This is a genomic window from Roseivirga sp., from assembly GCF_965216855.1.
In the GTDB taxonomy this organism is placed as follows: Bacteria; Bacteroidota; Bacteroidia; order Cytophagales; family Cyclobacteriaceae; genus Roseivirga.
The window spans coordinates 1,095,760-1,153,430 of the sequence record NZ_OZ244204.1 but is presented as its reverse complement, the minus strand read 5'-3'; the positions used below and the strand labels follow the sequence as shown (position 1 = coordinate 1,153,430).

Annotated in this window: 43 protein-coding genes (2 of these 43 only partly in view); 23 read left to right on the top strand and 20 right to left on the bottom strand. The window is 43.0% G+C overall.

Annotated features, from left to right (window positions below; genetic code table 11):
• From ACOOEY_RS05025 to purL, 3 genes are all read right to left on the bottom strand, one after another.
• Positions 1–542: the 5' portion of an RluA family pseudouridine synthase gene (locus tag ACOOEY_RS05025; RefSeq protein WP_420387580.1), read on the bottom strand. The gene continues 346 nt to the left of window position 1, outside the view; 542 of the gene's 888 nt are visible here — the first part of the coding sequence; its start codon is at positions 540–542; the stop codon falls past the left edge of the window.
• Positions 543–684: 142 nt separating this feature from the next.
• Positions 685–1,965, bottom strand: coding sequence for a M1 family aminopeptidase (locus ACOOEY_RS05020; RefSeq protein WP_420387579.1), 1,281 nt, complete (start codon positions 1,963–1,965; stop codon positions 685–687).
• 251 nt (positions 1,966–2,216) lie between these two features.
• Positions 2,217–5,912 carry a phosphoribosylformylglycinamidine synthase gene (gene purL / locus ACOOEY_RS05015; RefSeq protein WP_420387578.1) on the bottom strand — a complete coding sequence of 1,232 codons (3,696 nt, stop codon included), beginning with the start codon at positions 5,910–5,912 and terminating at the stop codon, positions 2,217–2,219.
• A 477-nt stretch (positions 5,913–6,389) separates the two neighbouring features.
• Here purL and ACOOEY_RS05010 point away from each other — a divergent pair, with 477 nt between their 5' ends.
• Genes ACOOEY_RS05010 through ACOOEY_RS04995 form a run of 4 tightly spaced genes read left to right on the top strand, consistent with a single transcriptional unit; the run spans position 6,390 to position 9,262 of the window.
• Positions 6,390–7,151, top strand: a complete 762-nt coding sequence (locus ACOOEY_RS05010) for a hypothetical protein (RefSeq protein WP_420387577.1) — start codon at positions 6,390–6,392, stop codon at positions 7,149–7,151.
• Positions 7,152–7,191: 40 nt separating this feature from the next.
• On the top strand, positions 7,192–7,842 hold the full coding sequence (locus tag ACOOEY_RS05005) for a hypothetical protein (protein WP_420387576.1): 651 nt from the start codon (positions 7,192–7,194) through the stop codon (positions 7,840–7,842).
• Entirely contained in the window at positions 7,821–8,609 is a 789-nt protein-coding gene (locus tag ACOOEY_RS05000) for a sensor histidine kinase (protein WP_420387575.1), read from the top strand. The genes ACOOEY_RS05005 and ACOOEY_RS05000 overlap by 22 nt, the downstream gene beginning before the upstream one ends.
• Positions 8,610–8,614: 5 nt before the next feature.
• Positions 8,615–9,262: a response regulator gene (locus ACOOEY_RS04995; RefSeq protein ID WP_420387574.1), complete on the top strand. Its 648-nt coding sequence runs from the start codon at positions 8,615–8,617 to the stop codon at positions 9,260–9,262.
• Here the strand turns inward: ACOOEY_RS04995 and ACOOEY_RS04990 are convergent.
• Entirely contained in the window at positions 9,259–9,651 is a 393-nt protein-coding gene (locus ACOOEY_RS04990) for a nuclear transport factor 2 family protein (protein WP_420387573.1), read from the bottom strand. The two genes, ACOOEY_RS04995 and ACOOEY_RS04990, sit on opposite strands and share 4 nt — an antisense overlap.
• Positions 9,652–9,792: 141 nt before the next feature.
• The gene (locus ACOOEY_RS04985) at positions 9,793–11,382 is read right to left on the bottom strand and encodes an amidohydrolase (protein WP_420387572.1); all 1,590 of its coding nucleotides are present in this window, start codon (positions 11,380–11,382) and stop codon (positions 9,793–9,795) included.
• A 204-nt stretch (positions 11,383–11,586) separates the two neighbouring features.
• Between ACOOEY_RS04985 and ACOOEY_RS04980 the strand changes: the two genes are divergently transcribed.
• Positions 11,587–12,741: an MFS transporter gene (locus ACOOEY_RS04980; protein WP_420387571.1), complete on the top strand. Its 1,155-nt coding sequence runs from the start codon at positions 11,587–11,589 to the stop codon at positions 12,739–12,741.
• Between the two features lie 104 nt (positions 12,742–12,845).
• The gene (locus ACOOEY_RS04975) at positions 12,846–13,157 is read left to right on the top strand and encodes a hypothetical protein (RefSeq protein WP_420387570.1); all 312 of its coding nucleotides are present in this window, start codon (positions 12,846–12,848) and stop codon (positions 13,155–13,157) included.
• 14 nt (positions 13,158–13,171) lie between these two features.
• On the opposite strand, the gene ACOOEY_RS04970 is transcribed toward ACOOEY_RS04975, so the two are convergent.
• The 3 genes from ACOOEY_RS04970 to ACOOEY_RS04960 all read right to left on the bottom strand — a co-directional run bounded on the left by ACOOEY_RS04970 (position 13,172) and on the right by ACOOEY_RS04960 (position 18,566).
• Positions 13,172–14,617 (bottom strand): aminotransferase class V-fold PLP-dependent enzyme, encoded by a 1,446-nt coding sequence (locus ACOOEY_RS04970; protein WP_420387569.1) that lies wholly within the window; start codon positions 14,615–14,617, stop codon positions 13,172–13,174.
• A gap of 3 nt (positions 14,618–14,620) precedes the next feature.
• Complete coding sequence (locus ACOOEY_RS04965; RefSeq protein WP_420387568.1) at positions 14,621–15,208, bottom strand: rhodanese-like domain-containing protein; 588 nt, start codon at positions 15,206–15,208, stop codon at positions 14,621–14,623.
• Positions 15,209–15,329: 121 nt separating this feature from the next.
• A complete protein-coding gene (locus tag ACOOEY_RS04960; protein ID WP_420387567.1) occupies positions 15,330–18,566 on the bottom strand; it encodes a gliding motility-associated C-terminal domain-containing protein in 3,237 nt (1,078 codons plus the stop codon).
• A gap of 156 nt (positions 18,567–18,722) precedes the next feature.
• On the opposite strand from ACOOEY_RS04960, the gene ACOOEY_RS04955 reads away from it, so the two are divergent.
• From ACOOEY_RS04955 to ACOOEY_RS04945, 3 genes are all read left to right on the top strand, one after another.
• Entirely contained in the window at positions 18,723–19,943 is a 1,221-nt protein-coding gene (locus ACOOEY_RS04955) for a sensor histidine kinase (RefSeq protein ID WP_420387566.1), read from the top strand.
• 91 nt (positions 19,944–20,034) lie between these two features.
• Entirely contained in the window at positions 20,035–20,727 is a 693-nt protein-coding gene (locus ACOOEY_RS04950) for a response regulator transcription factor (protein WP_420387565.1), read from the top strand.
• Between the two features lie 119 nt (positions 20,728–20,846).
• Complete coding sequence (locus ACOOEY_RS04945; RefSeq protein WP_420387564.1) at positions 20,847–21,491, top strand: hypothetical protein; 645 nt, start codon at positions 20,847–20,849, stop codon at positions 21,489–21,491.
• On the opposite strand, the gene ACOOEY_RS04940 is transcribed toward ACOOEY_RS04945, so the two are convergent.
• From ACOOEY_RS04940 to hutH, 5 genes are all read right to left on the bottom strand, one after another.
• Positions 21,488–22,612 carry an Sb-PDE family phosphodiesterase gene (locus ACOOEY_RS04940; RefSeq protein WP_420387563.1) on the bottom strand — a complete coding sequence of 375 codons (1,125 nt, stop codon included), beginning with the start codon at positions 22,610–22,612 and terminating at the stop codon, positions 21,488–21,490. The genes ACOOEY_RS04945 and ACOOEY_RS04940 overlap by 4 nt on opposite strands.
• Positions 22,613–22,681: 69 nt before the next feature.
• Positions 22,682–23,911, bottom strand: coding sequence for an imidazolonepropionase (gene hutI, locus ACOOEY_RS04935; RefSeq protein ID WP_420387562.1), 1,230 nt, complete (start codon positions 23,909–23,911; stop codon positions 22,682–22,684).
• A gap of 9 nt (positions 23,912–23,920) precedes the next feature.
• Positions 23,921–24,403 (bottom strand): Bro-N domain-containing protein, encoded by a 483-nt coding sequence (locus ACOOEY_RS04930; protein ID WP_420387561.1) that lies wholly within the window; start codon positions 24,401–24,403, stop codon positions 23,921–23,923.
• An 80-nt stretch (positions 24,404–24,483) separates the two neighbouring features.
• On the bottom strand, positions 24,484–26,475 hold the full coding sequence (locus ACOOEY_RS04925; protein ID WP_420387560.1) for a urocanate hydratase: 1,992 nt from the start codon (positions 26,473–26,475) through the stop codon (positions 24,484–24,486).
• 11 nt (positions 26,476–26,486) lie between these two features.
• The gene (gene hutH, locus ACOOEY_RS04920) at positions 26,487–28,043 is read right to left on the bottom strand and encodes a histidine ammonia-lyase (protein ID WP_420387559.1); all 1,557 of its coding nucleotides are present in this window, start codon (positions 28,041–28,043) and stop codon (positions 26,487–26,489) included.
• A 112-nt stretch (positions 28,044–28,155) separates the two neighbouring features.
• On the opposite strand from hutH, the gene ACOOEY_RS04915 reads away from it, so the two are divergent.
• Positions 28,156–29,025, top strand: a complete 870-nt coding sequence (locus ACOOEY_RS04915; protein ID WP_420387558.1) for a LysR substrate-binding domain-containing protein — start codon at positions 28,156–28,158, stop codon at positions 29,023–29,025.
• A 93-nt stretch (positions 29,026–29,118) separates the two neighbouring features.
• Here the strand turns inward: ACOOEY_RS04915 and ACOOEY_RS04910 are convergent, their stop codons facing one another.
• Together ACOOEY_RS04910 and ACOOEY_RS04905 are read right to left on the bottom strand one after the other, a co-directional pair.
• Positions 29,119–30,711 carry an ATP-dependent DNA ligase gene (locus ACOOEY_RS04910; RefSeq protein ID WP_420387557.1) on the bottom strand — a complete coding sequence of 531 codons (1,593 nt, stop codon included), beginning with the start codon at positions 30,709–30,711 and terminating at the stop codon, positions 29,119–29,121.
• The gene (locus ACOOEY_RS04905) at positions 30,708–31,736 is read right to left on the bottom strand and encodes a ligase-associated DNA damage response exonuclease (protein ID WP_420387556.1); all 1,029 of its coding nucleotides are present in this window, start codon (positions 31,734–31,736) and stop codon (positions 30,708–30,710) included. Before ACOOEY_RS04905 ends, ACOOEY_RS04910 begins: the two co-directional genes overlap by 4 nt.
• 162 nt (positions 31,737–31,898) lie before the next feature.
• Here ACOOEY_RS04905 and ACOOEY_RS04900 point away from each other — a divergent pair, with 162 nt between their 5' ends.
• The gene (locus ACOOEY_RS04900) at positions 31,899–32,948 is read left to right on the top strand and encodes a fatty acid desaturase (RefSeq protein WP_420387555.1); all 1,050 of its coding nucleotides are present in this window, start codon (positions 31,899–31,901) and stop codon (positions 32,946–32,948) included.
• Between the two features lie 261 nt (positions 32,949–33,209).
• On the top strand, positions 33,210–34,346 hold the full coding sequence (locus ACOOEY_RS04895; protein ID WP_420387554.1) for an MFS transporter: 1,137 nt from the start codon (positions 33,210–33,212) through the stop codon (positions 34,344–34,346).
• Here the strand turns inward: ACOOEY_RS04895 and ACOOEY_RS04890 are convergent.
• Entirely contained in the window at positions 34,343–35,335 is a 993-nt protein-coding gene (locus ACOOEY_RS04890; RefSeq protein WP_420387553.1) for a hypothetical protein, read from the bottom strand. The genes ACOOEY_RS04895 and ACOOEY_RS04890 overlap by 4 nt on opposite strands.
• A gap of 63 nt (positions 35,336–35,398) precedes the next feature.
• A complete protein-coding gene (locus ACOOEY_RS04885) occupies positions 35,399–35,854 on the bottom strand; it encodes a RidA family protein (protein ID WP_420387552.1) in 456 nt (151 codons plus the stop codon).
• Positions 35,855–35,911: 57 nt separating this feature from the next.
• Here ACOOEY_RS04885 and glpK point away from each other — a divergent pair, with 57 nt between their 5' ends.
• Complete coding sequence (gene glpK / locus ACOOEY_RS04880) at positions 35,912–37,399, top strand: glycerol kinase GlpK (protein ID WP_420387551.1); 1,488 nt, start codon at positions 35,912–35,914, stop codon at positions 37,397–37,399.
• 2 nt (positions 37,400–37,401) lie between these two features.
• Positions 37,402–38,967, top strand: coding sequence for an FAD-dependent oxidoreductase (locus tag ACOOEY_RS04875; RefSeq protein WP_420387550.1), 1,566 nt, complete (start codon positions 37,402–37,404; stop codon positions 38,965–38,967).
• 62 nt (positions 38,968–39,029) lie between these two features.
• On the opposite strand, the gene ACOOEY_RS04870 is transcribed toward ACOOEY_RS04875, so the two are convergent.
• Positions 39,030–39,446, bottom strand: coding sequence for a hypothetical protein (locus ACOOEY_RS04870; RefSeq protein ID WP_420387549.1), 417 nt, complete (start codon positions 39,444–39,446; stop codon positions 39,030–39,032).
• 403 nt (positions 39,447–39,849) lie between these two features.
• Between ACOOEY_RS04870 and ACOOEY_RS04865 the strand changes: the two genes are divergently transcribed.
• From ACOOEY_RS04865 to ACOOEY_RS04835, 7 genes are all read left to right on the top strand, one after another.
• Positions 39,850–40,482 carry a TetR/AcrR family transcriptional regulator gene (locus ACOOEY_RS04865; protein ID WP_420387548.1) on the top strand — a complete coding sequence of 211 codons (633 nt, stop codon included), beginning with the start codon at positions 39,850–39,852 and terminating at the stop codon, positions 40,480–40,482.
• Positions 40,466–41,812 carry a TolC family protein gene (locus tag ACOOEY_RS04860; protein ID WP_420387547.1) on the top strand — a complete coding sequence of 449 codons (1,347 nt, stop codon included), beginning with the start codon at positions 40,466–40,468 and terminating at the stop codon, positions 41,810–41,812. Before ACOOEY_RS04865 ends, ACOOEY_RS04860 begins: the two co-directional genes overlap by 17 nt.
• A gap of 24 nt (positions 41,813–41,836) precedes the next feature.
• Positions 41,837–42,976, top strand: a complete 1,140-nt coding sequence (locus tag ACOOEY_RS04855; protein WP_420387546.1) for an efflux RND transporter periplasmic adaptor subunit — start codon at positions 41,837–41,839, stop codon at positions 42,974–42,976.
• Between the two features lie 25 nt (positions 42,977–43,001).
• Complete coding sequence (locus tag ACOOEY_RS04850) at positions 43,002–46,478, top strand: efflux RND transporter permease subunit (RefSeq protein ID WP_420387545.1); 3,477 nt, start codon at positions 43,002–43,004, stop codon at positions 46,476–46,478.
• Between the two features lie 166 nt (positions 46,479–46,644).
• A complete protein-coding gene (locus tag ACOOEY_RS04845) occupies positions 46,645–47,481 on the top strand; it encodes a maleylpyruvate isomerase N-terminal domain-containing protein (protein ID WP_420387544.1) in 837 nt (278 codons plus the stop codon).
• A 50-nt stretch (positions 47,482–47,531) separates the two neighbouring features.
• On the top strand, positions 47,532–48,779 hold the full coding sequence (locus ACOOEY_RS04840) for a metallophosphoesterase (RefSeq protein WP_420387543.1): 1,248 nt from the start codon (positions 47,532–47,534) through the stop codon (positions 48,777–48,779).
• 167 nt (positions 48,780–48,946) lie between these two features.
• A complete protein-coding gene (locus ACOOEY_RS04835; RefSeq protein WP_420387542.1) occupies positions 48,947–49,555 on the top strand; it encodes an MCP four helix bundle domain-containing protein in 609 nt (202 codons plus the stop codon).
• Here ACOOEY_RS04835 and ACOOEY_RS04830 read toward each other — a convergent pair.
• Positions 49,552–49,989 carry a DUF1801 domain-containing protein gene (locus tag ACOOEY_RS04830; RefSeq protein WP_420387541.1) on the bottom strand — a complete coding sequence of 146 codons (438 nt, stop codon included), beginning with the start codon at positions 49,987–49,989 and terminating at the stop codon, positions 49,552–49,554. The genes ACOOEY_RS04835 and ACOOEY_RS04830 overlap by 4 nt on opposite strands.
• 20 nt (positions 49,990–50,009) lie before the next feature.
• Positions 50,010–50,144, bottom strand: a complete 135-nt coding sequence (locus tag ACOOEY_RS04825; RefSeq protein WP_420387540.1) for a hypothetical protein — start codon at positions 50,142–50,144, stop codon at positions 50,010–50,012.
• A 26-nt stretch (positions 50,145–50,170) separates the two neighbouring features.
• Here ACOOEY_RS04825 and ACOOEY_RS04820 point away from each other — a divergent pair, with 26 nt between their 5' ends.
• Positions 50,171–53,407 carry a S41 family peptidase gene (locus ACOOEY_RS04820; RefSeq protein WP_420387539.1) on the top strand — a complete coding sequence of 1,079 codons (3,237 nt, stop codon included), beginning with the start codon at positions 50,171–50,173 and terminating at the stop codon, positions 53,405–53,407.
• Positions 53,408–53,676: 269 nt separating this feature from the next.
• Positions 53,677–57,671, top strand: the beginning of a protein-coding gene (locus ACOOEY_RS04815) for a Calx-beta domain-containing protein (RefSeq protein ID WP_420387538.1). It continues 4,411 nt past the right edge of the window; the window shows 3,995 of its 8,406 coding nt (coding positions 1–3,995); the start codon lies at positions 53,677–53,679; the stop codon falls past the right edge of the window.

The window sequence follows — 57,671 nt, the reverse complement described above, 5'->3', positions numbered from 1 at the left end:
CCAGTACAGATGGCGTAATAGGTCTTTTTAACCTGCTTGTTTTGAAACTGCTCACTCAGATGCCTAAGGCTCTCAGCTGTTTTGGCTACCACCAGTACTCCGGTCGTTCCATAGTCTAACCGATGAACGGGCCAGGGGATACAGGTATCATTTTGCTGACTTGGCTTTAGGTTTTGTGGTAAGGCATTGGCGATGGTGACAAAGCGATTACCACTCACTAATACCCCGGCAGGTTTGTTGATGATGGCCAGGAAATCATCTTCATAAATAATAGAAAGGTTGAGTTTAAGACCGGAACTATCTGTTCTTGATTCCGGAAGCTTAATTCTAATGGTTTCCCCTCCTTTAATCCAGGTGGCTGTAGTAGCGACTTCGTTATTGACCCAAATAAGCTTCTGTTTTAAGGCTTTTTTAATAGATGTTTTGGTTGGGTATTGCAAGAAAATGCCTTTGGCGTAGTCTGCTATTCTCTGAGCTTTCTCCTGATGAGGGACTTTATGGATAATGGTATTTTCAGTATTGGTGTGACTTATTTTGCTCATCAGGTACAAAACTAAGTATTTAGCCTATACTGAAAGTGCCTGACCGTCTAATGGTGACGCCAATTGTCTTCTCTTTGAAAATCTGTTCTTGAGAAAATGAACCAGGGTTTGCCTTGATTTAAAGTGCCTTCAACCAATAGAATTAAAAAATCCACTCATTAAAGAACTCATTCAGCTTCTTGCCTGAAGCCTCTTCCATGGCCAGTTTAAAATCCTGAGTGCTTACCGATGAATCAAAATGTTTCTGGCTATAGAGCTTAATGCCTTTCCAGAAGGCTTCATTACCCAGTTCTTCTCTTAAGAGATGAAGTACATAAGCTCCTTTGAAATAGACCAGATTACGGTCGTCTGCCGTAGGGTTTAACCAGTTTTCGAAGACCAATGGTTTGTCCTTATTTCTTTTTTTGATGTCTTGATAGACCCTCATATAAGAGTTGATGTCAGACTTATATTTTGCTCTGCCAAATCGCTCCAGATTATAGGCTGCAGATAGGTAAGTAGCCATGCCCTCGTTGAGCCAAATATCGCCCCAGGTTTCACAGCTGATCCGGTTACCCCACCATTGATGAGCCAGCTCATGGGAGATCAGGTTGGTTTCGGTACTGTCTTTCAGAATCATTCTGCCATAGGATTCTCTTAGCACTGAAAATCCAGACATTTCCTGAAAATGGTTGCCAATCAGAACCTGACTGTAGCTCGGGTAATCGAACCTGATACCTGATTTATCTTCCATAAAGGAGAGGATGCTAGCGGTTTCTCTGAATATTACTTTGAGCTCATCTGCCGTATAACCTTTGGCATAATTGATTACTTGGGTTTCACCAACTGACAGTTCTAATTTATCGAAAGAGCCAATCGTGAAACCATAGGTATAAGCAGGTGAGTCAAAATCTTGCTGCCAGTGATAGATGTTTTTGCCTTCTTTCTCTTCTATATCAAGGAGCTTTCCATTGGCTATGCAATCCAGGTCTTTATCAACCACAATGTTCAGGTTGATTCGGGCTTTGTCATTTACCGGGAAGTGGTTGACCATCCAGGAAGAGGTGAAATAGACTGTATAAGCCTGATTCTTTTCCTGATTGAACAGTAGACCTCTGTCTGGTCTTCCCCTGTATTCAATCCTAATCTCACCAGTGGTTGCCTGCCTTTGCTGTAACTGGATTTGCAGTTTGCCTCTGGTGTTTTCGAATGCCTTGACATGCGCTCCTTCTACTTTGATTACTTCAAGATTCCCTGATTCCAGTTCGAAGGAATTCTCACTGAGAGGTAGGCTGTATTTGATGAGAACCGAGCCTTTGATAGATTTTGCGCTGATGTCGGGTTCAATGGTGGCTTCATAGCTTAGCACATCTAGCTGTTGTGATAATAATTCACCAGACAAGAATAGTAGCATTAGGGTGGTAAGAAGTCTGATTTTGGGCATGTTCATCATCGTTTGAGTTGTGCTCCGACTTTTGAATATATTATTTATCATCCACTAAATGCCCTGATTGCTCTGAAAGAGTTGGGTATTTCAGTTATTGGTGAGGATAACAGAAACGAGTGTTTGAAGTATCATATTATGGGTTGATACCGTAAAGACAAATCAATGCCTTGTGCAATTCTGTATAAGCACAAAAAAGGGAAATCCATTGTTGAACTTCCCTTTTAATATCTATACCTGACGGCTAAGAACTACACTCTCTCTGCCACCCAGTTTTTAGCATTAATAAAGGCCTGAATCCATGGGCTCAATACATCTGCCTTTTGTTCTGCCGGATAGTTAGCCCAGTTCCATGGGAAGATAGAACGCTCAAAGTGAGGCATAATGGCCAGGTGTCGGCCATCTTTGCTGGCCAGTCCTGCCACATGATAGTCTGAACCATTCGGAGAGGCTGGGTAGGCTTCGTAGCTATATTTGGCAATAACATGGTACTCGTTTTCTGCTTCAGGCAGTCTGAATCTACCTTCACCATGTGCAACCCAGATACCCAGTCGCGTGCCGGCCAATGAACCTAACATTACGGAGTTGTTTTCCGGAACCGTCACATTCACAAAACCTGACTCAAACTTATGCGCCATGTTATGATCCAGTTTAGGGTGAACTTGATGCTCAGGATAAAGGAGTCCTAGTTCTCCCATTAGCTGACATCCGTTACAGATACCCAGGGAGATGGTGTCTTCACGGGCATAGAAGTTATCAAGAGCGGCTTTCGCTTTTTCATTGTAAAGGAAGGCACCAGCCCAGCCTTTAGCTGAACCCAATACATCCGAATTGGAGAAACCACCAACGAAAGCGATGAAGTTAACATCACTCAGGTCTTCACGGCCTGCAATCAGGTCCGTCATGTGTACATCTTTTACATCGAATCCGGCCAGGTGCATAGCATAGGCCATTTCTCTGTCACCATTAACTCCTTTTTCACGGATAATGGCTGCTTTTATACCGCTAGGTTGCTTTCTGTCTGGATCAAGATCCAAGTCAGCATATTGACCACTGAATCCTTCAGGAAAGCTAAATTGTAGAGGCTGCTTCTTGTAGTTCTCAAATCTTGCCTGAGCTAATTCTTTACCCGACTGTTTTTGATCCAGCAGGTATGAAGTTTTATACCAGGTATCTCTTAGAGACTCAATATCCAGTAAATAGCTCTGTGTATTGGTCTGAATGGAGAGAATTGGTTCACCGATTGGTGTTCCAAGCTCATAGTTAGCAGTTCCAAGTGCGGATAGGTTACCGACTATTTCTGCCAAATGCTCATTGGCGACTTGCAGTACCAATGCTGGTTTTTCAGAGAAGAATACTGAGATATCATCAGCTCCCTGAATGCCTTTCAGGTTAGCAGAGATACCCAGGTCTACCTGAGCAAAAGTCATTTCCAGCAATGCAGTAATTAAACCTCCGGCAGAAACATCGTGCCCGGCTATTACTTTGCCCTCATTGATGAGTTGCTGTACATAATCGAATGTTGAGGCAAATGTAGCAGCACTCTTAATAGTCGGTGCGCTGGTTCCAATTTTACCGATGACCTGAGCGAATGAAGAACCTCCCAGTTTGAATTCATCACCCGACATATCTACATAAATCAGGGTAGAGTCGAAGTCAGGCTGCAATACCGGTTCTACTACTTTTTTCAGGTCATTGACTTCACCCACTGCCGATACGATCACCGTGCCCGGAGCATAGACTACATCGTCTTTGTATTTCTGGGTCATAGACATGGAGTCTTTACCCGTTGGTACATTGATACCCAGGTCACAAACAAAGTCTGACAGGCCTTTTACTCCTTCATAGAGTCTGGCATTTTCGCCTTCGTTCTTCGCAGGCCACATCCAGTTAGCCGAAAGCGAAATACCTTTAATGCCATCAGTCAGTGGAGCAAAAACTATGTTGGTTAATGATTCGGCTACCGATAGTTGCGACCCTGCCATAGGATCAATTAAAGCTGAAACAGGAGCATGACCTATGGAAGTAGCAATTCCTTTTTCACCACGGTAATCGAGTGCCATTACGCCCATGTTATTCAATGGCAGTTGTATTGGGCCGGCACATTGCTGTTTGGCTACTCGCCCTGTAACACAACGGTCGACCTTGTTCGTTAACCAGTCCTTACAGGCTACCGCTTCCAGTTGAAGAACTGCATTCAGGTATTCCTGAAGTTTTTTGATATCGTAGGTGATTTCGGCAAAGCCAGAGGTTGACTTTTTATCTTCAAGGATGGTCTTCGGTGAAGAGCCAAACATATGGGCCAAATCCCAGTCAATTGGGTTTTCACCACTTTCCTTATTCTCGAACTTGAATTTGTGATCTCCTGTAATATCTCCGACTACATAAATAGGAGCGCGTTCTCTCTCGGCTACCTTCCTGATGTAGTCAATATCTTTCTGTTTCATCACAAGGCCCATTCGCTCTTGTGACTCATTCCCTATAATTTCTTTGTCAGAAAGGGTAGGATCGCCTACCGGTAATTTCCTGACATCTATTACACCACCAGTTTCTTCAACTAATTCTGACAGACAGTTGAGGTGTCCTCCGGCTCCATGATCGTGAATAGAAACAATAGGGTTCTGATCCATTTCGGCCATAGCACGAACTGCGTTGTAAACCCTCTTCTGCATTTCAGGATTTGATCGCTGAATAGCGTTGAGCTCAATGCCTGATGAAAACTCACCGGTATCGACTGATGACACGGCACCACCACCCATTCCAATGCGGTAGTTGTCACCACCCATCACCACTACTTTATCACCGGTTTCAGGAGTGTCTTTTAAGGCATCTGCCTTTTTACCATAACCGATACCACCGGCCAGCATGATGACTTTATCAAAGCCGTGTTTCTTACCAGCTTCTTCATGCTCAAAAGTGAGCACCGAGCCGGCAATAAGCGGTTGGCCAAATTTATTACCGAAGTCAGACGCTCCATTAGAGGCTTTAATCAGTATGTCCATTGGTGTTTGATACAACCATTTACGCTCGGGCATATTAGCCTCCCAGCTTCTACCTTCTTCCAGTCGGGAATAGGAGGTCATATAAACTGCTGTTCCTGCCAATGGCATAGAACCTTTACCACCAGCCATTCTATCGCGAATTTCTCCACCTGAACCTGTGGCAGCACCATTGAATGGTTCTACAGTAGTCGGGAAGTTGTGGGTTTCAGCTTTGAGAGAGATAACCGATTCAAAGTCTTTGGTTTCGAACCAATCAGCTTTATCCTGACTTTTCTGAGCAAACTGTTCTACTATCGGGCCTTCGATAAAGGCCACATTGTCTTTATAGGCAGAAACCAGTTTGTTAGGGTTTTGCTCTGAAGTCTTTTTGATGAGCTTAAACAATGAGGAAGGCATTTCCTGACCATCGATAATAAAGACTCCATTAAATATTTTGTGTCGACAGTGTTCCGAGTTAACCTGAGAGAACCCAAATACCTCACCATCGGTGAGAGAGCGATCGAGCTGTTTACTTACATCATCCAGATAGTCAATCTCTTCCTGGCTAAGGGCCAGTCCTTCCTGCTGGTTATAACTGGCAATGTCATCTATATACTGAACCGGTTCAGGTTTGATGTCTATAGTAAAGAGGTCCTGATCCAGTGATTTATAGAGCACTTGCAGCATAGGATCATAGGCTGTATTCTCACTTTCTACCTGCTCAAATTCTTCTATTCTCTGGATACCGGAAATTCCCATATTTTGGGTGATTTCTACAGCATTGGTGCTCCAGGGAGTGATCATTTCCTTTCTCGGGCCAATAAAATAGCCTTTGAGTTCTGATTGCTCAATGCTTTGAGCATTACCAAAGAGCCAAAGAAGTTTAGGGATGTCTTGTTGAGGAAGTTCCTGAGAGAGTCCTACAGCGTAGATTTTGCCGTGACCGGCATCAAAAAACTGAATCATTAGAACGAATGCGTTTGGGTACGAATTACCTGCGCAAAATTAGAAAAAGATTTGAGTTTAAGCCTAGTGGCTTCCAGCTGATTTAGCTTCTTTTTAGACAGGGTTTGTATACAATGTCTTCTATACGTAAAAATACGTGTTTCATAAGAACGGGTATTTGAACTCTATGGTAAGAAAGCAGGATGTGCCACCTTTGAATCAACAGTCTAACAGTTCTGGTCAAGGTGACTAGGAGTTTCTCTCGATGATAAACACACGCTAATAAACACATACTCAGTTGGTGACTTGTTATTGTCATTAATATTATCGGGAGAAACAAAAGCCCTGTCCAATTAGGACAGGGCTTTACTTTAGAAGTGGGTTGAGAACTGAAGGTCGATTAATCATGACAGAAACAAATTTTAGAATATCTTAGAGGCTAATCATTCAGCGTGGAGTGATTGCTATAACCAGAACACAAAACCAAACGACTCAATTATGAAAATCATTTCTGAAAAAGAAGCCAGGCTCATTCAGTCTAACTGGCAGAAACTAAGACAAGAACATATTATTTCGGCCTTTGAGGTTTTTGATGAATCTCAGGGAGAATACAACAGAATTACAGCCAGAGACTTTGGAGGTATATCTGAGGAATTTATGGGGGCTTTAGAAGCTCTGGGAAAAACGCCTTCAGATAGCTTATCACTTTGTTTAGGTATCGATACTGAAACCGAAAAAGCAGAAGTTTTCTGGGAGTTCTATATTGATGGTGCTAAAACTTATATAGGAGGGGATGGAGATCGGTTCATTACTTTTATTTCTCCTAACTATAACCCAACACAGCCTCGAATGGGGGAGTCTGTGAATTACAAGAATGAAGTTTGCGCCAACTGGGCTAATATTTCCTATTTCGAAATGAATGCCATCTTTTTTGTAATGCTACAGAATCCTGATGAGAAGATTCATGGCGCAGAGGTATTTCTTAAGCGTCCCAGAAGAGTCTTGAAGTTTATGATTCCACAAGCGGATATTGATGTTATGAAAGAGACTTGTAATACAGACAAGAGTCTCCTGGTTCATTATGGAGTCAACTATGGAGATGCTGCCAGACAAATGATTCCATTTGTTCCATTAATTCAGATTTATACTCCTGTTGTTCAGGGTGTGGGCGGAATGGCAGATGAGGACGATCCAAATTCAACTTATCTTGATTTTGTGGGTACTTGCCCTCCAATTTGTCCCGATGGCGGCCCTAACTAATTAGACTCTGATAATCTTTTAGCACTTTTTCTATACCTGAATGTCTGATGGATTTTTCTACTTTATAAGGTTATCTCAGGGATTGGTTTTACTGCCTTTCCTGATAGGTCTGCTAAGACTTAAACAACACAGCGAGATACAAAGAATCTTATGGTATTTGGTGGGGGCTTCGGTCCTTACTGAAGCCATAGGATTATATATTGCTGAATATGTTGTTCCTCCAAATAACCTGGCGGTTTACAATGTATATGCTGTCATTCAATTCATATTTGTTACCAGAATTTACTATAAAGCGCTGCAAGGGGATGTCATTAGAAAGGGGCTTGACCTGATAACTATTCTGTTTACTTTATTTGCCGTCATTAACCTGATATGGATTCAATCCATCAATAGCTTCAACACAAATATCATTGTGTCCTCGTTCTTTTTTTATGTTGCACTGGCTATAGTGTTTTTCTACCAGAAGCTTAGTACGGCCAAGGATGTTGCATTGGAAAGGAACCCAATGTTCTGGTTGAATTCTGGAATGTTGATTTATAATTCGGGAGCTTTTCTCTTATTTGTCTTTGTAAACCATGTTATTACTGCTTCGGATGATGTTGTCATGGCTTCCTGGCGGTTGAATGCTGTTTTGAGTATAATCCAGATTTGTTTTTATAGTGTTGCTCTATGGATCAGGCCGAAGGAATAAACGGTATTGACCTTATGCTTTCGGGCATGTTGGGCATGTTTATTCTCTCTTTAGGAGTGATATTCTTCTTTATGGCCTACCAAAGAAAAATACTAAAGCAACAAAAGGAACATCAGGAGAAAGAAGCAGAATACCAGCAAGAACTACTTCGTGCCAACTTTCAAAGTCAGGAAAGGGAGAGGAACAGAATAGGCAAGGATCTGCACGATGAAGTAGGCGCTCTATTGACTACTACCAAGCTTTATTTCCAGCATCTCGATCCAAAGACGGCTCCCGAGAGGTTTACCGAAGTAAAAGCCAAAGCTTTTAGTTTGCTGGAAGAAAGTATGAGTACTGTGCGTAGAGTCTCTCATGATCTTCGCCCGGTGGTATTGGAGCGATTAGGGCTGGTTGAGGCTATCTTGAATGTGGTGGATAAGATCAACAGTAGCGATCAGGTAGAGGTTATCTTTGAGCATGCTTTGAGCACTGAACCGACAGGAGAAGATGCTTTGAACTGGTACCGAATTATTCAGGAGTTATTTAATAATACCCTCAAACATGCGGGTGCAACCATTATTACTCTGAATCTTAAGAATCAACAAGACGAACTGATTCTGGTTTATAAAGACAATGGTAAGGGCTTCAGTGAAGACTCTGATATCAAACATGGACTTGGCTTACAGAACATCAGAAGTAGAGTAAGTTTAATGGGAGGTTCAGTAGAATTTAAGGAAGAAGTGCAGCATGGATTTGAGGCGATTTTAAAAGCGAAAATTAAAAAGTAAACACAATGGTAAAAGTGGCGATTGCAGATGATCATAAGCTATTCCGTGAGGGGATGCGATTTCTGATTGATCAGATGGATAACCTGGAGGTTGTTTTTGAAGCTTCTAACGGCAAAGAACTGCTAGATGAAATTGACCGCAATGATGCAGATATCTTGTTGCTGGATTTGGATATGCCTGAAATGGATGGGCTTGAAGTACTGAAAGAGTTGAGACCGCAAAAGCCCGAGTTGGGTATTATCATCCTTACCATGCACAGCGACTCTAAGATGATCGCCTATCTGATGGAGTTAGGTGCTAATAGTTACTTATTGAAGGATACCAGTCCTGAAGAGTTTGAACAGGCTATCAGTAGTGTTATGGAAGAGGGTTTTTACTTCAACCAAATGGTATCTAAAGCCATGTTGGGAGGCCTGAAAGGACAAGCAAAAAAAAAGCCTACACTCAACCATCATGAAAGTCTGACCTCCAGAGAGGTTGAGGTATTAGAGCTTATCTGTCAGGAGTTCACTGCTAAAGAGATTGCCGATAAGCTATTTATCAGCCATCGAACAGTAGAGGGGCATAGAAAAAACCTGATTGAAAAGCTGGGGGTAAAAAATACAGCAGGCCTGATTGTTAAAGCTATCAAAGAAGGCCTGATTAGTGTTTAGCGGTCATCTGTTGAGCTAATTGAATACATTTTCCACTCGCCATTAACCTTTCTGAACCCCGATGTCCAGGCAAAAATGGTGGTGTCAGATTGGTTTCCCTGAGTTTGTGTAATGATCTGTTTTCTTACTGACATGGTTGCAAGCGAGGCATCTGCTGAAATAGCGATTACAGGAGGTTCAATATCATCCCAGGCTAAATAGCGAACTCCTGAAAAATAGGAGCTGAACCTATCCAGTATTTCCTGATTAGAATTCTGATAAAATTGTCCTGAGTCTACAGTGAGTAGGCTGTCTCCAATGCTGTTGGCCAAAAGCTTTGCATCTAATGTCATATGAGCCATGCGTTGCTCTTCATTGATTCTCAAGAGGGCTTGCCGCTCTTGCTGCATATCTGGCTGATCAGTACAGGATATGAAGAGACAGAAAATGAACAGAACAAGAAAAAGGCGCATCTTTCAAGTTACCTGAAAAAACGTGCCTTTTAAAAGTATGTTCGATAGAGGATGACCTCTATTGGATCAATAACTGATTTAGTCTTTTTTTACTGTAGGATAGGTGATGCCTAGTTGCTCCAAATAGCTATTGAATTTAGTTTCATCATAGTAGAACTTCTCCAACTGCGGTCTGAATTGATCCATAATTTTCTGATTCAAATAGGTAGGAGGCATGTCGTCTTCGCTAATCATAGGTTGATACTTGGTATCCTTGCTCTGCACATTGTTGAAGTAATCCCAGGCCTGATCAACCAGCTCCGGGTTGAGGAGGAAGTCGAGAATAGTCATGGCTTCTACACGAGCTCCCGCTGTGGCTCCTTTATGAGCAATAGGGGTGGCCATGGCAATGGCATTACTCCAGTGGTGACCTTGCAAACCAGGAATGTTAGAAGGAAACCTCATGGTTACAGTTGGTATCTTCCAGCTAACATCACCAATGTCGTCTGAACCACCACTGACCGGTTGGGTTACTGGAAGTCCCAGGCTGGAAAGCCGGGTGCTCAGCCCTCTTGGGTTAGAGCCTACTTCTTCCTGAACAGCTTTTGCCAATGTCTGGTCTTTCTCATCCCATTCTGGCAGACCAACCATTTTTATATTCTCGTACATGGTTTCCGCAATCACCTTGTTGAAGTGTCTTGGCCAGGCAGTGCCCAGTATTCTTGAAGACATTTCTGTATCAGTCATTAAGGCGGCTCCCCTGGCTATGTTATTCGCAGATTCATACATATCCATAATGCCCTCGTAGGTAACGTCTCTGAAGTAATACCAAATGGATGCCTTGGAAGGGACTACGTTTGGCTGATCGCCACCATCAGTAATAATAGAGTGAGATCTTTTTAAAGGATGCAGGTGTTCTCTTTTGTAGTTCCAGCCAACATTCATTAATTCTACCGCATCCAATGCTGATCTTCCACGCCAGGGAGCTCCTGCACCATGGGCAGCTTCACCATCGAAGCTATATTCTACACTGATTAGTCCGGTACCCGAAGCCTGACCATAGGAGACAGATAAGTTGCTGCTAACATGGGTGAATATGCACAGGTCAATATCATCGAAAAGGCCGTCTCGTACATACCATGCTTTTGCGGCTACAAGTTCTTCCGCAATTCCCGGCCATAAGATCAGAGTACCTCCAATGTTCTCTCTTTCCATAATCTGTTTCACTGCTAATACTGCAGTGATATTGAGCGGGATGCCGGAATTGTGTCCCTCTCCATGTCCGGGGGCTCCTTCTACCATGGGTTTGTGATAGGCTACCCCAGGATATTGAGAAGCTTTAGGGATACAGTCAACATCGCTTCCTAAAGCAATGGTAGGGCCTTCTCCATTACTCCATTTGGCAAACCAGGCTGTGGGAATACCTGAGACTGATTCCACTATTTCAAAGCCATTATCCTTTAGTATACCAGTCAGGTATTTGGATGATTCATATTCCTGAAACCCAAGTTCGGCAAAGCTGAAAACCTTGTCGATCATTACCTGCGTCTGTTTGTGGTTTTGCTCCACAATACTCGATGCTTCATTCTTTAGCTTTTCAATCTGCTTTTTATTGAATGACTTCTGGCCAAAGGTCAGGTGGCATACAAAGACTAAAGCCAGGAGGAGAGAGGTTTTTCTTATCTGCATGATTTAAAGGTTGATAGCTTCCAAAATAAGAAAAAATACCTTTTCAGACGCGCATAATTATTCCAGCTGGAAAATCATCTCTACGCAATTAACTGATTCTGATGCTGAATTGACTAAACTGAAGAGTAGCATCATAAATGGGTAATTCTGTTGTAGTCCATGCCGAAATGGCGCCCTTCCTTTGAAGCGAAAACTCAAAGTATTATGAAAAAGATTATTGAATTTATTCGTGATCCGGGTAGCCGTGCGGTGGGATTGATATTCATGTCTATGTCTATTGTTTTTGGTGCCTGGGTAACCAGATTACCCGAATTGCAATTAAAGCTTCATATGAGTGAAGGCCGGTTAGGGCTGGCATTATTCGCCATGCCACTTGGGGCCATTTTACTTTTGCCTTTCTATACCAGAATACTGGAGCATCTTGGAGAAAGAAAGTCTACTTGGTTAGGTCTGGGTTTATTTCTCCCCTTGATATGTATCACAGGACTGATGCCAAATTTCAGAGCACTTTGTCTCAATTTACTTTTGGTTGGGATGGCTATGGGGCTTACCAATATTTCTATGAATGCCTGTGCGACTGCCTTGGAGAAAAAGGAAAAGCGTTCATTGATGTCTGCTTGTCATGGCTTTTTTAGTTTGGGAGGAATGGTGGGTTCGGCAACCTCATCAATGTTTATTGGTCTTGGTCTGAATTCGTTTTATCACATCCTCTGTTGGGTGGTTGTGTTGGGCATATGTGTAACGAGGTCGTCCGGACATTTGATTGATGATGACAACAGAGGTAAATCAAAAAGCGAATTTCTATGGCCGCCTAAATCAGTGGTTAGTTTAGCCTTGATTGGTTTTTGCATTATGCTGGGTGAAGGTGCTATTACAGACTGGAGTACTATTTATATGAAACAGTCGCAGGCAGCACCTACTACAATAGCCAGCTTTGGTTTTGCAGCTTTTGCAGGCTGCATGGCTATAGGGAGGTTCTTTGGTGACCAGTTAATTGAGAGCTGGGGTTCTTTAAAAATGCTTTTGCTAGGTTGTCTATTAGGTATTCTAGGTCTGCTAACTATTCAGTTGGACGGGTATTTATGGGCTCTATTTGGTTTTGGAGGAGTCGGGCTGGGATTCTCCGTTATAGTACCCACGCTGATTAGCCAATCTGCTAAGCAAAGAGGTATCAAGCCTTCCGCAGGGATCACTTCAGTGGCCTCTTCTGGCTATATCGGTTTATTGATTGGCCCGGTTCTCATTGGTTTTATAGCGGAACATTGGGGTATTGACTATGGTTTTACCTTCATTACCGGGCTCTCGGTATTGGCTTTTTTGGTGGTTTTGTTAATGAGGAAGAGTATAGTTGTTCACTAGCTTCAGACTTAGAAAGTGATTTCTTTTGATAGAAATGTTTTGGGAAAGCATCAAATAATCTTCTATCTTGAAACAAAATTGTTAGAACTTAAAACACCGCAATTATGGCCATTAAGCAAAGTCTCGAGGAGAACAAACAATTCATTCTGGATAGCCTTCCTACTCAGGAATTGAAAGATCAATTCTTAAAGAACCTGCAGGATGCTCCTGAGCAAACTGAAGCTCCAACCGTTGAACAACAGGTGAAAGAAGCAGAAGCTCCAAAGTATGTTCCTGAAGATCTTTATTCAGATATTAAGAAGGAAATAGAAAACTATAAACCTGCTCCAAAAATGACAAGTGAGGAGGAAAAGGCTGTTATAGAAGAGGCATTGAAAAATCCTCCCAAGTCAGATCCGGGAACAACAGAGGAATAAGAAATGAAAGTCGCTCAGTTTTGAGCGACTTTTTTATTAAGATAAGACTTGCAGAAAGCAATGAAAACCTGCGCGTCCTTGTAATCGGTAATGAAACCTACCGAAATTCTTACAGCTCCTCTTTTTTGGTCGAGGAAACGGATGAGGTCGAAGTAATTTTTCTCCCCACCTCTTTTGAAATAGGCTTTTAGCTTTTCCTTATTGAGGTTGTGGTTCTTCTCATCAATTCCCGGATTGCAAAAACAGCCTGTGCGAATGGAAATATTCTTCTTATAAGCATCAGATTCTATTTGTTGGAAGTCGTGAAGTTGCCCATCTCTATCATAGAAATTCATGACTAAAGTCCCTCCGCGGTTTTCCATACCTTCAGGTCCATAGATGCGGATTAGATTTTGACCATTCTGGTGCCTGAGAGCCAATAGCTGTTCCATTAAGTAGTGGGTGATGGTTCTAACGCGTAGCTCTATTTTAGAAAGGCCAATGGATTCGATGTACTCTAGTCCAGTCTTGATTGCTGGTATATCCAGATAGTTAATGGTGCCGTCTTCGAATCTTGCGGCTTCTGATTCGAGATAGTGACCGTCACCGTTAACACTGACAATAGTGATGGTGCCTCCTGCAAAGGATAGTTTTTGCAATTTATTAAAGGTGTCTTTTTTGACCAGTAGGGCACCCAGACCAGTAGGGTAACCAAACATTTTATAAAATGAGAGGGATACAAAGTTGGGTTGGTGCCTGCTTAAATCAAGAGGAGAAGTTGGCACATAGGCTGCTGCATCCAGTAAAACATCCCAGCCATTAGCCTGTGCTTTGTCAATCCAGTTTAAATCGTGCTTTACTCCAGATACATTTGACTGTGCGGGAAATGCGAAAAGCTTTTCATTCCCATTCAAGCTTTCGAGGTTGGCGCTCAATTCTGCCTGGTCAAATAGCAACTCATTGGTTAGCTCAGTATAGGTGAATGCACCACCTGCTTTGCGGGCATACTCACGCATACCATTGACTGAATTATGATTATCTGCTGTAAGGAGTAGTTGACTGTTCTCCGTAAAGGGATATGATTCTGCTACTAACTTGATGGCCGATGAGGCATTTGCAGTAAAGACACAAATGTAATCATCGCCTGCATTGAAGTACTCTAGTACCTTCTTTCGACTTGCTTCTACATGCCTTTCGGCCAATGATGAACTGGGGTTGATGCTGTGTGGGTTTCCCAGAATCTTATTTTTGAGGAATTCGTGATGTTGATGTAGTAGACTCTCCCCATAGAGTTGTCCCCCGGTAAAATCCAGATAAGTATGCTCTTGTTCGTCAAGTCTTGCAAAGTCCTGTTGTCTTAGCGTATTCAGTGAACTGGTTCTTTCGTACTCAGGAAAACGCTCAATAAAATTAGTGTAGCTGTCCGTAGATGCGAAAGCCTTGTTCGTCCACGGATTGATTTGTTTGAGAAAACTGAGCATAATCTACTTTCTTTCCACATAGGTTTCCTGACAGGGAAGGGTTTCCTGCTCCGCTTGATTCCAGGCATTTAATCCACCAATGAGATTGTGGATGTCTGTGAAGCCCGCATCAGCCAATAGTTGACTGGCCCGGGGGCTCCTGGCACTAATAGAACAGTAAACCAAAATAGGTTTGCCCTTATATTCTGCCAGTTCTTTGAGACTCTTTTCCAGTTGGTTGATGGGAATATTGATTGCTCCCTTGAACCGGCCTATTTGGGATGTTCTTTGAGTATATTCACCTTCTGACCGCACATCGAGAATGAGCAGATCTTCTGTATTGGCAATCAGATCGCAGACCTGATAGTTGTAAAGGTTGGTGTAGTTCAATCCTTCGCTTGGGTTATTAATATTGATAAGCTTCATACCGCACTCACTGCAATTGCCAGCTGCGTGAACTATGACATTATCTTGACTACATCCACAGGGGGTACATTGATAGGCAGGTTCTACCTGGGTTTGTGCTGAAAGCTGAGTATTGATCAATAGAAGGGCCATAGCCATTCCCAATACCAGCAAAAGGTTTTTGACACTTTGGGCTTTTGAATTCATGTTGTTTTGAGTTTTGCTCAAAGGTATTAGAGGGTGAAATGTGGTTGGGTGAAGGCGAAGTTAATCTTAGCCAAGAGAGGGTTAAAAGTGTTAATGAAAGGTTAAATAGGGAGATGAGGAACTATCTTATGAGTTGAAAATTCCCTCTTTTTACATGTGATTGATTTTCTCCGTTTTGAATGAATTTATAGCTAATTATATAGCTATATTGGCCTACTGGAGCATAGCTGCCATTAAAACGACCGTCCCATCCATTATTAACATCGGTGGTTTTGAATATCAGTTCACCCCATTTGGAATAGATAAACATTTTTAACTCTATACTGCAATCGCTAACAACCAGGAAGGTGTCATTAATTCCATCTCCATTCGGAGAAAATACGTTCGGAGGAATGATAAAAGGTGGTTTTTCAAATATCTCTTCATCGTTAAAGGTAATCGAACATCCATTTGCGTCAGTTACAGTTACTGAATACTTTCCTGCAGGAAGCCCCCTAATCAATTGTGAGTCCTGTGGAGGGCTCGTATTCCACCTGTAGGTATAAGGAGAAGTTCCTCCACTGGCTTCGACCGAAATTGTCCCTGTCGATTGCCCTATACATGAAGGAGTATCGGTTGTAGTAATTGTAAGAGGTTTGGGTTCATCTACATGAAAATTTAAAACGAGTTCGCAATTCTCTTTATCGACTATTTTTACTGTATTTGGACCAGGACCAAGACTTTTGTTAAACAAGTCCGGTGAGAAAGAACCATTATTCCAGGAAGTTTTATAAGGAGAGGACCCTCCACTAATTAGAAGCTTGGCATACCCATTGTTTTCACCATAGCAGAAGGTAGAATATATATCTATTTCTGCACTTAACTCGTTTGGCTCTGAAACATGAATAGATTGAGTTAGAGTACAGCCTGCTGAATCTGTGATTCTAACTTGATATGAATCGCTTTTGAGGTTATATCGGTCGATAGTCATGGTGCCATCATCCCATTCCACTAAATAAGGAGCTAAGCCACCACTGATTTGAAGTTTAATTTGTCCATCTTCGGCATCCTTACAGCTAATACTGTTAATGTCAGCTTTAATAACTAGGTCATCTAATATTGATACATTCAATGTATCTGAAACACCTTTACAATATTCACTCAAACTGTTTGTCTCCTCAAACCATATTTTTTTTACAGATGAACTGTTCCAGTTAACTTTAATCATATTTTGGGTGGAGGAACCAATAATATCCCCTCCCTCTACAAACCATTGATACTCGGCTCCTGGAGAAGGGGGGGTAAAATAGGTTAATCCAGTTAGTTGATTTGGACATAGCAAGTTGTCTGGTCCGTTTACTCGTTGTGGAGCCGGTGGGCGTAACTCTTCATTAATGATAATTTTCAGAGTCTGCTCAGCACTACAGCCAAGTGAGTTGGTCTCGATTACCTTAACTAATGCTTTTTTATTTGAGTCGAACCAACTCACTGTAATACTGTCGTTATTGTTTGATTTCCGGGTAATTTCACCGCCAATAACTTCCCAATGGTAATTATTTCCTTTAGTGTTTTTTAGGCTATATGTAAAGCCTTTTAAATTTGGACACACAGACTGGGGTCCAGAGATTGTTTCTCTACCAATGTCAACAATCTCTAATTGTTTGTAAAAGATTTCTTCCTTTCTACAATCTCCATCTCCTTTAGATGCAATTAATTTGATTAAATATTGTCCTGGTTCCGAATATAGATGTTCTATTTTACTTCCTCTTTTTGTATTTCCATCACCTAGAAACCATTCGAATTCATTAAAGGGACTTTCTCCCTCGGTGAGGTCAAATAACACCTCTATTTGAAGGTTGTCATTAATACATGCTTTGTCATCGATAATACCAATTTGTTCGGATTGGAGGTTGATTTTTCCGAGTTGATTCTGCATAGCACTTCCTAATGGGTAACCAAAACTTTCTAACCATGAGAATGCATAAACATATCCAATGAGTCCGCTTAATGAAGAGATTTCATTTGCTCCTAAGTAGTTCATCTCAAATGTTGCGTAGGAGTATTCCGGATCGTCTTGTACAATTTTAAAATCAATGTTAGGACTACTTGTTGAAATGTAGCTAAACTGCGTTATTTCATCTGTTTTAACCAATACACTGGCAAATAGCCTGAAACTAGATCTAGAGTCTGAATGATTAATGAAGTTCTTGAATGGGGCCATTTGATTACTTGGAACTAGTTGTAGCATAAATGGGTCACCAATTCCCGTAGGTTCATAGATAATAGGTTGATAATCACAGCTCAGAGATTGACTTAATTGTGTAACAGCTATTGGTTTGTCTGAAGTAACAGATCTGGCAGTATTTTCCACTATTCTGAGAGGCGCCATCTTGTTAACTAGATATTTTTGACTTCCAATTTTTATTTCTGTATTGTCATACTTAGCCACTATTTGAAGTACATAGCCGGTTCGCTCTGCAAAAGGAAGAGCGATATACTCCTTGCCCCAGTATCTTGTTGGTAGGTTTTGAGAAAAAAGGAAGTCGGCCCCAAGACCAAGTGGAAATGCTGGATCTATTAAGTTAGAAGGGTCAGACCAATCAGCAGCACAATTCTGGCCTCCAGTTACCTTTTCGTATTCATTGCCTCCAAAAACAGCGATTGGTTTACATTCATCAATAGAAATTATAGTAGTACCAGAGAGATCAAGTTCTGAATCAAGAAATAATACTTCTCCTTTATCCAGAGTAAACTCATAGGTGTTTCCCTTTTTTAAGCTAGGAAGCAAGGTGTTCTGACTGGTAGTTATGGAGATGACAGTATGGTCCTTAGTTGCTATTACTAGTAATTGTGACTTAGAAGAAGTACTAATCCAATCGATGCTAGATTCTATCTTTGTGGGATCTTCATCATAGGTGGATAATATATACTCAGACCCCAAAAGGTGAGATGGGTATAGTAATGCTGCGTCAGCACTACCCCAAGAATTATTTAGAACACTTAGACCAATCTCATTCTGAGAATAGATGTGTATCGAATTTGAAGAGATTCCTGTAGAATCTCGTACTGTAAGAATTCCTGATTTGGTAGATTGTTGCTTATTATAAGATACCTCATATCTAAGAGATTCATTCGCTCGAATTTGCAATGTGTCTGATTGCAGAGGTGTCTCAACAATGACCCAGGAATCCGATTCACTTTGAATAAACAGATCTAGGATAAATTCATTTTGATTGATTCTGTGAGAGTAAGCAGCTAGTGGTATTTGTCTGGGTATGGCTAACCAAAAATCACGGCCTTTAGTTGTCTGGGCTTCAACCAGAAATAATGGATTTAAACATACCCAAAGTAAAAGAAGTCTCTTAATTGAAGACTGCATTTAATGTGCTTTCATTAATAACGATCAGAATTACAATAGAAACATCGATAATAATGGTATAGGCGTTTGGTTAGCCAAGAGAGGGTTAAAAGTGTTAATGAAAGGTTAAAGCCCAAAACAGGTGATTCAGAATCCGTATTTTCGAATGAATAATTCATGAAACTATCACGCTTAACCATATATCTGGTAATTCTGGCTGTTGTCGGTTCAATGGCGGGACTTGTCTTTGTACAGCTCAGAATATTCAAAGAAGATGTCGCCATCTATGAGGAGAAGTTTAATCTGACCGTACCTGAATATTTCAATACCATCTATGAAGAAATGAGGTATGATAAGGGCTGGGTAGATATGGTAAACGCTTATGAGGGAGGTGAATTCTTCAGTTTTGAATCTTTTGAGAAAGCACCGGATAATATGATCCTTAAGGTGCTGAAAATGAAGATTGACAGCGTCTTTGCCCGTCATAACATGAATATTGCATACCGGGTCAATGGATTGATTGCCAGCGATACAGAATGCTTCTTTTATTCAGATTCAACGAGAAGGGCAGAAAATCCAAATATTAATCTGGTTACCAATGCTGAGAATTTTCTCTGTCTCTGCGGACCGGATGTTGGTCGTTCACATGGAGATCATGGAGACGGGAAGTATACGGCATTTGATATCAGTTTTAGCTATCCGAATTTCATAGCCAAGAATGCATCAATGTTAAGGGCTACGGTACTTCTATTATTGGTGATCATTGCGGCATTTTCCTATACCGTCATTACTATCAATCGACAAAAGAAACTGTCACAGCTCAAAAATGACTTCATTAATAACCTGACTCACGAGTTCAAAACACCGATTTTCTCTATTGCATTAGCATCTGGACTATTGAGAAAATCTGATGAGGTCAGACAATCTGATAAGCTATCCAAATATGCTGAGCTGATCGATAATGAAGGAAAGCGTCTTAAAAGTCAGGTAGATAAAATTCTGCAAATGGCCTTGATCGATTCCGGCAATTTTAAATTGGATAAGAAGGAGCTCGATTTGCATGAATTGATTGAGAAAGTGACCAAAGCATTTGAGTTGATTATTAATGAAAGAAATGGCCGACTGATCCTCGACCTTGGAGCCAGGCAGCATTTTCTGATAGCAGATGAAACACATCTGAATAACATCATCTATAATCTTTTGGATAATGCAGTCAAATACACAGAAGGTGAGCCGGAAATCAAGGTGATCACCAGAGATACAGACAAAGGGATTGAGCTGATCATTCAGGATAACGGCATTGGTATGGGAGAGGAAGTTCAGAAATTCATTTTCGATAAATTTTACCGTGCTGAGTCCGGTAACCTGCACAATGTCAAAGTTTCGGACTTGGTCTGAGCTATGTTAAAAGTGTTATTGATGCTCATAAGGGCAGAATAGCGCTTGAAAGCAAGAGGAATCTTGGGAGTGAATTCAGCATTTTTTTACCATGGAACTAAACAAAAAGGGACACATCTTACTGGTTGAAGACGACAGCAGCCTGGGCTATATTCTTAAGGAATACCTACTTATGCACGATTTTGAGGTAACCTGGGCCAAGGATGGAGAACTGGGACTTGAGGCGTTTGAAAAAGACAGGTTTGACCTTTGTATCCTGGATGTAATGATGCCAAAGATGGATGGTTTTACACTTGCCGAGCAATTGAAATCGACCAATGCATCAATTCCCCTCATCTTTCTGACAGCCAAAGCCCTGAAGATTGATAAGCTGAAAGGCTTTAAGCTGGGAGCAGACGACTACATTGTGAAGCCGGTAGATGAAGAAGAGCTTATTGCCAGAATCAACGCCATCATCAAGCGCAGTACAACGCAGGCTCAACCTGACCCTGAAAGATTCATTATTGGTAAATACGAATTTGACTATACGAATCAGGCACTCTATCTGGGAACTCAAAAGCAGACCATTACTACAAAGGAGGCCGATATTCTTAGGCAGCTATGCTTACATAAGGGACAGATTCTGGATAGAGAACAGACTCTGAAAAACTTATGGGGTCATAGTGACTACTTCAATCGTAGAAGTATGGATGTGTTCATTTCCAAGCTTAGAAAGTATCTTAGTGGAGATGATCAAATCAAGATTACCAATGTGCATGGCAAGGGCTTTGTGCTTGAAGACTAGTGTCTTGCATATGACTTTTCAATATGATGTTTTGGTTAAGTTTATAAAGTGGCTGACCATCCAGAGTTTCTTTTAGATAAATTCAGGTTACTCTACAAAATATCATCAACAACAAACACATGAAAGGTCAGTTCAATACACGCCAACTACTTATATTTATCTCTTTGGTTAGCCTGTTTGCCCTAATGGGGTGTTGCAAGAAATGCGACCTGAACTTTGAAGAGAGCGAATTAGGCCTCTTATCCTTCGAATTAGATTCCTCCAGGCCATTCCGAAACAGCAATGGAGAAACCATTAGCCTAAGCTTTAGAGGAACAGATGTTGAAGAGAGTGGTAAAGTCTGCGGAGGATTCGGACCTCCTGAGGACGATTTCTGTTCAGTGGCAGCCTATCAGACTTTCAGATTCAGCAAAGGGCAGCCCGACTTATCGGTACAGTTATGGAAAACAACAGATTCCTCTACTGAGGTTGATTTGGTAGTGGAAATAGAAAATGCCACGCATCGCGTGGCCTACGAGAACCTTCAGTTGAGCTCGGGCTCTCGAGGACAATTGCAGACGGTTTCCATCAATGGTACAGTTTACGATGATGTACTGGACTACTTCTTTGATCCCAACACAGATTGCAAAGATCCTTCTGGCAATTACTGTGTGAAGGATGGTCAGGTAGTGGCGTTTCAGTTCAGCTTATCTGCCGGACTGATCAGCTTCGAGATTCACCGGGGTTTGCAAACATCTAATGATCGCTACGAAATAGAGAATTAGTTGTCTGTTCGAGCAACGTGTAATGTTAGTTTAGCATGTGCCTTTGGTGCAATCACTGCATTCATTACCTCAAACTCTAAATCGAAGTCAGAAAGAATGTCTTTGGTTTTTACCTTGATTACCGTTTCACTCTGAGGTTTGATTTTAACCAGATCGGCCATATCATAGAAGCTGAAATCCGTCAGGTTTCTTAATTCAAACTCTGTATCGCTGAGATTCTTGATAGTCACATGGGCGATGCTGGTGTTACCCGGATATTCAACCTTTTCTACCTTTAGGCTGGCATCCAGAAGCAGGTTCATGTTTTCTTCTTTTCCCACCAGAAGATTGTTATACCAGACGACAGTCCTGCCTGCAGTCAGACCTTCCTGAAGCGATTCAATACTTCTTTCTTTAGAGAATACCAGGGTAATCGGTCTGTGTCCGCCATGCTGGGTTTCATAGTCCCAGTCGATAAGTCCGTGGACATCGGAGGTACCCATAATGGTGAGGTTATTGTCTAATGCAATTTTCAATGCTTCTTCAGAATAAGTATCCATATTGACCACTTCAATACCATGCAGTAAGCCCTTACTAATCAGGTCTCTGTGTAAGTCATAGAGTTTGGCAATACCATCCTTTTCCTGTCCGGTCCAGGTGGGGTGATTCCAAAACACAAAGGCATTCTGATTTTTGGCTTCCTGAAAAGCCTCCATAGCTTCTTCTTTGAGCATAGGGTTGGCATCTTCTATAAAGATGGCATTGCTGTGCCCCGGAGGCATGCTGCGGGTTATTTCAGAGCCTCTCACGATCATCAGGTTGCTATTTCTGGCAAGGCGGACTGCCAGTTCATAAGATCGGTTTCTATTAGGGTGTGGTATGTCAGCACTATGGGGTTGATACTCCAGATGCTCAGTGAGGGAGATAACATCCAGTCCATCTCGTATGGCTTCCTGAACTCTTATATCAGGCCAAACGCTACCATCAGAAAACACGGTATGAATATGCAGATCAGCTTTCAGTGTCACATAGCCCTCAACATTGGGGAAGTTGATTTTTCTTCCAAAGGCATGGTTGTGGTTTTGACCGAAGCCTAATAAAGTGACAAAGAGTAAGAGTAGGGTTAGGGTGAGCTTTTTCATAGTTAAGGTTGAATGAATGCTATTCAATTTAACCATAAGCTGTTAACTGTTCGTTATGGCAAGGCTATGCTATTCGTACTTTTCACCGTTAATGAAAACACTATCAATCCAGTCAACTCCAAAGTTATAGCTGATTGAATTTAGGTTCTTGCCCGCTTTGGCTACAATGAAATTGGCTCTTTTGCCCTTAGTGATGCTTCCGGTTTCGGCTTCCAGTTCCAGCGCAAACGCTGCATTGAAGGTAGTGGCATTAAAGGCCTCTTCGGGCAATAGTCCCATATGCACTGCGGCAAGACTATTGGCAAGACTCAGGTTGAAAGAGGGAGCGGATCCGGGATTGAAATCAGAGGCAATGACCAATGGCAGCCCGTTGTCAATGATTTTCCTGCCCGGGGTATAAGGTATTCTGATGAAGAAGGAGCAACCCGGTAAGGCAACAGGGATAGTGTCTGAATCTTTCAGTAGGTTAATCTCATCATCCGTTAGTACTTCCAGGTGGTCAACAGAGAGTGCTCCATACTCAATGGCTTTTTCAATGCCTCCAATTGAGTTGAATTGGTTGACATGTACCTTTGGCTTCAGGTCGAACTTTTCACCGGCTTCAAGAATACGTTCCATCTGTTGTACTGAATAGTATCCATCTTCACAGAAGCAGTCGATATAATCTGCCAATTGCTGAGAGTAAATTTCGGGGAGCATTTCCTGAATCATGGTGTTCATGTATTTCTCATGATCTGCTGTTGGAAAGGCATGAGCGCCAAGAAAAGTAGCTTTGATAGGAATGGGGAATTGCTCGGACAATTGACTGATAACCTGAAGCATTTTGATCTCAGATTCCATAGTAAGTCCGTACCCACTCTTGATCTCAATAGCTCCTGTGCCGGCCGCAATGGCTTCCTTCAGTCTTTGTGCTGCCCGTTCAGTGAGCGTATTAATGTCGGTTTGCTGAAGCTTACGTGCTGAATTCAGAATACCACCTCCCGCTTCGGCAATAGACTGATAGTCCATGCCCTTGATCTTCATGACAAATTCCTCATCACGGTCCTCAGCAAAAACCAGATGGGTATGTGAATCGACAAAGGTGGGGGTGACCATACGACCCTTCAGGTCAACGATTTCGGTACCTTCCTCCGGTTGAAAGTTTTCCATACTCCCATAGTTATGAATCAGACCGTCTTCAACTGTCAGCCAGGCATTTTCCATAGTAGGCACATCAGCCATCATAGCTCCGCGCAGAATGTTTTGTTCAGGTTCTCTCACCTGAACGAGTTGGTTGATATTGATAAAGGTTTTTGTCATAATTTAGGTCTATGAGAAATTAGCTTTATTAGAAGTATGGGTTTGAACCCATTCCTGAGTATATCCTTTTTGAAGATAATAGCCTTTGGCCCTTTCTATGGCCTTGGCTGGTTGTTCGATTTCTTCAATACGTTCGGCCCCTACTTTGGCCAGCCATCTTTTGAAAGGCTCAGCTTTTTTAGATGGAACAGATTGAATAATTCTCAATATGCCTTCATTGTCAGCACAGTCAGTCTGGTACTTTTTACCATCTTTTGAAGGTATTTTCAGTTGTACACAATTTGTGGACAACTGAATTCCATGCTTGAGTTCCTGTTTCTTTAAGGTACTCCAATAGTTCCTTGGATTCGAGCTGTTGGTTAATGCATGAACAACATTTATGACTGAGTAATACCACTCATCTCCAACAAGAATTCGTCTAATTTCTTTGTCTTCAAAAATTGAGAGCTTGTTGGCATTTGGTGTGCCTGTTGATTTAGGTTCCTTTTTCATTTTATATGAGGTGTAATGGTTTGCTCCAGCCAACCCTCATTTTCAATATGAATTTAAGATTTTAAGCGACTAAACTAAAATCACAGCAACTTTCCCAATAGATTATCATCAACCAAATGAGGTTTGGTAACCTTGAGCCTGGGTTCAACCTGCATGGCTCTTTCAATACTACTCATGGCATGTGGATTTCTGGCCCAGTTTCGTCTGGCAATACCATTGTTGACATCCCAGAAAAGCATACTTTTTAGTTTGGCATCTGCTTCCTCTGAACCATCGAGCAGCATGCCGAAACCACCATTAATGACTTCACCCCAGCCAACACCGCCTCCATTGTGCAGAGAAACCCAGGTGGCTCCTCTGAAAGCATCTCCTACAAAGTTTTGAACAGCCATGTCGGCAGTGAATTGTGATCCATCGTATATGTTGGATGTTTCTCTGTAGGGAGAGTCAGTGCCGGAAACGTCATGATGGTCACGTCCTAAAACAACCGGACCGATTTTTCCAGCTTTTATGGCCTGATTGAAGGCTGCAGCAATACGCATTCGGCCTTCCGCATCGGCATATAGTATTCGGGCTTGCGAGCCTACCACCAGGCGGTTCTTCCTGGCTTCTTTTACCCAGTGCAGGTTATCGGCCAGTTGAGGTCGAATTTCTTCCGGTGCCTCATCCAACATTTGTTGCAAGACTTCTGCAGCAATGGCATCTGTCTGGTCAAGGTCTTCAGACTTACCTGAAGTACAAACCCAACGGAACGGACCGAATCCATAGTCAAAGCAAAGCGGCCCCATAATATCCTGCACGTAGCTGGGGTATCTGAACCGTCCGTCTGACTGGAGAATATCAGCACCAGCACGGCTGGCTTCCAGCAAAAAGGCATTTCCATAATCGAAGAAGTAAGTGCCTTTGGCAGTATGTTTATTAATAGCAGCGGCATGCCTTCTCAAACTGGTATAAACTGCATCCTTAAAAGCTTTCGGATCTGCTGACATGAGGGTGTTTGCCTCATCATAGCTGAGTCCAACCGGGTAATAGCCTCCTGCAAATGGATTGTGCAGTGAGGTTTGGTCTGAACCGAAGTCAATTGAAACACCTGCTGCTTCGAAACCTTCCCACACTTCTACAATATTACCTAGATAAGCAAAGGAGGTGTTTTCTCCTTCATTTCTAGCTTTCTCTACGGCTGTGATTAATTCATTAATGTCTTCAATAACCACGTCTACCCAGCCTTGTTCATGTCTTTTATATGCTGCTTTGGGATTGACTTCAGCAGTCACGGAAACTACTCCGGCAATCTTGGCAGCTTTAGGTTGTGCTCCACTCATCCCACCCAGACCGGAAGTTACAAAGAGCAGACCGCTGAAGTCTCCGTCCGCTTTTCGCATTCGGGCTGCGTTTAGTACGGTGATGGTGGTGCCATGCACTATGCCCTGAGGACCGATGTACATGTAAGACCCTGCTGTCATTTGACCATATTGCGTAACTCCTAATGCATTGAATTTTTCCCAATCATCAGGTTGAGAATAATTAGGAATCATCATACCATTAGTCACCACTACTCTTGGAGCATTACAGGAGGAGGGGAATAGCCCCATGGGGTGGCCTGAATACATAACCAGGGTTTGCTCATCAGTCATTTCTGCCAGGTATTTCATGGTAAGTCTGTACTGTGCCCAGTTTTGAAATACTGCTCCATTTCCCCCATAAGTGATGAGCTCATAGGGGTGTTGTGCCACCTGATGATCCAGGTTATTTTGAATCATCAGCATAATAGCCTTGGCCTGCTCACTATTTCCTGGATAAGATTCTATGGCCCTGGCTTTCACCTCATGCCTGGGCATAAAGCGATACATATAGATGCGCCCGAACTGATTTAGCTCTTCCAGAAATTCTCTGGCCAGCTCGGCATGCCAGATTTCGGGAAAGTATCGAAGGGCATTACTAATGGCCAGTTTTTTATCTTCCCTGGAAAGGATGTCTTTTCTTTTGGGAGCCCGGTTTACCTCGGAATCCAGCTGTGGATATTCCGGTAGCGAGTCTGGTATGCCTTGAAGTATTTCTTCCTGAAAAGTCATAAGGTGGCGTTTTAGTATTGTTCGAATTCGGTTTCAAATGGGCTGATTGTTTCAGCCATTTCCTGGTTGGCTATTTGGCTCAGTGTACGTTCGGCAATGATGGTGTGGGCTTTGTGAATGTCATCTGCAAAGATTCTGTCCGCACTGGCATGATCTATTCTCGTCCGCACATGGGAATGACAAGCTTCTAATACGGGACCTGATTTCAGTGGTCTGCGGAAGTCAAAGGCTTGTGCCGCACAGAGTAGTTCGATAGCGAGAATTTGTTCCAGGTTGCCTATGATTTGCAAAGCTTTTCTTCCGCTGATAGAGCCCATACTCACATGATCTTCCTGACCTAATGAGGTAGGAATGGAGTCGGCACTGGCCGGAAAACAAAGGCTTTTGTTCTCAGATACAAGAGCAGCAGAGGTGTACTGAGGCAGCATAAAGCCTGAGTTAATCCCTGTATCATTCATCAGGAGGGTAGGAAGTCCTTCGACTTTACCTTCCAGGGAAAGGTATATTCTTCGGTCCGAGATATTACCAATTTCTGCTGCGGCCAGGGCAGCATAGTCTAATGGGAGTGCCATAGGCTGTCCATGGAAGTTTCCACCGCTGATGGTTTCTTCTGCACTGAGTACAATGGGGTTATCGGTAACAGAGTTCAGCTCGATTTCTACCAATTCCTTTAGGTGAAGCCAGGCATTGCGCGAAGTGCCATGAACCTGTGGGATGCACCGTAGTGAATAAGGGTCTTGTACTCTTCCACAATCAATATGAGAATTGAGGATTTCAGAATTTTGCAGAAAGGTTCTCACTCTGTGGGCGACATGCTGATTGCCTTTATAGGGCCTGATCTGATGTAATTCCGGTGAGAAAGGTTTGATGCTACCCATCAGTGCTTCAATCATCATGGCACCGATAATGTCGGCATGGCTCAGGCAGTTGTGTAGTTTGTCTACCACCATAACGGCATGTGCTGCGATAAACTGGGTACCGTTGATCAGGGCTAAGCCTTCCTTCGGACCTAAAGGAATAGATTCAAGGTCGGTTTGTTGAAAGAGGTCTTCGGTAGTGATTCTTTTGCCTTTGTAAAATACTTCTCCCAAACCAATGAGAGGAAGAAAGAGGTGTGCCAGTGGAGCCAAATCTCCGGAGGCGCCTACTGAGCCCTGTTCCGGAACTACCGGCAGTGCATCATTATCGATATGCCAGACAATGCGTTCCAGGGTGCTGAGCTGAATACCTGAGAAGCCCTGTGCGAGTGAATGTACCTTGAGAATAAGCATGAGCTTGGAAAGTGTCTCATCAATAGATTTCCCTACTCCCACACTATGGCTCTTGAGTATATTATATTGAAGCTCACGCGTATCCCTGGCCGAAATCTTGGTGGTACAAAGAGGGCCAAAGCCTGTATTGATGCCATAGACCGTCCGATCTCCTGCAACAATTTCTTCGACTGCAGCAGAGCTGGCTTTTACCTGCTCAATAGTCGTTTCACTCAAAAGGCCTCTGGTCTCACCTTTGGCAATTTGAAGTGCCAGGCTTACTGTGAGTTGATCTACTCCGTATTTGAACTCTTTCATATCTGATGATTACTTTTCAGGGTAAGTCAACCCTGGTATCATTCAAATCTACCGGCTTCAATTAATTCATAAAAATGATATATTTTTATCTTTTAATAACTGTTGGTAATTAATGGAGCTAAGACATTTAAGATACTTCCTCACTTTGGGTAAAGAATTGCACTTTGCTAAAGCAGCCGATCGCCTGTTTATCACGCAACCCGCTTTAACCAAGCAAATTCAGCAGTTGGAAGAGGATTTACAGGTAAAGTTGCTTGATCGCACCAAGAGAAATGTAAAGTTGACGGAAGCTGGCAGATACTTTCTGGATGAAGCAGAGTATGTGCTGAACCATCTCGATAAGGTCACAGAGGCTACCAGAAGAAAAGCGGAAGGGCAGGAAGGGGAGGTACGGGTTGGCTTTGTGGGTTCCGCCATGCAACATATCATTCCTGAGCTTTTGGAGAAATTGCATGCTCAGTATCCCGGAATCCATACTTCTTTACAAGAGTTGAATAATAAAGATCAGTTGGAAGCTTTACTGCACGATAAACTGGATATTGCCTTTGTGCGCCTGGAGACTGTTCCCAATGAGTTAGAAAAACAGGTGGTTTTTGAAGATGCTTTTTCTCTGGTGGTTTCGAAGAAGCATCCGATTGGGAAGGCAGGCTTTAAGAGTCTCGCCCAGTTCAGTAAAGAACAGTTCATTTTATTCTCGAACGATTACAGTCAGGAATACTATGACAATATCATGAGCATTTTTACAGATCATGGTTTTAAACCGAAGGTGTCTCACCGCTCTGTTCAGGCCAATAGTATTTTCAGATTGGTGGAAAGACAGTTAGGAGTAGCCATAGTCCCTGGCGCTATGAGCGATGGTGTCAATCTCGACATTGATTTTATTTCTCTTGCTCACCTACGACAAAGAACACAATTGATGGCCGTTTGGCATAAGAAGAACAGGAATGAGGCACTGGTGAAGTTTTTGGAGTTGTTGTCTTAGATCTTTCCACCCCCTGCTTCGCCTCCCCCGCCAGCGGGGGACACTAAATCCGATGCTTTATCTTCTGGTATGAATATCACCCGCAGACGGAGGTTAACTTCCATAGATATCCAGCAACCCCTTCAGGTCTTCCAGCCTATTCGCTTCTTCTTTCGGTTTGTCCTTTCTCCAGCGATTGATTCGGGGAAAACGCAGGGCAACTCCTGACTTATGCCGACTGGATTCATTAATGCCCTCAAAGGCGATTTCAAAGACCAGTTCGGGAGTTACACTTCGAACAGGGCCAAAACGGTCGATGGTGTTCTTTTTTACAAAGCTGTCTACCTCTCGCATTTCAGCATCTGTAAGGCCTGAGTAGGCTTTGGTAAAGGGCACTAATTGGTCACCCTCCCAAACGGCAAAAGTAAAATCGGTGTAGAGGTTGGCCCTGCGCCCATGTCCTTTCTGAGCATAGATCATGACAGCATCTATCACCAGCGGGTCTACTTTCCATTTCCACCAATCGCCTTTCTTTCGGCCTACCTGATAAGGAGAGTCTCTCCTTTTGAGCATCAGGCCCTCGCAGTAATGTTCTCTTGATGCTTCGCGAATCTTGGCTAATTCTGACCACTGCCCGAAGTTAACCTGCTCAGAGAGTAACAAGTTCGGGTATGGGTGACTGTTAAGGATATTTTGCAGTTCGGTTCTGCGACTGGCCAGCGGCTTGTTTCGAATGTCCTTTCCATCCAGTTCCAACAAGTCATAGATGATCATATGGATAGGTACTTCTTTCAGTAGCTTTTTAGATACAGTCTTTCTACCAATTCTCTTTTGTAACAGTCCAAAGGGGAGTGGATGACCATCTTGCATGGGAATGATTTCTCCATCAAGGACTGTCCCGTCAGGCAAGATGTCTTTGAGTGGCTCAAATTCTGGAAACCTGTCAGTGACCAACTCTTCACCTCTCGACCAGACGAAGATTTCGCCTCCTCTTACTATTAGCTGACCACGGATACCGTCCCACTTTCTTTCTGCAATCCAATCATTGGGTTCTCCTAATTCCTGAGGAGGATTTTCCAATTGATAGGCCAGGTAAAAAGGGTAGGGCTTGCTCTGGTCGGCAGCTGGGTCTTTCGAATAGATCAGCTCATCGAAACTGGTTTGGGAAGGTTCCCAGTTGCCCATCAGTCTGTGCGCCAATTCACTTTCTTCGATTCCTGTGTGTTGCGAAAGGGCGCGGGTCATCAGTTTTTGAGAAACACCCATTCTAAAGCCTCCGGTAATGAGTTTGTTGAATACAAAGCGTTCACTGGTGGTCATGGTGTTCCAGGCAGAAAGGATCACCCTTTTCTTGTTCTCGTCTTCTGTTTTATCCAGTGCCTTGATCTCCTGTATCCACTCACTGAGTGTTTTCTCATTGCTATGCTCAGCTTCAGGGACCACCAGGGCAATGGCTTCCGCCAGGTCCCCGACTGTATGATAGGCTTCTTCAAACAGCCAAAGGGGAATGTTACCCAGCTCCGCTGCCCAGATTCTGAGGAAAGTGGTTTTCACGGTCCGTTTGGGGCGCTTGTGACTCAGAATGGCAATGGTCCATAGTTTATCATCATCATGACTCTGGTCGAAATAATCCTTAAGAGCAGCTACCTTTTTAAGGGTTGAATTGGTCTGATCCAGAGAGGTGAATAATTGAGCAAACTGTTTCATGCAGCTTCTTCCTCCATTTGATCGTCATCATTGCTGTCGATTGACTCTCCGGAAAAGAGGGTTTTCTCCTCCACTGAATGGATCCCGATTTCATTCAGGTACTTACTAAATGTATTGGTATAGCCGTGCGTGGTAATGACAGTTTCTGCTTCTGTGGCTTTGATGGCCGATAGTAATCCATTCCAGTCAGCATGATCTGAAAGTGCGAAACCTCTGTCGGCTGCTCTTCTTCTGCGGGTTCCTCTCAATTGCATCCAGCCGGAAGCGATGCCGAGAGAGGCAGGTTTAAACTTCTTCATCCAGGGAGAATTCAAAGCGGAAGGAGGGGCAATGATGAGTGCTCCCTGAAATGCTTTTTTATCCAGTTCTTTAGTCACCCTGGTCGTTGGAGGCAATTCAAGACCAGCTGTTTTCAGCGCTTCATTGGTGTTTTCAATGGCTCCATGGGTAAAGATGGGACCAATGCTGTCATCTACATTTTTAATAACTCTTTGGGCTTTACCAAGGCTGTATGCTGTGATCAACGTGTTGAGGCCTTCACTCGCATTTTTCTTCCACCAGGTAATGATCTCATTAAAAATATCTTCCTGAGGTTGCCAATGATAAACAGGAAGACCAAAAGTGCACTCTGTGATAAAGGTGTGACATTTCACGGGTTCAAAGGGAGTTGAGATGCCATCGGCCTCTGTTTTGTAGTCGCCCGAAACTACCCATGTTTCTCCCTGATAAGAAACTCTTACCTGTGCTGAACCGGGAATATGTCCTGCAGGGTGCAGACTGAATTCTACACCGTTGATAATCAGCTTTTCATTATAGTCTAGTCCCTGCACAGAGATGTCTCGTCCTAATCTCAATTTCATCACCGGAATGCTCATGGGATGGGCGAGGTAGTGCTTCATGCCCCATCGGGAATGATCGGCATGGGCATGAGTAATAATGGCTTTATCCACCTTGCGCCAGGGGTCTATATAGACTCCGGCTTTTTCACAATAGATTCCAGACTCAGTGAATTGTAGCAAAGGCATATCGGTGTAACCAAGAGGGGTCTTAATTGGTTTTAATGTATGGGTTGTCGGGTTTAAAACCAATATGAACCAATTATCAAAACTTTCTCACCCGGAAAAAGATGATCTGACTACCTTTGTTGTTGACATTACTAAGAATACAATTAAGAATTACCCCGCTTCATGCAGCATTCACCTTCAGAAAAAATTGAACTGGCCAAAGAGAAAATCCTGGCACTTAAAAAATACGCTCAGGAACATAAAGTAAAGGCTACCATCCAGATCATCAATTCGTTTCTTCCATTCCTGGCTTTATGGACGTTGATGTACATTAGTCTTGATTACAGCTACTGGATCACCCTTGGGTTAGGTGTAGTCAATGCCTTTTTTCTGGTGAGAATCTTTATCATTCAGCACGACTGCGGACACCAGTCTTTTCTGAGAAACAGAAAGGTGCAAAAAGTAATAGGCTACGTTTGTAGCTACTTTTCGGCCATTCCATTTAACTATTGGTCTAAGTCGCACAATGTACACCATAAGCACAATGGTCAATTGGAGATGAGAGATATTGGAGATGTAACCACATTAACGGTGGAGGAATTTAAGCAAATGAGTCGCTGGAAGCGCCTGAAGTACAGGGTTTACAGATCGCCAATAGTCATGTTTGTGATTGGTCCGGTTTACTATCTTTTCATCCATAACCGAATAGCTTTTATTAAACTACCCACCTTTGAAAGGGCTAAGAAATGGTTGGTGCTGAACAACTTTGTCATGCTGGCTATTTTTCTATTCTTTGGTTTTCTACTCGGTTGGGAAAAGTTTCTATTGGTTCACCTCACTATTCTGGTGTTGTTCTCCATCATCGCTATTTGGTTTTTTTATGTGCAGCATCAGCATGAATACACCTATAAGCAATGGGTGAAGAACTGGGATTATGTGACCTCAGCGCTAAAAGGAAGTACTTACTATAAAGTACCAAAGCTATTCAACTGGTTAACGGGGAATATTGGAATTCACCATGTGCATCACCTGAACCCTTTCATTCCTAACTATAATCTGAAGAAATGTATTGAAGAGAACCCCTGGTTGAATAAATACACTACCACCATCAATTTCCGACAGAGCCTTACACTCATTACGAATAAGCTCTGGGATGAAGCTGAGCAGCGCATGATCAGTTTCAGGGAGTTTTACAGAAGGGAAAAAATGCAGCCGGTTCGGGTACAGTCCTAAAGGATGATATAGCAGCCCTGTTGAAGGGCCAGTGTTTCAGGTTTCTCAAGATCAGCTATTGGTAAAACAGTTATACGGTCTGTATTGCTTAAAAACTCATCTGCAATACGGAATGAACTCCTTAAGTCTGTTTTGGCTCCTGAGTGTTTTGTTTTCTATTGTATAGCTCTTTGATACCACGCTCAGAGACTTATGCTGCTTGGACTTAAAGAATGAAAATTCATTTCCTGATATGAAAACTTTCTCAGATTTTTAGGTCACATGTTCAGGTCAATTCTATTCGTACTTGGAAATCGGGAGAACAGGGCACCGGCTATGGCATTTATGGCGATCGCCTTAGGCTTTGGTTCCTGGGTAACCCGTTTGCCTGAGATTAAACAGTCGCTTGCGTTATCTGAAGCCCAACTGGGTACGGCCCTGTTTTTTATTCCACTCGGAGGGGTAACGCTTTTGCCTTTTTATTCTAAAATCATTCGGGCCTGGGGTGAGCGTTTGGCTACGACCTGGTCGTTAACAGTATTTCTACTGCTGATCGTTTGGGCCGGAATACCAAATTCCTTGACAGAGTGGATGGTGATACTCTATCTACTAGGGCTCTCCATGGGGTTGACGGATGTGGCCATGAATGCGGCTGCTTCTGAGGTTGAAAGTCAGAAGAAGCGGGTGATCATGTCGGCCTGTCATGGGTTTTTTAGCATTGGAGGAATGTTGGGGGCTCTATTGGGTTCTGCCTTCATAGCCACTAACCAACCCATATGGATACAGCTGGTTAGTGTTTCTGTGGTACTCATGTTACTTACATGGACCCATTCGGCAGCCTTAATCAATTCGGTAAAGACTGACCCTTCAACAGGCTTTCAATGGCCGAAAAAGGAAGTGGTGCTTTTGGCACTAGTGGGCTTATGTATTATGATGTGTGAAGGAGGAATTACCGATTGGAGTACAATTTACCTGAGAGAAACACTGACTATGCCTGCTGCTTATTCCGGTCTTGGCTTTGCAGGCTTTTCCCTGTTTATGGCTTTGGGTAGGTTTTCGGGTGATTTTTGGACAGTCAGATACGGAAGAAAGCGGCTGATGATAATTGGCGCTTTGCTTGGACTGGTAGGTTTGGCAATTACCTTCCTGCAACTGGGCTTTTTAGCTATTCTTGGATTTAGTCTGGCGGGTTTAGGTTATTCCGTGATTGTGCCGACTCTGTTCAGCTCGGCAGCCAGGGTGGAAGGAGTCTCTGCGGCTTCTGGTATTGCCTCCGTAGCTTCGGCTGGTTACATAGGTTTGTTGGTAGGGCCTGTAGTCATTGGTTTTATTGCTGAGCATTATGGGTTAGGCAATGGTTTTGCTTTTCTGCTTATACTGACTTTAACGGCACTGTTGATTTCCTTCAGAAAGCTTTAATAGTTCTTTAGCAGAAAAGACTCGTGCAGAGCCATCAACTCGGGGCTGCTTAGTGACTTTATTAAAGCTTCAGTCTTCTCCCCGGTATTGCCGACTCCTCTGTTGCCAATCCAGAAATAACCGTCTTCTATTTTGGCATTGATGCCTTTTGACTCAGCTAATGCCAGTATGCTCTTTTCTTTTTGGTGGAAAGTTTCAATAAGCCGCTCAAAGTTGCCAGATGTTTTGGTATAGATTTTTCTCAGTTGCGTATTGGCCAATAGTTGTTGGTATATATCGGGATGCTCTTCCTGCGCCTTTTTCAAATACATCAGACAGAAATATTTGAACTCATAAAAAGCCCAGTAGCTTCCACTCATACTACTTACAAATTCCAGGTAGGCGGATATGTCATTTTCAGCTTTCTTCTCGAAATAGCTGAATGATTCCATGCCTGTTCGGGTACCGAGGTAGTAGGAATGAAACTCATCCATTAGACCGTATATTCCCTGCACCTGACTTCCCAGGTTAGATTTTGGCGCTATATAGGGTGAGTATCTAAATGACTGAAGCGCTTTTGGAATTTCTTTTTTCAAGACATTGCTATTGAATACTTCCGAATGTTTGACCAGAATAATATCGTCATCGGCATAGTAGAAAGCTGAATAATCATCGCGGAACTGATAGTCAGCCGGAGGAGCATCACTAAGTAACTTCAGAGCATAGGATGAATTGAACTGATGATGGCTTTCGTGAATAATGGTTTTGAGGCTGCTAATTTTTTCTTCCTCAGTACCATTATCAAAATAGACACCCGGATCGAAAGTCATGCGCTGGCGAATGGTCATACCATTGATTTCAAAGTTCGAAGGCGTATTCTCCAGTAGTTGCAGCATGCCCAGAGAATTAGGGGCATAGCTTCTCAGGTATCGCAAATACTCCTTTTCTGCATTGAACGAAATGAGAAGTCCAGTAAAAACAAAGAGAGACTTAAAGAGTAGATGCCGCATGATGACTGTATTGAAATTCAATACATTAACTGGAAAAACCCATTTTTAGCGTGTAGCTGTTGATTAATCGGGTATTACCGCAATGCACTCCACTTCAACAGCGGCACCGAGCGCCAGACCTTCAGCTCCAAATGCTGATCTTGCGGGTTTCTTCCCGGGAAAGTACTCTATATAAACTTCGTTGAACTCACTCCAGCGACCGATGTCGTCAATGAAGACTGTGAATTTCACGGCATGGTCCAGTGAGCTGCCATTGGCTTTCAGTACTTTCTGAATGTTCTCCATAATCTGCTTTGCTTCTGCCTGGAGCCCCCCTTCCACCAGTTCCAGTTTTCCCGGAGGCATGCCGATCACACCGGAGAGGTAAAGCATATTGTCTACCCTCACCGCATCACTGAAAGGCAAACCAAGGCTGGCCATTTCCTCAGATTGGTAGTATTCAATTTCTGTTGATGGTTTTTTGGGTTGACATGCCTGAATGGCAATGATTAGGACAAAGAGTGCGAATGACTTCTTCATGGGTTTCGGTTGAATGATTAAAATGATAATTTAGGCATTGAACCATTAATAATACCCATGTCCAAGTATATCATTACCATCGATGCCGGAACAACCAGTGAACGCGCTATTATTTTCAACCGCAAAGGAGAAATTGTCAATGTATCGCAGAAGGAATTTGAGCAGTTCTATCCTAAGCCCGGGTGGGTGGAGCATAGCCCTTTAGAAATTTGGGAAACCCAGAAGTTTACCATCAATGATGTACTGGAAAAACAGGGAGTGCATGCTTCGGAAATTGCTGCCATTGGAATTACCAATCAGCGGGAGACTACCATAGTCTGGGATCGAAAGACAGGGAAATCTATTCATAAGGCTATTGTCTGGCAAGATCGAAGAACCGCCAATTACTGTGAAGAACTAAAGTCCAGGGATGTGATGGATAAGATACAGGAGAAAACAGGGCTGCTGATAGATGCCTATTTCTCTGCTTCCAAGATTCGATGGATACTGGATCATGTAGAGGGTGCTCAGGAGAAAGCTGAGAAAGGTGAACTGGCCTTTGGTACGGTTGACAGTTGGTTGCTTTGGAAGCTGACTGATGGTGCGGTGCATGCAACGGATGTGAGTAATGCCAGTAGAACCATGCTTTATAATATTCATCAACTGGAATGGGATCAGGAGTTGCTGGAGCTATTCAATATTCCGGCCTCCATGCTACCGGAAGTAAAGCAAAGCAGTGACAGCTATGGTCATACTTCTAAAGAGCACTTTGGAGCAGAAATTCCCATCTGCGGAATAGCCGGAGATCAGCAGTCGGCTTTATTCGGTCAAATGTGTACCGAACCGGGTATGGTTAAAAACACCTATGGGACAGGTTGTTTCCTGGTGATGAATACAGGAAAGGAGGCCATTAAATCTGAGCATAAACTATTGACCACTATTGGTTGGCAGGTGAATGGAGAGGTGAGCTATGCATTAGAGGGTAGTATTTTCATTGGCGGAGCCATCGTACAATGGCTACGTGATAACGTGAATTTTATAGAAGCTTCATCAGATGTAGAGGCTTTAGCCAAATCAGTTGAAGATAATGGGGGAGTATATTTTGTGCCTGGTTTCGTTGGCTTAGGAGCACCGCATTGGGATCAGTATTCTACCGGACTCATGATTGGGCTAACGCGTGGAACGCAAAAAGGACACATTGCCAGAGCTGCTTTAGAAGCACTGGCACTGCAAAGTATGGAAGTGATTAATACCATGGCTCTTGATTCCGGGATCGACCTGAAGGAACTACGAGTAGATGGTGGTGCTTCTGCCAACAATTTGTTAATGCAAATACAATCAGATGTTACAGGTTTAGATATTGTAAGGCCCGAAATTGTTGAAACTACTGCGCAGGGTGCGGCCTTCCTGGCTGGTCTGGCAGTTGGCTATTGGAAAGATATGGAGGAGATTAAAGCCATATGGAAGGTAGATAGAAAATTCGAACCATCGGGAGCCAATGTAGACCAGCTGAAACATAATTGGTCACATGCTGTTGAAAGAGCTAAAGCCTGGGTAGAAGATTAATTATGAGACGAGAAAAAATGATTAAAAGGCTCAATAAGCAAAAAGAGCCTTGGGATATAGTAATTATTGGTGGAGGTGCTACCGGCCTTGGTGTTGCGGTTGACGCGGCTTCAAGGGGATATAAAACATTGTTGTTAGAACAACACGACTTTGCCAAAGGAACGTCAAGCCGGAGTACCAAGCTGGTTCATGGCGGTGTGAGATATCTTCAGCAGGGCGATATATCACTGGTTTTGGAGGCTTTGAAGGAGCGCGGTTTAATGATCAAAAATGCACCACACCTGGTTAAGAATCAGGCCTTCATAATTCCCAACTATGAGTGGTGGGATGGTCCGTTTTACCAGGTAGGTCTCAAAGTATATGACCTGATGTCTGGTAAGTTGGGGATTGGCTCATCGAAGAAACTTTCTAAAGAAGAGACAATCGGCCATATTCCAACCATAGATCAAAAAGGTCTGAAAGGCGGAGTGGTTTATTATGATGGTCAATTCGATGATGCACGTATGGCCCTTTCTCTGGCTAAAACTGCCAAACAATTCAATGGGGTGGTGTTGAATTACTTCGAAGTAACAGGCCTTAAGAAAAACGAGGAAGAAATTATTTGCGGCCTTACGGCAAAGGACCTTGAATCTGGTAAGGAATATTCGATCGATGCCCGAGCAGTGATTAATGCAACCGGTGTCTTTGCCGATAGAATTAAAAAGATGGATGAGCCTGAGGTCAAAGAGATGATCCAGCCTAGTCAGGGGATTCATCTGGTTGTGTCCAAAGAGTTTTTGCCAGACAAGTACGCCATTATGGTGCCGCATACTAAAGACGGGCGGGTGATGTTTGCCGTTCCGTGGCATGACAAGGTAGTTCTGGGTACAACAGATACCATGAAAGAGAAGCCCGAACTTGAACCTAAAGCGCAAGAGGAGGAGATTGATTTTATTCTGGAAACAGCAGGGCAGTATCTGGTGAAGCAACCTACCAGAGCTGATGTGTTGGCTGTTTTCTCCGGTCTGCGTCCTTTAGCCAAGCCGGAAGGGGATGGAAAATCTACCAAGGAGATATCGCGTCACCACAAAGTGATGATTTCTCAGTCAGGTTTAATCACAATCATAGGTGGTAAGTGGACTACCTATCGCAAGATGGCAGAAGATACGGTCGACAATGCCATTTTGATTGGTGCACTGCAGGAGCGTAAATGTATTACCCACAACCTGCCGATTTATGGTTATGATAAGAACCTTGACCTGACTACTGATCCTTTGGCAGTGTACGGGACCGAGAAGTATCAATTGCTGGAGTTGGAAGAGGAATATCCGGAATTGGCAGAGATTCTGAGCGATGACATTCCGCTCCGTAAATCTCAGGTGGTCTGGGCTGTGAGAAACGAAATGGCCATAACCGTTGAAGATATGTTGTCACGAAGAGTGCGTGGCCTTTTCCTGAATTCGGGTGAAGCCAAAAGAGTAGCCCCCGAAGTAGCGGCAATTATGGCTGAAGAATTAGGCAAAGGGAAGGATTGGATCGATGATCAATTGGCTGCTTTTGAAAAAGTAGCTTCCAATTACTCTATCTAAACCAATTGTAACTCCCGAAGTGAGAGCGTGAATACCTGATTAAGGGTGTACCTAAGACTGGTCTATTTAATCTCTACCAGATTGACCATGTCTTTAGTGCCTAGCCTTTTGATAGTGATTTCGCCTTGGTCAAAGTGCAGTAAAATGATGGCTGATATCTTATCAGCCTGACCTTTCCATTTAAGCTGATCTATATTTTCCACCAGGTTCATTTTCTTCATTTTCATATTGGTGTCGTTCCTCACACTCATCAGGCATGAGTTGCCTTTGCGATCTACCAGAATCTGAAGTCCCAGGTTGCCTTCTCCTTTGTTGAGCATTTTGCTATCCCAACCTGCTATGATAGCCTCTTTGAGTTTTTCATCGTCTACTTCAGCTATGATCTCCGTTTCCTCAAACTTGAATTCGTCAAGGTAACAATGATCAAATTTCTCAGGGTAGACATATTGAGCTTTCAGACCAATAGTGGCTAAGGTCATTATTAACATATAAAAAAGTGTAGTTCGTCTCATAATCTAAAGGTCAGAAGAATCTTCATGGCTGTCAAATGGAGCTATTGAATTTGTTGTCAGAGATTGAATTATTTCAGGAAGACTTGTCCCATTAGCATCAGGTGAAAAGTCATAAAGGAGACAATTTGAAAAAGCATAAAATTTTTTAAGTGCCAGTTTTGGCAGGGAATTCATGAATGTTATTGAAAGGAATATTACTTGAGTCGGTTAAAATGGGCTTTATGGAGAAATAAAATTTGGTTGAAGGAATCGATTGCATGAAAAAATTTTGAAAAAATGTTAAACCACTTTGAACCATTTTCGACTTCACAACGTCTATCTTCAAGTTGGAAACTTTGGGTAACCCGAAAGTTTCCGAAGTTTAACTAGGATGGAAATAAGAGATAAAATTATTGAGAAGGCGGGTGAGTTGATGCTTACGTACGGTATTCGTACCGTAACGATGGATGATATTTCCAGAGATTTAGGTATTTCCAAGAAGACCATATATCAGTACTTCAAGGATAAAAAGGACCTGATTAATACGGTTACTCAGCTCTACCTGGAAATTGAGAAAAGCAAGTTTGAGGATTCTGAAATAGAAAGTCTGGACAGTGTCCATGCACTTATTCTGATTTCTCAATGTTTGCGCGAATCAATGAAGGATATGAAACTGAATGTGATGAATGAATTGCAGAAGTTTTATCCAGAAGCCTGGAGGATGTACGAGAAATTCAAGAAGGAGACCATGATGTGTTCTATCACCAGAGTGATTATCAGAGGTCAGGAAGAAGGATATTTCAGACCTGAACTTGATGCAGAACTAATGGCCTTATTGAGAATCGAGCAGGTTCAGGCCGTCATACTCAATGCGAATCTATATCCTAAAGATAAATATACCCTCACCGATGTACAGTTGCAGATGTTTGATCATTTCATTCATGGCCTGTTCACCATAGAGGGACACCAACTTTTTAACCAGTACACTAAAGAAAAACTCAAACAAAATGAAACGCTCAATTAAGAGAGTAAGCGCTTTAATTCTGATGCTACTGTCGGTTGCTACTGTCAGAGCTCAGGAATCATTTTCTCTTGAAGAAGCCATTCAATATGCGCTCGAAAACAATGAGAATCTGAAGATAGCTAAAGTGAATACAATTGACGCTGAGGCGCAGGTTGGGGAAACCCGGGCTGATGGACTGCCTCAGGTCAATGCTAACTTCGGCTATACGAACAATACACAAATCCCGGTAAACATTGTACCGGCCAACGTTTTTGACCCCAACGCCCCTGAAGGAGCAACTGCAGCGATTCGCTTTGGTGTACAGCATCAGAGTAATTTCGGTGTTACCGCTTCTCAGATGATTTGGGATGGTTCATTCTTCATTGGTTTGAAGGCTGCCAAGATGCTTCGAGAGAAAGTCGTAGTAGATGAGCAGAAGGCCAGACAAGATGTGGTAGAGCAGGTAACCAAAGCCTATTATATGGTATTGGTCAATCAGGTGAGAACAGACCTGATTAACGCCAACATTGCTACCCTTGAATCTACTTTGAAGGATACCAGAGCACTTTATGAGAATGGATTTGCCGAAAAAATCGATGTCTCCAGACTTCAGGTTCAACTGAACAACCTGAAGGCAGAAATGAGTGGTGTCGATCAGGCTATTCAGGCCAGCAAAAATCTGTTGAAGCTATCTATGGGGATGGCAGTTGACACAAGCATAAGCCTTTCTGAAGAATTGGATGCTTTCGATTTTGAGTATTCAGCGGCAGAAATCGATGCTTATGTAGTTGCCGACAGATTGGAATTGCAACAGGTAGAATACCTGAAGCGATTGGCAGAGCTTGATATTAAGAACGTCTATTCTCAGTATATCCCTAAAGTAACCTTCAATGCTGCCTGGGGAAGAAACTCGGGAACAGATATTTTCAGCAATCTCTGGAACGATCAAAGGAGATGGTTTACCAACTCTAACATTGGTCTCAATGTCAGTATTCCGGTTTTTGACGGACTCAGAAAGAAGTACACTGTTGAGCGTAAGAAGTATCAACTCGAAACCCTCAATTATCAATACAGCCAACTTTCCAATAACCTGAGACAGGAGTTAATCAATGCCAAAACTTCACTCGATGTGAACCTGGAAAGACTTTCTGTTCAGGAAGACAATATGGAACTGGCACAAGAGGTAGCCGATGTTACCAGAGCCAAATACACCGAAGGTGTAGGTTCGAACCTCGAGCTGATCGATGCTGAGCAGTCTCGCAAAGTAGCAGAAGTAAATTATCTGACAGCACTCTACGATGCTATCGTAGCCAAAATAGATTTAGACAAAGCCCTGGGCAAACTCAATTAACAACAACCAGAAACCATTAAACGAATGAAAGCAATAAGAATTTCCACATTATTTGTGCTTGCGGCTCTAGTTGTAGCAAGCTGTGGACCTAAAGAAGATAATGAACTCGAGGCTAAAAAGGCCAGGGTTGATGAGGCCAGAAATGAAATTAAAGCCTTACACGATGAGATTGCTGCCCTGGAAAAGGAAATAGCGGCTATCGATCCTGATTATGGAAAGGCACAAGACAGAGCTGCTTTGGTAACTACCGTAGCGGCAGCCAAGTCAGACTTCAGTCATAAGATTGAAGTAAGAGGTAATGTTCAGTCGAGAACTAACGTGTATGTGAGTGCTGAGTCTATGGGACAGCTTACTGCAGTGAATATTGTTGAAGGACAATCCGTTAGAAAAGGTCAGGTGTTGGCCACTATCGACTCTGAAACCATAGAGAAGAATATAGCTGAAGTTGAAACTCAACTGGAGTTTGCAACTACTGTTTATCAGAAGAGAGAAAGACTTTGGAAGCAGAACATCGGTACGGAAATCGACTATCTGCAGGCCAAGAACAATAAGGAGTCTCTGGAAAAAAGTCTTGAAACACTTCAGACTCAGTTGGAGAAAACCAACATTAAAGCACCATTCTCAGGAACAATCGAAGAGGTACCTGTAAGTGCAGGTCAGATTGTTCAGCCGGGTACACAAGTTGCCTTTCTCGTCAGTAATGAGAACATGTACATCCACGCTGAAGTATCAGAAGCATTTGTTGGCAAGTTCAACAGAGGTGATGTAGTGAATGTAAGTGTTCCTGCACTGGGTGAGTCTTTCGAAAGCACCATTACTTCAATTGGTAGTGTCATCAATGCAGCTAGTAGAACATTCACTGTTGAAGTGAAACTACCTAAGGTAGATGCATACCTGAAAACTAACCTGGTGACTATTCTTGAGTTGACTGACTATCATGTAGATGAAGCGGTTGTTATTCCTTCAAGAATAATTCAGGAAGACCTTCAGGGTAACTTTGTTTACAGAGTGAATGGATCAAAAGCCGAGAAGGTACACATCAAATTAGGTAAGACTTATGATAGCCATACTGAAGTAGTGGCCGGCCTTACCGGTGGAGAATCGATTGTTGATAAAGGAGCAAGAACCGTAGCAGACGGAACCACTATCAGCATCCAAAATTAATCTCAACAAAAAAGAATCAACCATTATGGCGGATGATAAAAAACAAATTGTAGATAAGGAGTTTGGGTTAACCTCCCTCTCGCTTCGCAACAAAATCACAGTCTATGTTTTGACGCTGTTGATTACTGTTGCCGGGGTGTACTCCTACATTACACTACCTAAGGAAAACTTTCCAGAGGTAGAACAGCCGACAGTATATGTGAGTACTGTCCACCCGGGTAACTCTCCTGAAGATATGGAGAGCTTAATTACCAGGGAGCTTGAAAAAGAGATCAACACCATCGAAGGTGTAGATAATATTCAGTCTACTTCCGTTCAGGATTACTCGGCCATTGTAATCGAGTTTCAGGTAGGGGTAGATGTAGATGAAGCGGTAATCGATGTAAAAGATGCTGTAGACAGAGCCAAGTCTGAGCTGCCAAGTGATCTGAAAACTGATCCACAGGTAATCAAATTCAGCTTCTCTGAAAACTTCCCGATTCTGAACGTGAACCTCACTGACCCTACCAAGAGTCTTGATGAGTTGAATGACATTGCAGAATACCTGGAAGATGAGATTGAGAAGTTCTCTGAAATCTCCAAGGTGAATATTGTTGGGGTCGATGAGAAAGAAGTAGAGATCAAAGTAGATCCGTTTAAGCTTGAAGCCAGAAAGGTAACTTTCACGGATATTGAAAATGCCATCTCGGCAGAGAACATTACGCTCTCAGGAGGTAACGTAGTTGAAGACGGACTCAGAAGAAACGTGCGTGTTGTGGGTGAGTTCGATGATCCTCAGCAGTTGGAAGATGTTATCATCAGTAATGAGAATGGCAACATTGTTTATCTTAAAGATGTAGCAACTGTTGAATTTGGCTACAAAGACAAGCAGAACTATGCTCGTCTGGATATGGACCCTGTAGTGAAGATTGATGTAATGAAAAGAAGTGGTGAAAACCTGCTGATTGCTACAGATAAGATCATGGGTCTGATTGCAGATAGTCGTTACGATGGTTCTATTCCTGAGTCAGTGAAGGTGACCATTACCAATGACCAGTCTAAAGATACCCGCGAACAGGTAAGTTCTTTGGGTAACAACATCATTTTTGGTGTAATTCTGGTTGTTACTGTACTACTTTTCTTCTTGGGAACCAGAAACTCACTCTTCGTGGGTATGGCCATTCCATTGTCTATGTTCATGGCTCTGATGATCTTAGGGCTAGCCGGAATTACGATTAATACCATGACTCTATTCGCCTTGATTATGGCGCTGGGTATGTTGGTAGATAATGGTATTGTGGTAGTGGAAAACGTCTATCGTTTGATGGAAGAGGGCTTGAGTCCTATGGCCGCAACAAGAAGAGGGGTAGGTGAAGTAGCCCTTCCCATTATTTCGTCTACAGCCACCACGCTGGCAGCCTTTGTGCCTTTGGCTTTCTGGCCGGGTATTATTGGAGAGTTTATGCTCTACCTGCCATTGACACTGATGATTACATTAGGATCATCACTCTTTGTGGCTCTGGTGATTAACCCGGTTTTTATTGCCTCATTCATGAGAGTAGACGGGTCGAGAGTTATCGATAACAAAAAGGTGATCATCAGGTCTTCAATCGCTATTGTAGCGGGTCTGATTGTGGTTTTTGGAGCCGGTATCATTATGCTGGGTAACCTGCTGATTTTGATTGGTGTGATAACGCTCATGAATGTATATGTGCTGGTGCCATTATCTAACAGATTCCAGGCGGTTATTCTTCCGGCTTTGGAAAGCAGATACGAGAAGATTTTGAAGTCAGCTGTAAGGCATCCATTTATTTATTTGGTTGGTGCCTTTGCTTTGCTCTTTATTTCCCTGGGAATCTTCGCAACCAATACACCGAATGTCATTTTCTTCCCTGAAAATGAACCGAGATATGTAAACGTTTTTGTTGAGTTTCCTGTAGGAACCGACATTGAAAAGACCAATGACTTTGCAGAAGATGTAGAGCGTCAGGTAAAGGAAATTGTTAAGCCTTACGATGCCATTGTAGAATCAATTACTACCAATGTATCTCAGGGTGCAGCTGACCCGAATGACCCTACAGCTGTAGGCCAGTCAGAGGAGCCGCATAAGGCAAGAATTACAGTCAACTTTATTGAAAGCAAGCTTCGTGGAGACTTGAACACTAAAGATGTGATGGAAGACATCAGGGCGAAAGTGAAGCTGGAGCCGGGTGTAACCCTCACCGTTGATAAAGATGCTGCCGGACCTCCAACAGGTAAGCCTATAAACCTGGAGATTATTGGTGAAGACCTGGAAACCTTGATCACGCTTGGCGAAAGAGTTAAGCAAAGAATCGAAGAATCAGGAATCCAGGGTATCGAACAGTTAAAAAGTTCATTGGAGTTAGGTAAGCCGGAACTGATCGTAGATATCGATCGTGATAATGCAAGAAGATTTGGACTGAGTACTTATTCAGTGGCCAATGAAATCAGAACCGCATTATTCGGTAAAGAAGTATCTAAGTACAAAGAAGGTGAAGATGACTATGAAATTAATGTCAGACTCAATCAGGACTACAGATACGATGTAGATGCCCTGATGAACAAGAACATTACCTTCAGAGATCAAAACTCAGGTAAGTTGGTTCAGGTGCCTATTTCTGCCGTTGCCGATGTGAGATACAGCTCTACTTATGGTTCTATCAAAAGAAAGGATTTGGATAGGGTAGTTACATTGAGTTCAAACGTATTAGGTGGTTACAATGCTACTGAGATCAACAATGACTTAAAGACCTTGATGGCAGACTTTGAAATGCCTAATGGTTATAACTATGCCTTTACTGGCGAGCAGGAAGAACAGGCCGAAAACATGGCTTTTCTTTCAAAAGCCCTCTTGATTGCGGTATTTATGATCTTCCTGATCATTGTATCTCAGTTCAATAAAATCACTGCACCGTTCATCATTATGATCTCTGTACTATTGAGTACCGTTGGGGTGTTCCTCGGACTGGTAGCCTTTAACATGGACTTTGTGGTGATCATGACCATGGTGGGTATTATTGCCCTGGCAGGTGTTGTGGTGAATAATGCCATCGTACTGATTGACTTTATTGAGCTCACCAGAAAGCGTAAGAGAAGAGAGCTTGGATTGGATGAAGAAGAGGGTAGATTACCAATGACAGAGGTGGTAGACTCTATTATTATTGCAGGTAAAACCAGACTTCGTCCGGTATTGCTTACCGCGATTACTACCATTCTGGGGTTGGTGCCTTTGGCCATTGGACTGAACATAGATTTTATCGGAGCTTTTGCCAATTATGATGCTGACTTCTATGTAGGAGGTGATAACGTAATCTTCTGGGGGCCAATGTCATGGACTATCATTTTCGGTCTGACCTTTGCCACATTCTTCACATTGATTATTGTACCTACGGCTTATCTGATTGCTGATAAAGTGATGTACAGAATCGCCAAGTGGAGAGGTAATATTTCAGTAATAGATATGAGCGATCATTCAGGCGATAAAGAAGAGGTTTTGGCCTGATGTTTGCACTTAAAGAGAACGTGGTGATTAGATTCTCTGAAACATGAGAATCGTTCATAGTTAAGGTTGATTTGGTGGCTCCCCCGAGAGGTCGGGGGAGCTCTTTTTTTGTCTGAATTTTAAATAGAAGTTTACATCTTAGCAGCTCATTCTATTGCTAATCAAAATGACCCATAAACTTCAGACTATAGATATTTTACCTCTCTTTCCTCAACTGGAAGAAAAGTTCATTGAGTTGCTTCAATCTTTGAGCGAAGAAGAATGGCAGGCTCAGACTATCGCCAGACTGTGGAAAGTAAAAGATGTGGTGGCCCATTTGCTGGATGGCAATATTCGCATACTCTCTATGCTGAGAGACGGACACTTCTCTGGAGGTCCTGAAGGTGATACTTATGCAGACCTATTGAAGTATCTCAATCAACTCAATGCCGATTGGGTTCAGGCATTTCGAAGGGTAAGTCCTCAGATGCTCATTACCCTGCATCAAGTTACCTGGTCCTCTTATTATGAGTATTATGCTTCTCTTGACCCGATGGGAAAGGCAGCTTTTCCGGTAAGTTGGGCCGGAGAGGAAGAAAGTAAAAACTGGATGCATATTGCCAGGGAATACACCGAGAAATTCCTCCATCAACAACAAATTAGAGATGCTGTTAATCGGCAAGGTATTTTGAATGAAAAATTCTTTACCCCCTTCGCCTCTGTTTGCATGTTGGCTTTGCCATTTACCTTACATGAAGATGAAAGTAACAATGACAGCGTCTTGGAATGGCGATTAACCAATGAGATTGATCAAAGCTGGAAGATAAGTAAGTCGTCTGGAAGCTGGCAGTTTGTTGAAGTGGACTCTCAAAAAGCTACTTCGAAAATCATCATGTCAGGGAATACTTTCTGGAAGTTGGTGTCTAAGAGCAGAAGGTATAAAGACCTGGCAGATGATATTAAGATCGAAGGCGAAACGGCCCTGGCACTCAGGGCACTAGAAATGGTTTCATTTATGGCTTAGACAATTAGTTAATGAGGAACTGCAACACCTAAATATTAGTTAAACTAACGATGCGACTCACCTTGCTCCAGTTTTTTCTTACGATTGTAGTACTCATCTGGCTGGATATCTACGCCTATCAGGCCACCAAGACCCTTTTGGGTAAGGTCAGGCCGGTTACCAGTAAAGTCATACGGTATGCTTATGTGGTTCAGGCCATTATTATGCTCGGTTTGGTTTTCTTTCTCTGGCTGGTCCAGGCAGGTACAACCTACTTCATGTTCCTCATTTCCTTCGTGTTTATGAGTTATGCGGCCAAACTGTTGGCTGTATTGTTTGTCTTTTTCGATGATATCAGGAGAGTGCTTCGCTGGTTTTTTGAAGGAAGAAAAAGAAGGTATGAAAAACGGGTAGCCAGTGGTCAGAAAATGCCAAGGTCCAAGTTTTTAGCCAGGTCTGCTGTGGTAGCGGCAACGTTGCCAGTGGTGACTATGAGTTTTGGTATCGTCAAAGGGGCTTATGATTATCGTATCAGAAGACGTAAAGTCTATCTGCCTAACTTACCCAAGGCCTTTGAGGGAGTCAAAATCGGCCAGCTATCAGACATTCATAGTGGTAGCTTCTTTGATAAAACTGCAGTGCAGGGTGGTATCGATATGTTGCTTCATGAGAAGCCCGACCTGATCTTTTTTACCGGGGATCTGGTGAACAACGAAACGAAAGAAGTTAAAGAGTACATTGATATGTTCTCCAAAGTCAAGGCAGATTTAGGTGTATACTCCACTCTGGGTAATCATGATTACGGAGACTATAGGTCCTGGCCATCACAGGCAGCCAAAAGGCAAAACCTTGAAGATATGATCAAGGTGCATGAGCGCATGGGGTGGAAGCTGATGATGAACGAAAACCAATCACTTAGAATAGGAGGCGATCAGGTGTCCATCATTGGTGTAGAGAACTGGGGAGCTGGTAGATTTGCTAAATATGGCGATCTGGATAAGGCTGCCAGAAATGCCGAGGGTGATGTGAAACTGTTGCTCTCTCACGACCCCAGTCACTGGGATGCGCAGGTGAGAACCCAGCATCCTGATATCGACTTAATGTTTGCCGGACATACCCACGGCATGCAGCTGGGTGTTGAAATTGGCGATTGGCGATGGAGCCCTTCCAAATACATGTACAAGCAGTGGGCCGACCTCTATAAAGAAGATCATCAACACCTGTATGTGAACCGTGGCTACGGCTTCCTGGGATTTCCCGGAAGGATTGGTATTCTTCCTGAAATCACCATCATAGAACTTACAGGTCAACCGGTGTAATGGCAGGGCCATTACCGCCTCGGTTTATTCCCCCGATTTTGCTATTTACATGATTCAACTATCTTGTGTCATTAAAAGATAGATGTACCACCTCAGGAGGAATCACCATTTGGAATAAGGAGAATGAGGTTGAGTTCACTCAAATGACTTTGTAAACTATAATACCTATGGGAAATACTTCGAAAAAGCTTAAATGGACGGCAGGTCTGGTTATCGTATTCCTGCTCATCATTGCCACCAATCTGGTAGACCGGCAACATTTCAGAAGAGTAAAGGAGTCGGTCGTGGCCATTTATGAAGACAGGCTGGTGGCCAAAGACCTTGTTTTTGAGCTTAAGCTGCTGGTAGATCAAAAGCGCATGGCTGTTGTCACTGATAATAACGCCTTTTTCGAAAACAAAAACCAAGCGGTGAACGACTCTATCCAAAGCCTGATAGATCAGTTCTATGCAACCAGACTTACTACTGAAGAAAGAGGCTATCTCGATTCTTTTGCTGATAAAGCAAACCAACTGGCTATGCTGGAGTCTCAAATGGCAGGAGATGAGTCTGATTCTACTGAAGGGCTGGTTCATACGCTCAATGCTATTGAAAGCGACCTTTATGCCCTTTCCAAGATACAGTTGAGTGAAGGAAAGAGACAATTGATCAAAGCGACCAAGTCAGTCAACGCAATGGACTACCTCACAAGTTTAGAACTGATCGTGTTGATTATCATTGCAGTCTGTGTGAATGTGATCTGGCTCTATAAGCCTAAGGTGAGCCTGAGAGCTTAATCGACTGAAATTCCCAGCCCATCAAGATGTTTCACCTGATGGTAGGTGAGGGCTGCTTTGATGCACTCCTTTAACGCTTTAACAGGGACCTGACCATCCATTTGAAAGACAATAGCCCTGGTTTTATCATACTCAAATAAATCCCCAAACTGCTCTTTAAAGGATGGAACGAGTTTACTGGTACACTTAAAATACATGGCATACTGATCTGGTGCTTTTGCTTTCCAATCTATACGAAGCGTACTCCCTTTTTTGGTCATGTAGCTTGGTTCACCCCATTTGAGGCATTCTTCAATTTCAGATATACTTTCTGTTTCTCTGGCTGTTTCCAGTATCAGCTGTTGAAGTTCCTCAATTTTAGGTTTTACATGATCAGGATAATTATTGAAGACTGCTTCTACTTCAGGTTGCGTGTGAATAATCAATTGTTCCATGAGCAATCAATATAAAGAATTCAGAAAGTTGCCTGGTCATTTTCGGCTTTTACCTGACGGTTATTTCCGGATTTCTCTGCGCCAGGTCCCTGCTTTGTCATACTGAAATCTTCTGATCTGTTAAATCTTCCTTCCTCCTTAGGTTCAGTTTTCATAGATTGTAAGCCTTAAAACTCAATTCATGAAGAAACTTATCACGTTAATTTTTGCCCTTGTAATAACAGGGCTCCAGGCGCAGGAAACTCCGCGTTGGATTCGCTATCAGTCTATATCGCCTGATGGTCAGAATATTGCCTTTACTTATAAGGGTGATCTGTATGTGGTTCCATCATCTGGTGGAGAGGCCAGACAAATTACATTTCACGAAGCACATGATTACATGCCTGTTTGGAGCAAAGATGGTCAGCAAATAGCTTTTGCTTCAGATAGATATGGCAATTTCGATGTATATGTAATGAATGCAGCCGGAGGTGCTGCAAAAAGGCTGACTTTCCATTCTAATGACGAAAGTCCGTTTTCATTCTCTCATGATAACACGTCTGTCATCTTTGGAGCACAGCGTATGGACACTAAGGAACACAGACAGTACCCAACAGGCTCTCAACCGGAGCTCTATTCTGTTCCTGTTATGGGAGGTCGTGTAGATCAGATATTTACTATTCCCGCAGAGCATGTTCAGGTGAGCAAAGATGGAAACACCATGGTCTATCACGACAAAAAAGGAGGAGAGAATGAGTGGAGAAAACACCACGTTTCATCGATCACCAGAGACTTATGGATTTACGACAAGTCAACGGATACGCATAAAATGCTGACTACCCGTGCGGGAGAAGATCGTCAGCCGGTTTTTTCTGCCGATGAGCAGTCAGTTTACTATCTCAGCGAGGCTAGTGGAACATTCAATGTTCATAAGATGAACCTGAGCAACCCTTCACAAAGTCAGCAACTTACATCATTCGACTTACACCCGGTACGTTTTCTGAGCTTTGGATCAGGTACTTTGGCCTTTGGGTATGATGGTGAATTGTACACTATGAGAGAAGGAGGCCAGCCACAGAAAGTTAATGTTACTATCCGCACGCAGGAAAAAGCCAATGCCGATAAGTTCATCAGTATTAATGGTGGTGTTCGTGAAATGGCTATTTCTCCCAATGGTAAAGAAATTGCATTTGTAGCCAGAGGAGAAGTGTTTGTTACCTCAGTAGATGGTTCTTTGACCAAGCGAATTACGGATACACCTGAGGCAGAGCAGTTTGTTACTTTCAGTCCTGATGGTAAATCAGTGGTGTATGCTGCTGAACGAGATGGCAAATGGAGCATTTTCAAAACAACCCGTCAAAGAGAGGCTCAGGAGCCATTCTTCTTTGCTTCAACTTTGATTAGTGAAGAGCCATTATTCACGGTAGATGTAGACGCCTATATGCCTAATTTTTCACCTGATGGTAAAAAACTGGCTTATATAAAGGATCGTAGAAATTTGGTTGTAAGAGATATGGCTTCAGGTAATGAAACCAGTCTGCTTACAGAAGACGACCTCTTCCATATGCGCGATGGAGATAAGTACTTCACCTGGAGTCCTGATAGTAAATGGTTGCTCGTAGACTGGAGTAAGCTGCTCAATAATAGCGAAGTCCTCTTGATGGCCGCTGATGGTTCTCAGCGCATTAACCTGACTGAAAGTGGTTACTATGATTCTTCGCCTAAGTGGGTGAATGAGGGTAAGCAGATGATTTGGTTTAGTAATCGTGATGGATTAAAAAGCTTAGCCACCAGCGGAAGAAGTCAGTCCGATGTTTATTCAATGTTCTTTACTCAGGAAGCTTATGATCAGTTCAATATGAGCAAAGAAGATTATGACTTAATGAAGGAAATCGAGAAGGAGACCAAGAAGGAGGAGCCTAAGGAAGAAGAGTCAGATAAGAAGAAAAAGAAAGAGGAGCCGAAAAAGGAGGAAAGTAAAGACCTGAAATTCGATTGGGATGGAATGAAGGAGCGTAAGGAAAGACTCACCATCCACTCATCATATTTGGGAGATGCCGTACTATCGAAGGATGGAGAGAAACTTTACTACCTGGCCAGCTTTGAAGCAGGACAGAATCTTTGGGTAACCAACCTGAGAACCAGAGAAACCAAACAGGCCATTCGCTTAAACACTGGTTTTGGGGCCATGACCTGGGATAAGGACATGAAGAACCTGTACCTGCTGAGTGGGGGTAGAATATCAAAGATTGACCCAGAGAGTGGCAAGCAGGAAGGTATTACCATCAGAGGTGAAATGACCTATGATGCGGTTGCTGAAAGAGCTTATATGTTCGATCATGTGTGGATCAGAACCAAGAATATTTTCTATGAGCCGACTTTCCATGGTATCGACTGGAACCTGATGAGAACAGAGTATGCTAAATACCTGCCGTCTATTGGTAATAGTTATGAATTCTCAGAAATGCTTTCAGAAATGTTAGGTGAGCTAAACGTATCACATGCCGGAGCCCGCTATGGTACCAGCATAGAAAATGCAGATGCTACAGCTTCATTAGGTATCTTCTTCGATTACAATCATGAAGGTAATGGTATCAGCATTACAGAAGTGATAGAAGGAGGGCCGCTGGATAAAGCCAAATTCAATGTAGAGGCAGGAATGATTATTCAGAAGATCGATGGAGAAACCATTACTACTGATAAAGACCTTGCGGCTTATTTGAATAGAAAGGCTAACCGTTTCACCCTTTTGGAAATCACAGATGCCAATGGAGAAAACAAGCAGGAGATTACCATGAAACCTGTTTCGCTGGGAGCAGAGCGTAGCTTACTCTACAACAGATTTGTAAAAATCAATGCAGCAGAGGTAAAGGAGAAATCAAACGGCCAATTGGGCTATGTGCACATACCGGGTATGAGCGATGGTCCTTACCGTGATATTTTCGAAGACATGCTCGGTAAATACTATGAGACTAAAGGTGTAATTGTTGATACCCGATTCAATGGAGGAGGAGATCTGGTGGCTGACCTGGCTATGTTCTTTACCGGAGAGCCATTCATTACCTATGCTACGGCTGCCAAGGTAGTAGGAGGAGAACCTACTTCACGATGGACCAAGCCAACTCTGGCCATGTTCAATGAATCGAATTACAGTGATGGACATTGCTTTGCACAGGGATACACAGACCTGGAAATTGGTGAAACTGTAGGAATGCCTGTACCGGGTACTTGCTCTTTTGCCGGTTGGGAAGGTTTGCCTGACGGAGGCCGTTGGGGTGTTGTGCCGGTAAGTGCTAAAGATAAAAGCGGTCGCTGGATGGAGAACCTTCAAACAGAGCCAACCATCAAGGTCAAGAACATGCCGGGCTTAATTGATGAGGGACGTGATGAGCAATTAGAAAGAGCTATTGAAGCCTTACTTCAGACGGTAAATAATTGATCTGTCGGTTGAAATATTCAGCCGTTAGTTTGAAAAAGTATCATTCTAAAACAGAGTCAACTTGATATGACTATTATTTATTAAAGGAGAGCTTCTTCTGAATGAAGTGATATCCGAAATGGTTTAATGCCAGTTTTAAATCCTAAAAAGGGTGAAGTATAAATAAGACACTCACCCTTTTTTAATTATTAATTGTATTATATATGGAAATTTAAAATTAGATTTCCATATATTTATCTTTATTAAATCTTTAAAATCAAATGGACGGTTTGAAACGAAGGTTAGCCATCAACCTAATATCAATCTTACTTATCACTTCAATCAGCACTCTTTCAACTGAGTGTTACTCCAAATCCGGAACGTATATTTCTTTATCAGGCAGAATCACTACCATCGCTGGAAAGGAGAGCTATTCGGATCCGGTCAATTCATTAAAGAGGTCATCGAGAATTCCTGACAATAATGCTCCGGTTATGCTTGCCGATGCCGGTGAGCAGTTCGATATCAACGAAGACTCGGGGAATGACAATGGTACCGGAGCCGATGGAGATGATGACGACATCAACAACTCCAATAACCCACCGATTCTGGTAGCTGATTTAATCAAGGATGGTTACATCACTGACGCAGATGCTTCACCTGCCTTAGAGTCTATTGCTGTGGTGGGGATCATAGCCGGAAATCTGGTCAACTGGCAATATTCCATTGATGGTGGGTCCACCTGGAACAGTTTTGTTGAGACAGGGACCGAATTTGACGATATCGCTGCTCAAGCCAGGTTATTGAGAAGTACAGATCTTATTCGGGCAGTAACCAAACCCAATCTTTCAGGTTCTACCACCTTGCTATTCCGTGCCTGGGATGAAACCGAAGGAGAGGCAGGTGGAACAATCAATGCCAACTTCCGCGGTGGAAGTACTTCCTTGTCAGAAACCCAGGGTTCTGTAAGTCTCACCGTTAATCCGGTCAACGCAGTACCTGGTTTTGTGCTCAGAACTACCTTGAATGTTGGTCAGTCTTCAGGTTCAGTTTCTGTTCCTTTCTTTGCTTCAGAAATTACAGATGGCGACCCGGATAAAACCCAGCAGGTTTCTTTTAATATAACCGGCAATGATAATCCTGATCTGTTTTCGGTGGCTCCTTCCTTTGCATCTAGTGGTACTTTAACACTAACCCCAAACCCGACCAAATTTGGCATAGCTAATATTACAGTCAATATTTCTGATGATGGGGGGACAGAAAATGGAGGAGTAGATACTTCTGCCGATCAATCCTTTAAAGTCTATGTCCTGCCCAGTGGTATTTCAATCAATGAAGCACATCCTGCCGCTACCAGTACTCAGGAATTTGTGGAGATCTATAATGGTGGCTCAGCCGAGGTAGATCTATCCGGCCTTGTATTGGTACTTTTTAATGGTTCAAACGATCAGGCTTATAAAGACATCGGTTTGTCGGGAACTTTGGGTGCCAATGATTTCTACGTCATCGGAGATGCAGATGTGCCCAATCTTGACCTTTCCTGGGGTTCTACTGATCTGCAAAACGGTACCGATGCTATTGCTCTTTATTTAGGGTCAGAGTCTGATTTTACCAGCTCATCAGCCCCAACCAGAGATGGGCTGATCAGTGTGCTCTATTATGGCTCATCTTCCGATGAGGGCCTTCAAGCCGGCCTGGGAATAATGGAACCTACTGAGCCGGGAGATGATCTTAATGCCATTGCCAGGAAATCCGATGGTGGCTATCCATTTGTTTTGCAGGAACCAACTCCGGGTGAGTCCAATGCTACTTCTCCACCAACGGTGAGTTTTGTATATGGTGATAATGTAGACAATTATTTCAAGTCAGGTGCTGAGATTTTCATAGTCATCTTTTTCGATCAGACAGTAGAGATAACCGGAACCCCACGATTGCTTCTGGAAACTGGAGACGTAGATCGCTATGCCGAATATTCATCAGGTTCAGGTACCGATGCCATCTACTTTTCTTATACAGTGCAGCCGGGAGATAATGCTCCGGCACTGGATTATAAGAGCTCGAATGCTTTGGAGCTCAATGGAGGCACCATCCAAAATGCTACCGGACTTGATGCAGTGCTGACTTTGATGGAACCCGGTGGAGGATCATCCCTGTCATCAATTTCATTCATCGTAGTCGATAGTACACTACCCACTGTGAGTGGGGTCAGCAGTTCTACCGATAACGGAACCTATACAATCGATGATTTGATAGAAATCACCGTCACTTTCAGTGAACCTGTATTGGTCATCAACACACCACAACTGATTCTTGCGACCGGAGATACAGAGGCGATAGCCTATTATGACTCGGGTTCAGGCACTTCAACCCTCACTTTTGAATATTATGTTTGGGAAGGAGAGAATTCTCCCGATCTGGATTATGTGGATATTAACTCATTAGTCCTTGATGGCGGAACGATTATAGACTATGCCGTTAATACGGCTGATCTAACCCTCCCGGTTCCCGGTGAGGCCAACTCACTTTCTCAGAACAAAGACATCATTATTGATACCTCAGGACCAGTCGTTGTTTCAGTTCAGGCGCCTGATGCGAAAACTTATACATTGGGACAAACCCTCGACTTTGTCATTCATTTCAACGAAGCCGTCAATATTGATCCGGGCACAAGTGATTTGGCAGCTTTAAATATTTCTGTGGGTGAATTGGCCAGAAAGGCTATCTATTCCGGTGGAAATGGGACATCGGCTCTGACCTTTAGCTATACCGTCCAGGCTGGGGAATCAGATCTTGACGGTGTTGGAATTGTTGATTTCACACTTGGAGACGGCAATATCACTGATATCATTGGCAATGACCTGTCCGTCACTGACTTGGTCAATGTGGCCTCTTCTGCTGAGGTGCTGGTTGACGGTCGGCCAACAATAGAGTTTAATAACACCAGTTATTCGGATGATGAGTTTGTGGATGCAAGTTTCGAGACACTCGTTCTATCGGGTGCAACCATAGTTGATGTGACTGTGGATATTACTTTTACAGGTACTGCCTCCGGAGATGGCTCTGATTATTCGGGTTTGAATTTTACAGAAACTATACCTGCCGGTACGATTTATAAGGATGTAAATATATCTGAAATAGTAGATGATCTACTCGATGAATTCGATGAGACAGTGATTATAACAATCTCCAATCCGGTGAATGCCATTCTGGGAGAGAATACCGTATTTACTTACACTATCATTGATAATGATGATGAGCCTGTTGTCGGCTTTGCTTCATCAGCCGGAAGTGGAGGAGAAGAAATCAGCAGTGCCTCTGTATCTGTTGAGCTGAGTCAGGTGAGTGGAAAGGATATTCAGGTTGACTACAGCATTTCAGGAAGCGCCACCGGTGCAGGAACAGACTATGCGCTGGCCAATGGAACGCTTACCATTCCAGCCGGTGCTTCTAGTGTATCGATTGATATTTCCGACATCAATGATGATATGCTCGATGAGTTTGACGAAACCATTGTCATTACTTTATCTAACCCGATCAATGCATCATTAAGTGCAGAAACCATATATACCTATACTATTCTGGACAATGACGAAGCTCCTTCAATCAGTTTCCGGACTGCTGGAAGCAGTCAATCAGAAGAGCAGGAAAATGCCGCTATTCAGGTTGACCTAAGTGCGGCAAGCAGTAAAGAAATCACAGTGGATTATGAGGTGAGTGGAACCGCCTCAGGGTTCGGTGCTGATTATACTCTGACCAATGGAACCCTTACTATTTCTGCCGGGTCAACCAGTGCAGAGATCATAATAGCCGGAATTGTCAATGACGCTATAGATGAAGAAGATGAAACGGTGGTCCTTACCCTATCAAGCCCTGTAAACGCCTCATTAGGACTCAATGCAATACACACCTATACGATTATTGATGATGATCCGGAACCTACGGTCATTCTTTCAGTCGATAACACAACTATAGCAGAAGAGGGTGGTGAAGCGAGATTGACGGCAACACTTTCGGCTGTTTCCGCAAAAGATGTCACAGTCTCTCTGGAGTACACCGGAACTGCTACCATTGGTTCAGATTACAACAACACGGTCAGCACCACATTCCTGATTCCGGCTGGAAGCCTTTCGGCAGATGGCGGGGTTACCATTTTGGCAAGCTCAGATACTGATCCGGAAGCCAGCGAAACCATTGTTGTCTCCATAACAGGAGTCACCAATGGGGTAGAAGATGGCACGCAGGAAGTCACGATAACCATAACCGATGATGATGCATCAACCATCAG

Bases quoted from the DNA above. Each gene is read 5' to 3' on its own strand.
- ACOOEY_RS04965 (WP_420387568.1), bottom strand. From the start codon at position 15,208: ATGAATTCAAAAGCCCAAAGTGTCAAAAACCTTTTGCTGGTATTGGGA.
- glpK (WP_420387551.1), top strand. From the start codon at position 35,912: ATGTCCAAGTATATCATTACCATCGATGCCGGAACAACCAGTGAACGC.
- ACOOEY_RS04975 (WP_420387570.1), top strand. From the start codon at position 12,846: ATGGCCATTAAGCAAAGTCTCGAGGAGAACAAACAATTCATTCTGGAT.
- ACOOEY_RS04820 (WP_420387539.1), top strand. From the start codon at position 50,171: ATGAAGAAACTTATCACGTTAATTTTTGCCCTTGTAATAACAGGGCTC.
- ACOOEY_RS04855 (WP_420387546.1), top strand. From the start codon at position 41,837: ATGAAAGCAATAAGAATTTCCACATTATTTGTGCTTGCGGCTCTAGTT.
- ACOOEY_RS04925 (WP_420387560.1), bottom strand. From the start codon at position 26,475: ATGACTTTTCAGGAAGAAATACTTCAAGGCATACCAGACTCGCTACCG.
- ACOOEY_RS04840 (WP_420387543.1), top strand. From the start codon at position 47,532: ATGCGACTCACCTTGCTCCAGTTTTTTCTTACGATTGTAGTACTCATC.
- ACOOEY_RS04945 (WP_420387564.1), top strand. From the start codon at position 20,847: ATGAAAGGTCAGTTCAATACACGCCAACTACTTATATTTATCTCTTTG.
- ACOOEY_RS05000 (WP_420387575.1), top strand. From the start codon at position 7,821: ATGGATCAGGCCGAAGGAATAAACGGTATTGACCTTATGCTTTCGGGC.
- ACOOEY_RS04905 (WP_420387556.1), bottom strand. From the start codon at position 31,736: ATGCCTTTGCTACAATTCACTGAGTCTGGAATCTATTGTGAAAAAGCC.
- ACOOEY_RS05010 (WP_420387577.1), top strand. From the start codon at position 6,390: ATGAAAATCATTTCTGAAAAAGAAGCCAGGCTCATTCAGTCTAACTGG.
- ACOOEY_RS04940 (WP_420387563.1), bottom strand. From the start codon at position 22,612: ATGAAAAAGCTCACCCTAACCCTACTCTTACTCTTTGTCACTTTATTA.
- ACOOEY_RS04830 (WP_420387541.1), bottom strand. From the start codon at position 49,989: ATGGAACAATTGATTATTCACACGCAACCTGAAGTAGAAGCAGTCTTC.
- ACOOEY_RS04980 (WP_420387571.1), top strand. From the start codon at position 11,587: ATGAAAAAGATTATTGAATTTATTCGTGATCCGGGTAGCCGTGCGGTG.
- ACOOEY_RS04860 (WP_420387547.1), top strand. From the start codon at position 40,466: ATGAAACGCTCAATTAAGAGAGTAAGCGCTTTAATTCTGATGCTACTG.
- ACOOEY_RS04825 (WP_420387540.1), bottom strand. From the start codon at position 50,144: ATGAAAACTGAACCTAAGGAGGAAGGAAGATTTAACAGATCAGAAGAT.
- hutI (WP_420387562.1), bottom strand. From the start codon at position 23,911: ATGACAAAAACCTTTATCAATATCAACCAACTCGTTCAGGTGAGAGAA.
- ACOOEY_RS04865 (WP_420387548.1), top strand. From the start codon at position 39,850: ATGGAAATAAGAGATAAAATTATTGAGAAGGCGGGTGAGTTGATGCTT.
- ACOOEY_RS04930 (WP_420387561.1), bottom strand. From the start codon at position 24,403: ATGAAAAAGGAACCTAAATCAACAGGCACACCAAATGCCAACAAGCTC.
- ACOOEY_RS04990 (WP_420387573.1), bottom strand. From the start codon at position 9,651: ATGCAGCAAGAGCGGCAAGCCCTCTTGAGAATCAATGAAGAGCAACGC.
- ACOOEY_RS04950 (WP_420387565.1), top strand. From the start codon at position 20,035: ATGGAACTAAACAAAAAGGGACACATCTTACTGGTTGAAGACGACAGC.
- ACOOEY_RS04870 (WP_420387549.1), bottom strand. From the start codon at position 39,446: ATGACCTTAGCCACTATTGGTCTGAAAGCTCAATATGTCTACCCTGAG.
- purL (WP_420387578.1), bottom strand. From the start codon at position 5,912: ATGATTCAGTTTTTTGATGCCGGTCACGGCAAAATCTACGCTGTAGGA.
- ACOOEY_RS04900 (WP_420387555.1), top strand. From the start codon at position 31,899: ATGCAGCATTCACCTTCAGAAAAAATTGAACTGGCCAAAGAGAAAATC.
- ACOOEY_RS05020 (WP_420387579.1), bottom strand. From the start codon at position 1,965: ATGCCCAAAATCAGACTTCTTACCACCCTAATGCTACTATTCTTGTCT.
- ACOOEY_RS04890 (WP_420387553.1), bottom strand. From the start codon at position 35,335: ATGCGGCATCTACTCTTTAAGTCTCTCTTTGTTTTTACTGGACTTCTC.
- hutH (WP_420387559.1), bottom strand. From the start codon at position 28,043: ATGAAAGAGTTCAAATACGGAGTAGATCAACTCACAGTAAGCCTGGCA.
- ACOOEY_RS04995 (WP_420387574.1), top strand. From the start codon at position 8,615: ATGGTAAAAGTGGCGATTGCAGATGATCATAAGCTATTCCGTGAGGGG.
- ACOOEY_RS04955 (WP_420387566.1), top strand. From the start codon at position 18,723: ATGAAACTATCACGCTTAACCATATATCTGGTAATTCTGGCTGTTGTC.
- ACOOEY_RS04895 (WP_420387554.1), top strand. From the start codon at position 33,210: ATGTTCAGGTCAATTCTATTCGTACTTGGAAATCGGGAGAACAGGGCA.
- ACOOEY_RS04875 (WP_420387550.1), top strand. From the start codon at position 37,402: ATGAGACGAGAAAAAATGATTAAAAGGCTCAATAAGCAAAAAGAGCCT.
- ACOOEY_RS04835 (WP_420387542.1), top strand. From the start codon at position 48,947: ATGGGAAATACTTCGAAAAAGCTTAAATGGACGGCAGGTCTGGTTATC.
- ACOOEY_RS04960 (WP_420387567.1), bottom strand. From the start codon at position 18,566: ATGCAGTCTTCAATTAAGAGACTTCTTTTACTTTGGGTATGTTTAAAT.
- ACOOEY_RS04845 (WP_420387544.1), top strand. From the start codon at position 46,645: ATGACCCATAAACTTCAGACTATAGATATTTTACCTCTCTTTCCTCAA.
- ACOOEY_RS04850 (WP_420387545.1), top strand. From the start codon at position 43,002: ATGGCGGATGATAAAAAACAAATTGTAGATAAGGAGTTTGGGTTAACC.
- ACOOEY_RS04910 (WP_420387557.1), bottom strand. From the start codon at position 30,711: ATGAAACAGTTTGCTCAATTATTCACCTCTCTGGATCAGACCAATTCA.
- ACOOEY_RS04970 (WP_420387569.1), bottom strand. From the start codon at position 14,617: ATGCTCAGTTTTCTCAAACAAATCAATCCGTGGACGAACAAGGCTTTC.
- ACOOEY_RS04885 (WP_420387552.1), bottom strand. From the start codon at position 35,854: ATGAAGAAGTCATTCGCACTCTTTGTCCTAATCATTGCCATTCAGGCA.
- ACOOEY_RS04985 (WP_420387572.1), bottom strand. From the start codon at position 11,382: ATGCAGATAAGAAAAACCTCTCTCCTCCTGGCTTTAGTCTTTGTATGC.
- ACOOEY_RS04915 (WP_420387558.1), top strand. From the start codon at position 28,156: ATGGAGCTAAGACATTTAAGATACTTCCTCACTTTGGGTAAAGAATTG.
- ACOOEY_RS05005 (WP_420387576.1), top strand. From the start codon at position 7,192: ATGTCTGATGGATTTTTCTACTTTATAAGGTTATCTCAGGGATTGGTT.